The sequence below is a fragment of the Rhodoblastus sp. 17X3 genome (assembly GCF_030056575.1).
Lineage (GTDB): Bacteria > Pseudomonadota > Alphaproteobacteria > Rhizobiales > Beijerinckiaceae > Rhodoblastus.
Genome location: NZ_JASHHX010000013.1, coordinates 1 through 57,129, shown reverse-complemented (window position 1 = coordinate 57,129; position 57,129 = coordinate 1). Strand labels below are relative to the sequence as shown.

The window sequence follows — 57,129 nt, the reverse complement described above, 5'->3', positions numbered from 1 at the left end:
ACGAAACGCGAAACGACGCCCTTAGCCTCGTCATGCTGAACGACTCTTGCGATAGGCTGATATTTACATCCTCTTAGAATTGTTCTTCTTGTGCGGTCGGATGCATTCATGTATTCTGCCAAATATCTTATTGTAATTTGTGGTTTTTTAACTTCGCGGTGAGTTTTATCGGAGGGCATGAAATCACTCCAAGAAAGGTAGCTTGCGATGGCGAATTTCTTTTTCAGCAAGAAGATCGGGGAGAATCATACGCTCTGTCTAGCCCCGTTGAGCGATCGGCTGTTGGCTGCATGTCAAGAAGAGGTGCCGGATCAAAGCGGATACTTTCTATTCGAGCGTCGGGAAGAAGGTGCTATCGAAGACGTGGAGATCATTGCGCGAATCCCCTCGGATGAAGCAGCGCTTCGTCTTAGTGCAATGATGGGAATGCATTAGCCCCCGCGTTTTTGTCCCGAATTTTCGATAGCGCTGCCGCGCGTGAGCCAGAAAGTCTGGGCCGTAACGCGGGCGAGGATGACGAAAATGGACCGAGAAAACGGAGTTTCGGAAGCGCTTTTGCGCGAGGCTCGAATTTTTGGCCCGCGAGAAAATAAACGCGGCCATGCGGATGGTTTGCGCCCCCAATGCGCGAGGCCACTGCGCAGGGAACTAAGCAAGCCCGACGCGCGAAGGCTGGTTTCCAACCGAAGTTGCCAGCTAGGTTTCCATTGCAAAGGCCAATGAAAATGCGCGCGCCCCACTGCGGCGATGAAGACAATTGAGGGTATTTTGAAGCGGGTTGAAGCGCGTGCCGTGCCGCCGCGATCCGGCCTAGCCGGAAAAATTGCGGGTATTTATGCGGGTATTTTGAAAATCGAATTATTTTTTTCGTAATTATATCATGTATTTATGTCGTCATTTCGATGCCGGCCAGGGCACCAAAAAGTCATCCAAAGCGGTCCAGAACCGTCCTGAACCCGGCGATGATCGGCCAACGCCCGAATGCGGAATTGGCGGCTTCGACATGAAGGGCGCGTGAAGGCGAAAACGCTGTGGAGATCGCTTGGGCGCGTCGCCGATCTGCAAGCCGCCCCGCTGCGGCGGGATCGAAAATGTGGAGCCGATCGGCGAAGACGCCGGCGCGCGCTCAATAAAGAGCTGCAAGATCGGGATTCTCGGCGGCGCGCTCGAGCAGGCGGCGATGGATCCTGGCCAGTACTTTTGGGGCCATGATTGGCGCCAGCCGGCTATGGACGAGAAACGTTCCGAAGGTCAGCTCTTCAATTGGGAGGGCGTATTGGAGATCGAGCCAGGCTTTGGCCTCCGCGCCCAACGTCGCCTCGTCGACGCCAGGCGCATATTCGGCGATGTCGCGGCTCTGATCGAAAACGCGGTCCGCCAGCACAAGGGTCGGCACGGTCATGTTCGGTTTAAGCCGCACATCGTCCGGTTGCTCGTGGCTCAGCCTGAAATGGATGTCGACGAAGACGCGCTTATAGGAGATGCCGCCCTCGGCGAGAGCAAGGCGCGCGATCATTGAATAACAAGAGGACGGCGCGTGATGAAGGCGCGGCTACGCTCCGTCGGTTTCGAGGGCTTCCGTCACGGCAGTTCCTCGCTGGAAGGGAAGGAAAACGAAATTCCGCGCGGTGACGAAAATCCCGCAGCCGGAAGGCTGCGGGATATGATCCAGCCCGGAAAAACAAAAGGCCGCTCGCGCATCGGCGGAGCGGCCTCCCGTCAGTTTAGCGGCACACAACCCGCCCCCAGCGGTCGCGCCAGCAGTGACGCGGATGGGGGCGCCATCCCGGCCCAGCCGGGCGGCACTGGACACGGCCCCAGCGGTCGCGCCAGCAATGGCGTCCTCCCCATTGCACGTTCGTGATTTCGGAGCCGCTTCCTGCGATCTGGGTCGCCGGCAGCGGAGAGACCGGCGCGGCGGAGGCGGATGTTGCGCCGACGATCAGGAGACCGGCGAAAGCGGCGAAAATGGCAAGCTTCGACATGGTTTCTGTCCTTTCACGCAACGCGAGCGTTGAGCGCACTCGGAACGCGTCGCGTCGCGTCGGGAGGTTCCGACGTCGCCGGTTAATAAAAGGTGAACGGCTCTTGCGACCATGCGCTGGCGTCCGGTGGCGCTATGCGCGGCGCGAATAGCCCTCCTGAAGTTCGCGCCCAGGCGGGTGAAGTCATAATCCATCCGCGGAAAAGCCGCCCGCTTTCGATGCGGACGGCCTACAGGTTCGTATTGGCTTTTTGGTCATGCGGCGCGGTTATCGCCAGTTTGGGTAGCGACGCGCGCCAGTTCGGCGTGGATTTTCCGCGCTCGACCGAATATCAACGATCCGGCGGCGCGCAAAGCGTTACTCCCAAAAATCCGGCCTCTTTGGGCGAACGCCCCAGTGCCAATCTCCGCCGCCGAAAAAGGGCTCTTCCTTGACGGTTTCCCGCGACGGGCGCGGGGCCGGATCGTTCGGCGCCGCCCTCGACATATTTTCGGCGCGGCAGAAGCGGCTCAAATAGGTGTCGATCGCCCTGTCGGACATTCCGAGGTCATGCAGAACTTCGAACGACATGCGATGCGCCCGCTCGCCAATTTCTGACGGCGCGAACGCCTCGCCAGCAGTTGTCGTGTCGGCGAAAGTGTCGCATTTCCTGTCAGAGCTAAAATTCTCGCTGGACATTTCACCGCTCCTCCCGGAGGCGGAACCGATTATATGACCTGAAACTGCGCCATGACGAGACGGCAAAGCTGCCTGTGATCTACCCCTTATTGCTTACGCCCTCCGAGCCGACAAAGGAATGCCGCCTCCCACCTGACCCAAATGGCGTTCGGCGAACCGCCGACTCCTTGATTCCAGAAGGCGAATTGGCGCCGGGTCGCATTGGCGATCTTTGCAATTTGTTAAGATTCGAGGGGCAGCCTCTGACGCAGTAAGCGCCAGGCCGCCTTGTCGTCATTGTGGGCGCAGCGCGGCGCGGAGCGGGAAACGCAGGTTAGCCAAATGCTGTCGCCGAAAGACCTGGCCGAACTGGAAACGATGCAGAACGATCTGGCTGACATGGCCGTCCGAGTCGGCGAATTGATGGAAAAAGCGAAGCCCGACCATTACGAAGGCGTTTGGTTCACGGTCGCCGAACGACTTTCGAGGGTCGAAAACGCCTTCAATGTTCTCGACGCGGTGCTTGTCCACGCCTGTATGGAAGTCGAGGGAGCCCTCCCGAAGGCGTTGAACTGGGATAACGTCGTGCAGTTCCGACCGGCGCGCGGAACAAACGAGGCTGCAAGCGCCTGACGGCCTGGCGGCGCGATTGCTACCGGCATATCCTTTTTTGAAAACCGCCAATGCCCGCCGCGCCCGCGCCTGCATCTCGCGCAGGATCATGGCGCAGCCGGACCTTCTCGCGACAGAAGCGCGCCATATCGGCCCACTCAAGGCCGCGCGCGGGAACCGAAATCCGATCCTGCCCTTCCCCCGATTTCCGTGAAAGGCAAATCGATGGTTTGGGCGTGAAACTCCCGACCGTTCGCCGCCGCCCCCTGCGCGACATGACAGCTTTGTTGCGTATCGGCCACAACGGGCGTTCTAAATCTCATCATTACAATTTTAGAGTTGCACTACGGCGCCTCGACGGACATTATTGGTTAATAAATAATTATTTTATGCTGCAAATAAGTTAAAGGCGGCCAGCCGGCGCGCTCAATGAAGTTGTAAAAATCTCATTTAAATTATCGTTCAGCTTGGATTTCGGTAGCGGCGAAAGGCCGGGTCGAAGTATTTTTGTTGGCGCGCGTTTTATGTTTGTTGCCTGTCGGCCCTGATTAGGGGCTAGGGCGAGTTTTGGTCGATGGCAAAATATAACAACGCGTAATTCAGGCAGTCGATCATTACTGATGATGTGAGTTCGGTTGTGATATTCGAATATTTTGATAAAAATATATCAATTAAAAGGAGCGTCTCAAGCGTCGTTGCGCCTCTGGCGCAATTTGTAGCTTTGGTAACCTGAGGGATATGCGATGTTGCCTGCCGATCAGTCGAGGCCAAACGGTGATGGGGGAAACTCTTTCTTCGCCAGCACGAGCGGCGCAACGATAGAAAACGAACGCCAGGACGCAAAATCGGATGCGCAGTCGGCGATTGTCATCATCGAGCGCGACGCCTTTCATCGTGATTGCTTGCTGTACAGCGTCGCCAGTCATTGGCCGGGCGAGGCTGGAGCTTATGCGAGCCTTTCAGAATTTGCGCAGGTTCACGCCGACAGGGGTCCGACGGTCGTATTATTGTCCAGCATTTCGCTGTCCCGGGGCGAGGCGGACGCCGAACTCGCCCTGCTGATGGATCTGGACCCGCCCGTGCGCTCGATGGTTCTGGCCAAGGCCGATGACCTCAACGAGGCTTATGCGGCCCTAAGCCTGGGGGCGAATGGTTACATCTCGATGAGCGCGGGATTTGAGGTTTTCATTCAGGCCCTGCGATTTGTCGCAGCGGGCGGCACTTATGTTCCGCCGCAATGCCTGCTGCTGGCCAGACAGGCTCAGGCGGTCGAGCCTGAACATGAGGCGGAGAACGCAATCACCGCTCGCGAGCTGGCCGTGATCAAGGCCATCCGTCAGGGCAAGCCCAACAAGGTGATCGCCTATGAGCTGAACATGTGCGAGAGCACAGTGAAGGTTCACGTGCGGCATATCATGAAAAAGCTTCACGCCAGGAACCGCACCGAAGTCGCGATCAAGGGCGCCGAAGTTGCGATGGCCGGCGCGAGCGCCCATTCAGCCTGATCGAATCCGACCACGCAGCCAGACTCTCCCGCCGCGCCGCTTCGAAAGTCGGCGCGTTGGGGCGGCGCGGCTCAGACCGACTTCAGCGCCTGATCGAGATCGGCGAGAATGTCGTCGATATGCTCCAGCCCGATGGAAAGCCGGACATAGCCGGGCGACACGCCGGTGGCGCGTTGGGCTTCTTCCGCCAATTGGGAATGGGTGGTTGAGGCCGGATGGATGGCGAGGCTGCGCGCGTCGCCGATATTGGCGACGTGGTAGAACAGTTTCAGTGCGTCGATGAACTTGCGGCCCGCATCGGCGCCCGCCGCCAGCTCGAAGCCGAGCAACCCGCCATAGCCGCCCTTGAGATAATGGTCGGCCCGGGCGCGGGTCTCGCCGGTCTGGAGCGACGGGTGGATCACATGCGTCACCTCCGGGCGCTTCGCCAGCCAGGCGGCGACGGCGGTCGCATTCTGGCTATGGCGCTCGATGCGTAGCGGCAGCGTCTCCAGCCCTTGCAGGGTGAGGAAGGCGTTGAAGGGCGAGAGGGCGGCGCCGAGATCGCGCAGCAGGGTCGTGCGCGCCTTGATGATATAGGCCACCGGGCCGATCGGCTTGACGGCCTGGGTCCAGACCGCGCCGTGATAGGACGGGTCGGGCGTGTTGAGCGCGGGCTGGCGTTCGGGGAATTTCTCCCAGTCGAAATTGCCGCCGTCGATAATGACGCCGCCGATCGACGTGCCGTGGCCGCCGATGAATTTGGTGGTCGAATAGACCACGATGGCCGCGCCATGGTCGAGCGGCCGCGCCAGGATCGGCGCCGCCGTATTGTCCACGATCAAGGGAATGCCGAATTCGCGGCCGATGGCGGCGACCTCGGCGATGGGAAAGACCGCGAGTTTGGGATTGGGCAGGGTCTCGGCGTAATAGGCGCGGGTGCGGTCGTCGGTCGCGCGGCGGAAGTTCTCCGGGTCGGCGGGATCGACGAAGCGGACTTCGATCCCCTGGTCCTTCAGCGTATTGGCGAAGAGATTCCAGGTGCCGCCGTAAAGGTCGGTCGAGGAGACGATATTGTCGCCGACGCGGGCGAGGTTCTGGATGGAATAGGCCGAGGCGGCCTGGCCCGAGGCGACCCCCAGCGCCGCGACGCCGCCTTCCAAAGCGGCGAGGCGCTGTTCAAGGATGTCCGTGGTCGGGTTTCCGAGCCGGGTGTAGATATTGCCGAGTTCCTTCAGCCCGAAGAGATTGGCCGCATGTTCCGTGTCGCGGAACTGGTAGCTGGTGGTTTGATAGATCGGCGGGGCCACGGAGCCGGTGGCTGGGTCGGCGCGCCAGCCCGCGTGAAGGACAAGGGTTTCGGGCTTTTTGGACTCGACCGCCATGATTTTTCCTCAATAATTATCGTCGGCTTCGCCCGGCGCGGGCTGCGGCGGCAAATAGCTCCGCGAGGGTGCGGCAGGGTAAGGCGAGGAAGAAAAATATTTTGTTTAGTAAAATAGTCAACTATTAACTTCGCGGTTCCTCCCGCTCAATTTTCGAGAATGTCCCGAAAGGCAGGCTCCCCGCGCAAGGCGTCGAGAACTTCCGCGCGCAGCGGCGAATCGCCGACGGCCCGGGCGACGACCACCGCGCCGACCATCGACGCCAGCATGGCGACGGCGCGTCGGCGCGCTTCCAAGGGATTTTCTGCCGGATCGCCCGCCGAACCGCCGTTCAGGTCGGCGGCGAAATTGGCGGCGAGCTTTTCGGCGCCGGCGGCGAGCGCCCTGGCGCTCTCGTCGGAACGGGCGGCCTCTGCGCCCAGGGCCGCGATCGGGCAGCCCTTGCCGGGATTGTCGACATGGGCGCCTGAGAGATAGAGCGCGACATAGGCCTTCAGCGCCTCGCGCGCGGAAAGGCCGTCCCGGGCGACGAGGCTCTCGGCCTTTTCATCGAGAGCCTGCAGCAGGACCTCGGCGACCAGCGCCTCCTTCGACGCGAAATGGCGGTAGAAGCCGCCATGCGTCAGGCCCGCCGCCGCCATGATGTCGGCGAGGCCCACGCCCAGGCCCCGCTCGCGCAACAGTTTGGCGGCAGTCTCGACAATATTTCTGCGGCTTTCGGCGGCGGCTTCCCGGCTCTTGCGCATGATGTGTTCCGTTCGCTTTCTTTTTCGCGCGTGACTTCACGGGCGGGATATCTGACTCCCGGCCTGCTCAGACGCAAGAGGCGGCGCTCATGAGGGAAAGCATTTGCCGAAGGCGGCGAGCAGGCGGGGCGGTCCCTTGAGCCGCAGCGCTCCGGTCGCCAGCAGCCGGAACAGCGAGATTTCCTTGTTGAGAAAGCGCAGCCAGCTCTCGCCGCGCGCGGTCACGCGGAGGTTGGGCTCCAGTTCGTGGCCGGGCAGAACCTGCAATTTGCGATTGTCGATCACCACCGTGGCCTTGGCGGCTTGCGGGCCGGTGAAGGTGAAATGATAGACCGCCTTCAGTCCCGCCGCCTTGCCAGGCTGGAAGGACAGGCCCATGCCGAACAAAAAGCCCTCGATCGATGTGGCGCGGGCCGCAGGACGCACCCAGCGGATTCTCTTGTGCGGGAAGCGGCGCGCGACATGGTCGGCGGCGTCGGTCTCCCTGACCACGAAGACCGGCTCGGTCCGCGCGGTCAGAGGATCGACCACGTCGCGCAGATATTGGCCCTTGTCGGCGCGATAGGCGCCGATGACGTCCTCGCCGGCGGGGCAGACCGCGAGGCAATAGGCGGCGTTGTAATTGGGGCCATAGGACAGGCTCTGCCAGCGCTGGACCGTTTCGGCATAGCTGACCTTGCTGCGGAAATCCGCCACCGAGCGGCTGCCCGCGACGTCCTCGACGAAATTGACGAAGCCGCCCATGAATTGCTGGTAATTATGGGTGAGGCAGGCGGAGAAATCGAAATAGCCGTCCGGCTTCAAGGCTCCGACCGGGCAGGCGGCGACGCAGAGCTTGCATTCGAAACAGGGGTTGAAGTCCAGCGGGCGGGCGAAGGAATCGCATTCGGCGGCGATCAGCACGGTGTCGAGCAGGACGAAACTGCCGAATCTGGGATGGATGAGATTGCGGTGCAGTCCCATCCGCCCAAGGCCCGCCGCCTCGGCCACCCGCTTGTGGGAGACGACCCAGCCGCGTTCGCGCGGAAAATTGTCCATCTCCATCGGGAAGGCCATGGCGGGGTTCAGCGCCCGGATTCCGCGATCCTCCAGCCGCCGCACGATCGCGCGGGCGATATCGTCGATCGCGTGGCCGGCGCGGTGAAACTCCAGATTGGAGATCGAACGGGCGGGGGAGCGCACCGACTCGCGGTTCATCCGTCCGACCACCGCCAGCAGGCTGCGCGTCGCGGGAAAAGCGGCGAGCACGCTGGCGCGCTCGGGCGCGAGCGCGGGGTGGTCGATCGGGACGAGGCCGCAATCGTCGGCCCCGCAGTCGCGCGCGATCTGGAGGAGTTCGGAGGAAGACAGCGGAGCGGGCGGCGGCGAAGCGCCCTGGATCATCTGTTCCGGCGAGGCGAGGGTCATGGCGGCGCATCCCTGAGGCTGACGAAAAGATGATAATCAACATCTAAAAAAGATGTCAACCATCATCTTCCTGTCGCGCAAGGTCCCGCTTGGTTCCGTCTAAGCTGAAATCCGTTCCTTCAGCGCGGTCCCAGCGGCCCGCGCAGAGTGCGCTGGGCCAGTCCGAAGCCCCAGAACCACAGCGCCGCTTGCGGCAGGAAGTAGAAAATCTTGGCCGCCTCGAACAGGTCGGGCTGAGCCGAAAGCCGGATCGTGAAGGCCAGGCCCTCGTCGCGCGCCGGCTGCGGCTCCAAGATCTCGACCCGGGCCGGCTCCGCCAGTCTGGGCGCCTGCGCCACCCAGGAATCCGCGCCGGCTTCGACGGCGGCGAACTTGGGCGCGGGAGCCGGCGTCGGCGCCGCAGGCCCCGCGCCCGCGGCGGGAATGCTGATCTGAATGGTCTTCCGGCTCATGCCGCCAGCCTTTCCTTGTTGGCCATGATCAGTTCGGCGAGGCTTTGCAGTTCGCGCGCCGCCTCGCTGCGCGGCGCCGCCTCAAGAACGGACAGGCCGCGCGCGGCGCTTTCCGCATAAATCACGCGCTGGACCAGGCCGACGTCGAGCACCGGCGTCTCCGGGAATTGCGCCAGCGCAGCGTGGAAATCGCGCCCGATTGCGGTATTGGCGATCTTGCGGTTGATGAGGAAGGCCGAGCGCAGGCCCTCCTTGAATTGCTGGGCTTCGCGGATCAGCTGGACCGTCTCGGCGGCGGCCCAGACGTCATAGGGCGAGGGCTGCACCGGAATGAGCGCCAGATCGCTGGCCATGATCGCGGCGCGTCCGAGTTCGTTGACGCGCGGCGCGCCGTCGATCACCACAATGTCGTAATTCTTGGCCAAAGCCGGGATTTCACGGTGCAAGGTCGGCTTGGCCATGCCAACCACGACGAAATCGGGATCGACCTGCCGCGCGGCGGACCAGGCCAGCGCGCTGCCCTGCGGGTCGGCGTCCACCAGCAGCACCCGGCGTCCGGCGCGGCTGAAGCAGGATGCGAGATTGACCGCAACCGTCGTCTTGCCGACGCCGCCCTTCTGATTGAGCACGCCAATGATCATGGGGGCCGCCTTTTGCAAGCGCGCGTCGGGTCGGAAGTCCGCCTTCCGCGCTGGATGGGGATCAACGCCAAACTCAGGCGGCGACGGACCGCCTCCGCACGAACGCAAAAGCACTTGCACGCGAATCACTTGACGCGACCGCGTTCGCAAGGATTTCCACAAATCCGCGCTTTGGCAAGCTTTGCGGCGGCTTCGCCTGTGCAAAGCCCTTATGAATCAGGAATAGGCGGCCATGTCCTGGCTGATTTCGATGGCGTGAACCACCGAGCGCGCGATCCGCGCGTTTTCCTCGGGGAAGCCGCCGTCGCGGATGAAACGCGCGAAGGTCGCCAATTCGTCGGCCAGCGCGTCATGCGAGTCGATCTTGTATTCGGCGGTCTTGGCGGCGGTGAAATTATCCGCCGCGACCCGCGCCAGCGAACTCGTTTCATAGACGCTGACGGTGGCGGACAACTCGTCCAGTTCGATGATCCGGCCGTCGAGCGTGACGGTCGCGGTGCGCCGCCGCTCCGAGGCGATCCAGCTGCTCTCGACATGGCCGGTCATGCCGCCGTCGAATCGCATGAACATCTGCGCCTGCGCCGCCGGGCAGCGGCCATAGGCGCGCTGGGCGTGGCGCGCGGAAACCGGATTCTGGCCGGAGACGAAAAGCGCATTGGCGATGTCATGCACGGCGAGGTCGAGCAGCACGCTGTTTTTCTGGATGCGGCCGATTCCACGCCGGCGGGCGTCGAAATGCAGGATCGGACGGTCCGATTCCGCGACCAGCTTCTTCACCAGCAGAATGCCCGGGTTGAACAAGGTGGTGTGGCCGGTCATGGCCACCAGCCCCTTGGCGCGGGCCAGCGCCGTCACGCCGTCGCAGGCGGCGGAGGTGACGGCGAGCGGCTTGGCGACGAGGACGCTCTTGCCTGCGTCGAGCGCGGCCCGGGCGAAATCGGCGTGAGTGTCGTTCGGCGTGGTGATGACGCAGGCCTGAACGGTGGCGTCGTCCAGAATGGACTCAAGGGAGGGCGCGGCGTCGGCCTGCGCCATCTTGCGTCCGTCATGATGGTCGAAAGTGCTTTTCAGGGTGAAATCGGGCAGGCCGCTGACCTTGTTGGCGAGGGTCTGCCCCCAGGGGCCAAGGCCGATGACGGAAATATTGATGGTCATGTTCGCCCTTTTTCGCGCGTCGGGAGAATTGCCGGGGCTTTCCAGCCGAGGCCGGGAGTTTCTGACCGAAGCGATGTTATTTGATCAATGAGCCGCGCGGCGGGGCCGTCGCCTGTGGCGGGATGCGGCGCGGCAGGCCTTAGCATGGCGACAGGCCGCCGCGCCAGCCCCGGGTCGCGGCGCCCTGCCTTTTGTCTAGTGACGCGGCGCGATTCGCGGCGTATAGGCCGCGCAGCGGCGCGCCAGCGCCCCCTGCCCAGCGCCCCTTGCACGGAGGATTTTGCCAAATGTCTGCGCCCATGATGCCCTTCATCGACCTCGCGGCGCAGCGCGCGCGCATAGCGGACAGGATCGACGCCGCGGTCCGCAAGGTCGTCGCGTCTGGCGCCTATGTCATGGGGCCCGAGGTTTTCGAGCTGGAAAAGCAGCTCGCCGCTTTTTGCGGCGCGAAACATTGCGTCTCCTGCGCCAGCGGCACCGATGCGTTGACCATGGTCCTGCTCGCCAAGGGCGTCGGGCCGGGCGTCGCCGTGCTTTGCCCCAGCTTTACCTTCGCCGCCACGGCCGAAGCCGTGGCTCTTCTCGGCGGAACGCCCTTTTTCGTCGATGTTCAGGAAGACACGTTCAACATGGACCCGGCCTCGCTGGAAGCGGGGATCGCCGAGGCGCGCGCGGCGGGGCTCAATCCCGTCGGCGTCATCTCCGTCGACCTGTTCGGCCAGCCGGCGGATTACGACTCCATCGAAAAGATCTGCGCGCGCGAAAAACTGTGGCTGCTCGGCGACGCCGCCCAGGCCTTTGGCGCGAGCTATCGCGGCCGCAAGCTCGGCACGTTCGGGCTGGCGACCACCACCAGTTTCTTCCCGGCCAAGCCGCTCGGCGCCTATGGCGACGGCGGCGCGATCTTCACCGATGATGACGAACTCGCCGCCGTGCTGCGCTCGGTGCGCGTCCACGGCCAGGGAACGGACAAATATGACAATGTGCGGATCGGCGTCACGGGGCGGCTCGACACCATTCAGGCCGCGATCCTGATCGAAAAGCTGGCGATCTTCGCCGATGAGATTGCCGCGCGCGACGAAATCGCGGCGCGTTACGCGGCCGGCCTGCGCGAGGTCGCAATCCCGCCCGCGGTCGCCCCGGGCTGCCAATCGGTCTGGGCGCAATACACCATTCGCCTGAGGCCCGGACAGCGCGACGGTCTCGTCGCCGCGCTGAAAGAGGCGGGCGTTCCGACCGCCTGCTATTATCCGGTCCCGCTGCATCGCCAGACGGCCTATCGGAAATATCCCGCCGTCGGCGGCAAGCTCGCCGTGACCGACCGCCTCGCGGAGGAAGTCCTGTCGTTGCCGATGCATCCCTATCTGAAGCCCGAGGCCCAGCAGCGCGTCATTGACGCGGCCAGAAAGCATCTCGGCTGAACGAGACCGGTCAAAAAAAGTACCCGCCGCGATTCCTCAGGAATCACGGCGGGTTTTTGATGCGCGATTGCTGGCGCGAAGGCGCTGCATTTACTGTTGGCCTAACCTTTGACAGGTCAAAGGTTGAGGCGCCCGGCGGCGTCAGCCGCCGCCGCGCCAGTCGGCGCGGATACCAAGGGCATTTTCAATGTGCTTGGTATTATTTCTTCTCGATCTTGGCGCGTTCGATCGCCTGAAGGATCAGGCTCTTGGCCTCATCCGCGTCGCCCCAGCCGGCGAACTTCACCCACTTGCCGGGTTCGAGATCCTTGTAGTGGCAAAAGAAATGCTCGATCTGCTTCCAGGTGATCTCGGGCAGGTCGGTGTAGCTCTTCACATTGTCGTAGCGCTTGGTGAGCTTGGAGCTCGGCACTGCGATGATCTTTTCATCGCCGCCGCCTTCGTCCGTCATTTTCAGCACGCCGATCGGGCGAACGTTGATGTAGGAGCCCGCGATGAGCGGACGCGTGTTGCAAACCAGCACGTCGCACGGGTCGCCGTCTTCCGACAGCGTGTGCGGAATGAAGCCGTAATTGCCGGGATAGCGCATCGGCGTATAGAGGAAGCGGTCGACGAAGAGCGTGCCTGCTTCCTTGTCCATTTCATACTTGATCGGCTCGCCGCCGATCGGAACCTCGATCAGGACATTCACGTCGTCGGGGGGATTTTTGCCGATTTTGATGGCGTCAAGACGCATTGCGCTCTCCGGTGGTTGCGTTTGCCGCCGCCCATTTGTCAGGGGCGGCGGCAAAAGGCAACCCGAACTTTCCGCCCATGCCAGGCGGGTTCCGAACGTGGTTTCCATCAATGGGAAAGGCCTGCGTCGCCGCCGTCAAGGCGCGGGAGGGCCAAAGCCGAAGGCGAGGCGGCCAAGCTTCTCTGCGCCGAAATATTCGCTGGCGCGGCGAACCTCCTCGCCGCCGTGACGGCGATAGAAATCCACGGCGCGCTGGTTGTCGCTGAGCGTCCAGACCAGCATGGTTTCGAGGCCGTTTTCGGCGAGATCGCGGCGCCCCGCGCGGAACAGCCGCGAGCCGAAGCCGAGGCCCTGGCAGTCCGGCGAGAGGTAAAGCTCGAAAATCTCGCCGCCGAAAGGCAGAGACGTGGCGCGGCTGCGTCCATAGGAGACATAGCCGCCGATGGAGCCGTGCAGGGCCAGAACGAGAAGCCGGCTGCCCTGCAGCACCGCCGAGCGCCACCAGTCCGGTCCGCGCCGCGCGATCAGGCGCTCCAGTTCGCGGCCGGGGATCAGGCCGCGATAGGCTTCACGCCAAGCCGCGTCGTGGACGGCGGCGATTTGCTCGGCGTCGCCCGGCATTGCTCGCCTAATGGTGATCAGCGCCTGAGACATGGACTGATGTTAAGTCCAAGGGCCCGCGCCTTGCAAGAAAACTATTTTTAATCCGCCCAATGCGCCGGGCCTACCTCAATTGAAGTGGAACCGGATATTCGTGCTGGTCGAAAAACGCCCACCGGGCGGCGGAGGCGTGTGGATTCCGCTCAAGGTCGTGCGCGCGGCGGCGTCGAGAACCGGATTGCCGGAGGAATGGGTGATCGACTGGCTGATGACCCGCCCCGACGGACCGACCGTGAAGGCGACGCCGACGGCGCCGGTCGCGCCCGCGGCCCGCGCGGCGGCGGGATAGAAGGTGCGGCGGCGGATTTCGGCGGCGAGCAGGCCGGAATAGGCCGCCGGCGACATCGACGACGCCTGGGTTGAGCCGCTGGCCGCGCCGCGCTTCAGCTCCTGCCGCGCTTCCTGCGCCTTGCGGCGGCGCTCGGCGGTCTCGTGCTCCTCCCGCGCCTTCTGGCGCTGGTCGTCGCGGGCCGCGACGGGTTTGGGCGGCGGCTTTTTCTCGACGACGGCCGGAGGCGGCGGCGCGACGGGCCTGGGCGGCTCGACCGGCAAGGGGACCGCCTCGGGAACGGCGACCTGCGGCGGCGGCGGGGGAGGCTCGACTCGCTCGGCTTGCTGCACGGGCGGCGGCGGCTCTTGTGGCAGTTCCTGCGCGGCCATTTCCGCGGGCTTGACCTCTTCCTGCTTCTTCTGGTCCTCGGCGGCGTCGCCGAGCGGAACAAGCGAGACTTCAACCGTGTCCAGCGGGGACAGGGCCGCCGGCCTCCCCTTGACGGCGACGAACATCAGGCTGTGAAAAGCGAGAATGAGCAGCAGCGCCAGCGGCCGCAGCCAAGGCGGCCGGACCATGTCGCGCGGCTCCGCCGCCAGCATCGGCCCGCCGCCGGAAAGGGCGCCGGCGACGCTCATTTTCTGGTCTCCGGCGCGGGCGGGGCGGGAGGCGCGTCGGCCTTCTTGCCCGAATCCCTGCCGGTTTCGGTCACGATGGCGATATGGGTGATCCCATTGGTGGCGAGCTGATCGAGAATCGCCACCATCTGGCCATAGGGGACGTCCTTGTCGCCGCGCAGATGCACGACGCGGCCCGCATCGTCGCCAAGCTTCAGTTTGACCAATTGCACCAGATCCGCCGCCGCGACCGGCTCGGCGCCGACGGCGAGGCCGCCGTCGTGGGCGACAATGACGACGACCGGCTCCTTCGGATTGAGCGGACGCGCCGCCTGGGCCTGCGGCAATTGCACCTTCATGCCGGCGGTGAGCAGCGGCGCGGTGATCATGAAAATGATGAGCAGCACCAGCATGACGTCGACCAGCGGCGTCACATTGATCTCGGCCTGCGGGCGGTAAAAGCCGGGGCGGTTGGAATCGGACGGCGAAAAGCCCATCAGGCGGCCTCCGCTTCCGCCTGCGCCCCGGTTTGGCTCGCCACGACCGGATCGCGCGTCAGTTCGACGGCGCGGTCGGCCGCACGGTTCATCAGGCCCTGGCCCAAGCGGGAAAAGGCGGCGCCGAGGCGATTATAGCCGATGGCGGCGGGAATTGCGGCGGCGAGGCCGTAGGCGGTGGCGGCGAGGGCCTCGGCGATGCCCGGAGCGACCACCGCGAGGCTGGTGTCCTTGGAGGCGGCGATGCCGACGAAACTGCCCATGATGCCCCAGACCGTGCCGAACAGGCCGACGAAGGGGGAGACCGAGGAAATCACCGCGAGATTGGCGAGGCCACCCTCGGCGCTGGTCAGAAGCTCCAGGCTGGCCCGGGTCATGTTGTCGGTCACCCGCTGGCGGCGTTCAGACACCGTCTCGCCGGCGATGCGGATGCGGGCCTCCTGGGCACCCTGCGCCTCAATGGGCGCGAGCAGATGGTCGGAATGTCCGGCCTTGGCGTCGCGCAAGGCGCACGACAGGCGCCGCAGGCCGAACAGGCTCTCGACGATCAGCAGCCAGCACCAGATCGAGGCGACGACCAGCAGGACCATGACCGCCTTGCCGACGAGCCCCGCCTGCAGGAACAAACCGATCGGGGACAGCGAAATATCTTCCATGGGGACTTCCAAGCGTTTCCGTTGCGGTTGTGATGGGTCTCGTCGCCCTTCCGCATTTTTGTGAACTTATACCGCTTTTTGCGGAAAGACAGGGGCGCCAAGGGGCAAAGCCCGCGCGTCTTGGCGTTTCCCGGCCGCGGCGGGAAAAAATCCCGATTTTCGAGGGAAACAAGCCCGCGCCCTGAGCAAGAAATAAGGATGCGGGCGGGCGTGCGTCAAAACGGGCCGCCATCGGCCAGCCGCCGGAGGGCGGCGCGATCGAGGATCGTCAGCTTCTGACTGGTCTCGATCCGCATGATCCCGTCCCGCCTCAGCCGGGAAAAGGTTCGGCTGACCGTTTCGAGGGCGAGGCCCAGGTGGTCGGCGATTTCGTTCCGCGTGACGGGCAGATCGATGCGGACCGGCGGGTCGGCGTCTTCGCCGGCAAGATCGAGAAGAAAGCCCGCCAGCCGTTCCGTCGCCGTCTTGCGCCCGAGGGCGGTGGCGAGGTTGCGAAGGCGATGGACCTCCCCAAACAGGGCGTCGGCGAAGCGCGCGGCGTTCAGCGCGACGGCGCTGCTCCCGTTGCTGTCGTGACGACGGACGATGGAATCGCGCAAGGCGATCGCCGCGCAATCATGCGCATCGCTCCAGGTCAGGCCGATCACGCGGCCCGCGCCCGCGATGTCGAGAATCTGCCGGCGACCGTCCGGCAAAAGGCGCGTGATCATCAGGACGCCTTGCGTCACTTCATAAACTTTTCCCGCGTCTTCGCCGGGACTGAACAGGGCGGTGCGCGCCGCGAGATAATGCAGGTCCGGCTCCGGAAGCGGGACCGCGGCGCCTTCGCCAGCGGCGGCCGCCGGGTCGAGGCGCATATCCAACTTCGCCGCCAACTCCGCCGCCAACTCCGCCGCGATGTCCGGCGTTATCGCAAAACTGGCTTCCATGAATTCTCTCCAATGACGGAATCGCGCCGGCGCTGGCGAGCCGATGGCCGCCGCGCCGCGCAAAAAAGGCGTCCCGGGCGCCGCATCGCCATGCGAGGGCCCGGTCGCCACGGATGTCAGGAGAGAATCGGGGGGCCGCGCGGGCGCGCCGCGACGCCCGGCGCCGCGGGCGGCATGGGCACCTGGTTCTCGGAAATCGCCGCGCCGACCACAAACGGCCGGTCGCAAGACTCCAACGGCGGCGTGGGCGGGAGGCCTGACGCGGCTATCAGCCGGCAGGCGTTGCAGCTCTTCCGGGCGCTTTTCTGGGCGGGGCCGCGCGATGTTTCGCCGCAAATCGGAACATTGGTCCCGTCAGGCAGGGCGAGAGCTGAGATTTCGGCGGCGAAAGCGGGCGCTCCCGCGCCCGGCGTGGTCGGGCCGGGGTCATGAGCGATTCCGATCGTGAGGCAAGCGACCGCATAGATGGCGGCGGCCAAGGCCGTGAAACGGACGTTGCGCATGAGCTCCAGCATAGGTGAAGGAAAAGCGCTGACGGGAGCCTTGTCAATAAAATTGCGCGAAGCGGACTTCGCTTCAGCGCCCCTTCGCCGCGAAGGCCGCCGCCGCGCCGAACAGGCCCGGCTGCGGATGGGCGATAAGCCAGACTGGCAGCTCCGCCATCAAGGCGGCGTAGCGTCCCTTGGCGGCGAGGCTTGAGGCGAAGCCCGTCTGAGGCAACAGGTCCGCGAAGCGCGGCAGAAGTCCGCCGGCGAGCGCGATTCCATGCGCGCCATGGGTCAGGGCGACGTCGCCGGCGAAGGCGCCGAGACAGGAGCAGAAAACTTCGAGCGCCGTGCGGGCGAGCGGATCGGCGCCGGAAATGGCCGCCTCCCACAAGGCCTTGTCATTCGCCGGGATGGGGGCCTCGTCCGCGCCGGGAAGCGCGGCGCGGATCTCGGCGAGGCCGGGCCCCGAGAGGACGCGCTCCGCCGAAACCCGGCCGAATTTCGTCCGCAACCGCGCCAGCAGCGCGTCCTCGAAGGAATCGCGCGGGGCGAAGCCGACATGGCCGCCCTCGGCCTCGACGACGCGATGGGACTCGGTCTCCAGCAAGGTCAAGGCGACGCCCATGCCGGTGCCCGGGCCTATGACGCTGATGGCGCCCGGGCGGGGCAGCGGTCGCCGGGGGCCCGAAATATGGGTGAAATCCTCGGGCGCGAGTTGCGCGACGGCGTGGCCGATGGCCCCGAAATCATTGACCAGAACCAGGCGCTCGACGCCGAGCTCCCCGGCCAGAGCGGCGGGCCGCAGCCGCCAGGGATTATTGGTGAATTTCAGCTCCTCGCCGCGCACCGGGCCGGCCACGGCCAGCGCCGCCGCCCGAGGCGCCGCGCCGGAACGGGCGAGAAAGGCGCGCCAGGCTTCGGCCAGCCCGGGAAAATCCGCGACCCGCAGCACGGTCGCCGGGCCAAGGCCACGCACGCGGCCGGCTGCAACCCGCGCCAGAGCGAAGCGCGCATGCGTGCCGCCGATATCGGCGACGCCAAGTTCTTCTTCCCGCATTTTCGCCCCCCGGGCTCCTGGTTATCGCGCCCGCCGCATATGGGGCAGTCCGCGTTCTGTCGCGCGGTCGTCGCCTTAGTCTTCGACCCCGCTCAATCGGGCGAGAAAAGGGGAATTTGTCAAATGACGCGTTTAAGACCCGTCTCCATGATGAAAATCGATCGCTGTGAGATTAAATAGATTGACGCCCAATTGCGACGGGATGCTGGCGCATGCAATGCGTCGGCAATAGTCGCGCCGCCGATGCGGGGAACATGGAGGCCGGCATGCGAGTCCCATTCGGAGCAGCGCTCGCGCTAAGCTTGATCCTTGTCGCGTCCGCGGCAAACGCGACTGAAAATGCCGCGCCGCATCACCGTCATACCGGCCATCATTCCGCGCGGCCTGTCGCCCGTCAAGCGCCGGCCGTCCAAAATCAAGGCCCCGCGGCTGACGCTCCGGCGCTGACGCCCTTTCGTCCCGGCGAGGGCAATACGAATGGGCTGAGCCGCGATCCCGACGATTGCGACACGGGGTGCGTCGGCGGCAATCCCGGTTGATGAGGCTTCAGAACCGGAAGCGGACGCCGACCGTCGGATCTATGTTCCGGGTGTGCAGGTAGCCGCTGGCAACGCCGCCATAGACATTCGAGACCATCACGCCGGCATAGAGATCGATGCGGTTGAGCGGTTTGTAATCGAGAAGGAACGAATAGGAAAAACGGCCGCCGGCGCACTTGCCGCTGCTCGTCGCCGAGCCCGACCCGGTGCAGACGCTGGACGAGGGCAGATAGTCGTTCTGCGTTTCCCAATAGGCGCCGGCGGAAAGATCGAGATTGTTCAGGGCCGCATAGCGAACGCCGGTCCAGACCGTGTTGAGAACGCGCGCCACGTCATAAGCGTTTGATGTGACGGCCCCGGGCGGCACGAAAATGCCCTGGGCGATGGTCGGCAGACCGTTGGCGTAGGCGTCGCTCGGATTTTCCGACCGGGCGTAGACATAGCCGCCATAGAATTTGAACGCGCCCCATGTGTATCGCGCCATCAGCTCGAAGCCGCCGGAATTCGACAAGGTCGCCTTCAGAATGGAATTCGGGTCATAGCCGGGGGGAAGCGCGCCGCCGGAATAGCTGGACAAGGCTACGGCGTTCCTCGCGAAGCCCGCGACGGCGTCGAAGGATAAATGGTCGAAATCGGCGCCCAGTTGAATCTGATATTGCCCGGTCGTCGCATTGCCCTGGTCATATCCGCCGATCTGCGCCTGGGCGGCGATGTGAAAGTGATGGTAGGTCAAACGGTAGGTCAGCGCGCTGTTGATGCGCGTGGTCGGACTGACCCCAAAACCGGAATAGATCGAAGAAAAGCCGATCTGCGAAAATGCGACCGAGGCTACCGGGTCATATTTGCCCAACGCGCTCGCCGAGAGCGCATTGCTCCGCCCGAAGGTCAAGGTTCCGTAGGTTGGATTGCTGAAGCCGATGAAGCCTTGCGAATTGTCCCATTGGCCGGCGCGGCTCGAATTGAAACCAGAGGTCTGATAACCGATCGCTTTGAGATTGTTATCCGCCAGCGAACGCGGGCCGTTGACCAGCATCAACGTGTGGGGATTGAATCCGGCTTCCGCCACGCCGATCAGCGTCCAGTCGTCGAAGAGCTTCTCCTGCATGGCGATGCCGACGACCGATGTGCTGATCGCGTTGGGGGCCCACAGCCAATGGCTGTTGGCGCTGTTTTTTTGAATGGCGTAATTCGGCTTGTCGGCGCTCTGCCCCACCGGGACGCCCCACTGGCTGTAGCCGTAACCGCCGTCGATATTGCCGAAGAGGGTGAACCCCGCATAGCTCAGCGGGCAGTCCTTGATGGACGAAGTGAGAAAATCCTGGACGCCGCCCCAACAGGAAGGCGCAGCTGGCGGGAGTTCGGGCGCCGTCGCAGCCGCGAGATCGGCCGCTTGCGCGCAACCGATGAAGGCGGACACAAAAAGACCAGCGCACAAAATCCCTTTCATCTTGTCTCCCGCGACTTGCAGTCGTCGCAGCAACGTCATCAGTCGCAAGATGATCGCCTTTTCAGGTGGCGTAATCCAGCGCGGAGCGCGTCCAAATTTCTCGGGGATCGCATCATAAGCGATGCGACGGAAACGCCTGAAGCTGACAGCGGCGGTTCAATGCAAAAAAACTCATTTTCTTCAAATTGTTATGGAAAATAAGCCGAGGCGCTGGCGGCAGGCTTTGTCGCCAGTCGATTTTCAAGACGTCCCATTTCCTTCCGATATGTTGCTGTTCGGCCACTCCAACCCACCGCCGAACATGACGTCGGCCTGACGAAATCCGCAAGTTGAGCCGCGTTCCGTCGGCGCCGATGTGGAAAAAGATGCGGCTGGCGCATATTTGTTCGTCTTTCCGCCTTGGAAGCGCGGTTCCTTTTTACCTGGCGATGGGCGAAAATCTCGGTCGAGGAGCCTCGCCATGGCGGATGGATCAAGCAGAAACTGGCTGGTGTTCCGATCCCTGCAAGGCGGCGCCGCGAGTTGGCGGGCGGATCTGGTCGCCGGACTGACGCTGGCGGCCATCGCCGCGCCCGAGCAGATGGCGACCGCGCGTCTCGGCGGATTCGCGCCTCATATCGGCTTTTACGTCTTCATCGCGGGCTCGCTGGCTTTCGCTCTGTTCGGCGCCAATCGCTATCTGTCGTCCGGCGCGGATTCGACCATCACGCCTATCTTCGCCGCATCACTGGCTGCGATGGCGCCGATCGGAGGGGCGGAATATCTGAACCTGGCGGCCTTGCTCTCCGTGATCGTCGGCGTTTTCCTGGCGGGGGCAGGGGTCTTCCGGGCAGGCTGGGTCGCCAATCTGTTCTCGATCCCCGTGCTTACCGGCTTTCTTGGCGGCATAGCTGTGCACATCGCTTTGTCCGAGGCGCCGGCCTTTCTCGGACTTGTCGCTGGATCGGGAAGCAGCTTCGACCGCATGGCGCAAATCATCCGCCAGTTCGAAGGCGTCAAGCCATTGGCCGTCCTGACCGGATCGGCCTGTTTCGCCTTCATCGCTGTCGTCGAATGGGCAGGCTCCCGCTTTCCGGGGCCGCTGTTGGCCCTGGCCGGGGCGACCGTCGCCACGATGATGCTCGGTCTTGAAGGCCAGGGGCTGCCAACCGTCGGCGCCTTTCACGTCACGCCGCCGCGTCTCGCCGCGCCGATCGCCAACGTCAACGATTTCGGCAAGGTTCTGGGCCTGTCCGCGATTATCGCCGCCGTGGTCATGGCGCAGAGCGCGGCGACCTCCCGCTCCTTTCCCGGATTCCCCGGCGAAGCGGCGGATATTGATCGCGACTTTCTGGGCCTTGGCCTCGGCTCCATGCTGTCTGGCCTGTTCGGGGCCTTTCCCGTCAACGCCAGTCCGCCGCGCACCGCCATCGTCGCCGAGGCCGGGGCGGAAACCCAGATCGCGGGAGTCACAGCGGCGGTCGCCGTCGCGCTGGTCGCGGCTTTTGGCGAAAGCTTCCTCAGCCATACGCCGGAGGCGGCGCTGGCGGCCATTCTCTTTTATATCGCAGGGCGGATTTTTCGGCTCGGGGCCATGCGCGATATCGCCGCGCGCTCCCGTCCGGAATTTATTCTGCTGCTCGCGACCTTGCTGCTGGTGGTTCTGGTGCCGGTCCAGACCGGCGTCGCTCTGGCGATCATCCTGTCGCTGATCCATGGGTTGTGGACAACGACCCAGACCGATCTGCATATTTTCGAGCGTTTCCCTGGCAAGACGATCTGGTGGCCGGAAAATGACGATTTCGACGGAGAAACGCTCGCGGGCGTGAAAGTGGTCGGCTTTCAGGCGCCTTTGTCCTTTCTTAACGCCGACCGCTTTCGGCGTGAACTGGTCGCGGCGGCGGGCGAGCCGGGATTAAAGCTTCTCATACTCGAAGCCAGCGCCATCGATTCGATCGATTACACCGCGGCCCAGGGCCTTGCCGCGGCGATAGGGGCTTGCCGCCACAAGGGCGTGGATTTCGCCATCGCGCGACTTGAATCCGTGCGCGCCCAGGCCGCTTTCGCGTGTTATGGCCTTTTCGACGCGCTCGGCGCCCCTGGCGTCGATGGACGCAAGCGCCTGTTCCGCAGCGTGGATGAGGCGACAAGCCAGCTGGCGGGCGACGCGCGAGCGATTTCGACACCTGCCGTCAAACGGCAATCATAGGCAGGAAATTGAGCAGAGGCTCGAATGCGTGACGTCAAACAAGCGGTCTATATCTGCGAAGACGAAAAAGTGCTCTCCGACGCGATGGCGATGGAATTGTCAAATCGTTATGAGGTTTTCGTGAGCGAGACCGGACGCGAGGCGATGGAGGCCGCGCGGGCCGGCAAAGTCGCCATTCTGGTGATGGACCGGAAGCTGAACGGCGCGGACGGCCTGGCGCTGGTCGAGGAATTGCGGGCAAGCGGCGATCGGACCCCGGTGCTGATGATCAGCGCGATGGGCGCGGTGGACGACCGCGTCGCCGGCCTGCGCGCGGGCGGCGACGATTATCTGGTCAAGCCTTTCGCCATGTCCGAGTTTTCCGCGCGAGTCGACGCTCTCGCCCGTCGTCTTGCTGGCGACAACGCGACGGTCCTGCGCGCGGGCCCCTTGCAGATGGATCTCATCGCCCGGCGGGTCCGCCGAGCCGGCAGGGAGATCGAGCTTCTTCCGCGCGAATTCAAGCTCCTCGAATATTTCATGCGCAGGCCGGGGATCCTGGTCACGCGCAAAATGCTTCTGGAAGAAGTCTGGAACTACCGGTTCCATACGCAAACCAATGTTGTGGACGTTCATCTGCGCAATCTGCGGGTCAAACTCGATGCTCCGGACGAGAAGCGGCTGATCGTCAACCTGCGGGGTGAAGGATTTCTGCTCGATGCCTCTGCGTGACTTTCTTCGTTCGACGCCCTTGCGGCTCGCGGCGGCTTTCGCTTTGGCTATCCTTCTCCTGACCGGCGGCGTCTTCGCCTTCGTTTACGAAGAGACCACCGAGGCGTGGATTTCGCAATTGCAGACCGTCTTCGCGGACGAGGCGGAGAAGGCGGCGGCAAGCGACGACGAGCGCTTGCAGCGCGCCTTGTCGCTCCGGCTTACCCGCGATTTCAGGCGGCTGAATTTCGTCGCCCTTTATGACCCGTCGGGTAAACTCGTTTTTGGCAATCTCGATCGCAAGCCAGATGTTCCCGCGGACGGGCGCACCCATTATCTCGCCGATTTCCGGCCGACTGAGGCGGGCGAGCCCGAACCGACGCTCATGGTCGCCCGCATAAGGCCGGATGGAGGGGTCATCGTTCTGGGGCGCAGTCTCTCGGAAGTTGCGATGCTCAGGCGAATTCTCGGGCGGGCGCTGTCCTTCGCCATATTGCCCATAGCGGCCGGCGCGCTCATGGCGGGATTTTTCCTGGCGCGCCGAAGCGGCGAGCGAATCCGGGAGATCGACCGCGCTATTGCGGAAATCGTGAAGGGCGACCTTCGCGCGCGTCTGCCGAGCCGTTCGGGGATCGACGAGCTCGACGGCGTGATCGCCTCCGTCAACGAAATGCTTGATGAAATCGAGCGGCTGCTTGGTCAGCTCGGCGCGGTCGGCGACAATATCGCTCATGATCTGCGCGCGCCGCTCGTCAACGTGCGGGCCGTTCTGGAGCAGGGGATCGCGACCGCCCCAAAAGGCTCGCCCGCGCGGCAATCCATTCAGACCGCCTTGCGCCAGATCGACCGCGCCATGACGACGATCGCCGCCTTGTTGCGCGTCTCCGCGATCGAGCGCGAGCGACGCCATTCGGCCTTCAGGGAGATCGATCTCGGGGAAATCTGCGCGGAACTGCATGAATTTTTCCTGCCTTTGGCCAAGGCGAAAGGCGTGAGCCTCGCCCTTTCCGCCGACGGATCAGTCCTGCGCCGGGGCGACCCGGACCTGATGCGCGAAGCCGTGGCGAATCTGATCGACAACGCGCTGAAATTCACGCCGCGCGGCGGCGGCGTGTGGATTGCGGCGACGGGACGCGACGGCCACGCCAGCATCGAGGTCAGCGATAACGGCCGTGGCGTGCCTGCCGCCGAAAGCCACGATATCTTCCGGCGTTTCGCCCGCGCCAGGAATGGCGCGGACCTGCCCGGGACCGGCCTTGGGCTGAGCATAGCCGAAACCATCGCGCGCCTGCACGGCATGGACCTGACCGTCGAGGATAATGCGCCGGGAGCCCGTTTCACGCTCGCGGAACGTCATTCTTGAGCGGGCGAAAGTCGATCTTCCGGCCCGGATAAAAAACATTTTAGTATGGGGCGCTTCAACCGGCGACTATAAGCCGAGGCGAAAACCGGCGCCCCGCTCTCGCCGCTTACAACCACGCGCAAGGCATAATGCTCGCACTCGTACGCATCGCGCTCAAGAGGCCCTATACGTTTGTCGTCATGGCGATGCTGATCGTCATCGCCGGCGTCCTGTCCTGGATTCGCACCCCGACCGACATTTTCCCGGCCATCCGCATCCCCGTCGTCGCGGTGGTCTGGACCTATAACGGCCTGCCGCCGGACGATATGTCGGGCCGCGTCGTCTATTATTATGAACGCGCGGTCAGCTCGACGGTCAACGATATCGAACATATCGAATCCCAGTCGATGTCCGGCTATGGTGTCGTGAAGATCTTCTTCCAGCCGACGGTCGACATCAGCTCCGCCCTGGCGCAGATCACCGCGGCCTCGCAAACGGTTCTGAAGCTGCTTCCGCCGGGCATCACCCCGCCCTATGTCTTGAGCTATAACGCTTCGAGCGTTCCCGTCATCCAGCTGGCCCTGTCGAGCGATTCGTTGCCGGAGGCGAAAATCTTCGACTTCGGGCAGAACATGATTCGTCCCCAATTGGCGACGGTCGCCGGCGCGGCGGTGCCCTCGCCTTATGGCGGCATGGTGCGCCAGGTGCAGATCGACGTCGATCAGGCGAAATTGCGCTCCTACGGCCTATCGGCAGAGGACGTCGTCGCCGCGGTCGGCAATCAGGATCTCATTATTCCGGTCGGCACCCAGAAAATCGCCGACAAGGAATATGTCATCAAGCTGAACGACTCCCCCGAGTCGATCGAGGCCCTGAACAATCTTCCGGTCAGAACCGTCGAAGGAGTGACGGTGCGCATCGGCGACATCGCCTTCGTTCATGACAGCCATCCGCCGCAGATCAACATGGTCCGCGTCAATGGCGACAATGCCGTTCTGATGTCCATCATCAAGGCGGGCTCGGCCTCGACGCTCGACGTCATCGAAGGCGTCAAGGGACTGATGCCGCGGCTGCGCGAAATGTTGCCTGAATCGCTGAAGCTTGTCGCGGTCGGCGACCAGGCGCCCTTCGTCGAGGGCGCGGTCAGGTCGGTTCTTTTCGAGGGCGGGCTGGCGGCCGCGCTCACCGGCCTGATGATCCTCATCTTTCTGGGAAGCTGGCGCTCGACCGTCATCATCATCATTTCCATTCCGCTCGCCATCCTGGCCTCGGTCGCCGCGCTTGCCGGGACGGGCGAAAATATCAACGTCATGACGCTGGGCGGCCTGGCCCTGGCGGTGGGCATTCTGGTCGACGACGCCACCGTGACGATCGAGAACATCAATTTTCAGCTTGAGCAGAAGAAGGAGATCGAGGCGGCGATCATGGACGGCGCCCGCCAGATTGTCGTTCCCGCGACCGTCTCGCTGCTGTGCATCTGCATCGTCTTCGTGCCGATGTTCAGCCTTGGCGGGATCTCGGGCTATCTGTTCCGTCCGATGGCCAAGGCGGTCGTTTTCGCGCTGATGGGCTCCTATCTCCTGTCGCGCACTCTTGTTCCGACCATGGCCAATTATCTGCTGGGCGGCCACGACCACGATTCGCACACGCCTCCCCGTGGATTCTTCGGGAAGTTCCAGCACGGTTTCGAACAGAGATTCGCGGCGGCGCGGCGGGGCTATGAAGGAATGCTCTCGGCGGCCATACGGAGCCGGCGCGCCTTTGTCGTGATCTTCCTGAGCTTTGTCCTGGCTTCGCTGGCGCTTGTGCCCTTTCTTGGCCAGAATTTCTTTCCGAGCGTCGAAACGGTTCAGATGAAACTCCACGTGCGCGGCCCGACGGGCCTGCGCATCGAGGAGACCGGCCGATTGTTCACCCGGGTCGAGGCGGCGATCAGCACGATCGCCGGCCCCGGCGTCATCGCCTCCGTGGTGGACAATATCGGTCTGCCGATCAGCGGCATCAACGCGGCTTATGGCAATTCGGGGACGATCGGCTCCGCGGATGGCGATATTCTCATCACCCTGGAAGAGGGGCAGGAAAAGAACAGCGAGGATCTGGTTCGCAGATTGCGGGAGAAATTGCCGGAACTGTTCCCCAACGCGACCTTTTCCTTCCTCCCGGCGGATATCGTGACGCAAATTCTCAATTTCGGCCTGCCGGCCCCGATCGACGTGCAGGTGATCGGAAACGACTTCGAAGGAAACCGGCTGCTGGCGAACAAGTTGTTGAAGCGGATTTCCGAGGTGACCGGCGTCGCTGACGCGCGCATTCAACAGCCGGCCGACCAACCGACGATCAATGTGGACGTCGACAGGATTCTCGCAAGCCGCCTTGGCGTCACCGAAAGGGATATCGCAACGTCGCTGCTCATCACCCTGGCGGGCTCGATCCAGACCAACCCGGTGTTCTGGCTGAACCCGAAAAGCGGCGTGTCCTATCCCGTGGTGACGCAGACGCCGCAATATTGGATGAATTCGCTTGAGGATCTGGCGCGCGTTCCAGTATCCCGCGGCAAAACGCCGCAAATTCTCGGCGCCGTTGCCGATATCGGCCGTGGCGAAAGCAACGCCGTCGTTTCTCACTATTCGGTTCAGCCGGTCATCGACATTTTCGCGACCAACAGCGGCCGCGACCTCGGATCGGTCTCGGCCGAAATTCGCAAGATCATCCAGGAATTCGACAAGGCGCGGCCGCGCGGCACGCGAATCGTCCTGCGCGGGCAGTCCGAGACGATGAATTCGGCTTATTCCCAACTTTACGGAGGATTGGCCTTGGCGGTGGCGTTGATCTATCTATTGATCGTGGTCAATTTCCAGTCCTGGCTTGACCCATTCGTCATCGTGGCGGCGCTGCCGGCCGCTCTCGCTGGAGTGACGTGGATGCTGTTCGCTACCCATACGACGCTTTCGGTTCCGGCCTTGACTGGCGCGATCATGTGCATGGGCGTGGCGACGGCGAATTCGATCCTCGTGGTGAGCTTCGCCCGCGAGCAGCTGGCGGAAGGGCTTGAGCCCTTCGCGGCCGCGCTCGAAGCGGGTGTCGGGCGTTTTCGCCCGGTTCTGATGACCGCGCTCGCGATGATCATCGGCATGGCGCCGATGGCCCTGAGCGCCGAACAGAATGCGCCTCTCGGCCGTGCGGTGATCGGCGGACTTATTTTCTCGACCGTCGCCACGCTGGTTTTCGTTCCCGTGCTTTTCGGCATTGTCCATTCCCGCCGGCCGGGAAAATCGATTGAGGCGTCCGATGAAAGATAACATCGCCTCCGAACCTTTGACTGGCGCGGTTCGAGGCCGGCGCCGGGGGCTTTGGCTGTTTCCCCTCGCCGCGGTCGGTCTCGCCCTTTACCTCGGCTTTACTTTCGTTCAGCGATGGGAAGCGGAGAAGCGCCTGGCCGAATGGACCCGCGAGCGCGCCGTTCCAACGGTGTCGGTGATTAGCCCGCATCGTGACGACAAACCCCAGATTCTCGCGTTGCCCGGCAATATCGCGGCATGGAACGAAGCCTCGATCCATTCTCAGGTCGCCGGTTACGTCAGGAGCTGGCGGACCGATATAGGCGCAATCGTCAAGAAGGGCGACATCCTTGCGGAGGTCGACACGCCTGAACTGGACGAAAGGCTGGCGCAGGCGCGCGAGGAACTCAGCCGCGCGGAGGCGGGCCGGGCGCTCGCCGGCGTGACGGCGGAGCGTTGGAGCGCCTTGCGGAGCTCGGCCGCGGTTTCGAAACAATCCGCCGACGAGAAGTCGAGCGATCTGAAAGTCAAGCAAGCCGATGTCGGGGCCGCCAGCGCCAACCTCGATCGGCTCAAGGCGCAAAAGCAATTCGCGCAGATCGTCGCGCCGTTCGACGGCGTCGTCACCGCCCGCAATATTGACATCGGCTCCTATGTCGGACCCGATCGCGCCGCCCAGCCCCTGTTCAAGGTGGCCGACATTCATGCCGTCCGCGTCTACGTCAATGTGCCGCAAACCTACGCCGCGCGGCTGACCGCCGGCATGCAGGCGACATTCACGACGCCACAATGGCCGGGCAGGAAATTCGACGCCCGCCTCGCCACGACGTCCAACGCCATTGGCGCGCAGAGCGGCAGCCTCCTGGTCGAGCTGGATGCGGCCAACCCCGACGGCGCCCTGTTCCCGGGCTCTTATGCCGACGTACATTTCGAACTGGAGACGGACCCGTCGCAGTTGCGCGTCGTCTCCAGCGCGCTGTCGGTCGGCCAGCATGGCGTTCGCGTCGCGACGGTCGACGCGGAGGGCCGCGTGAAATTCAAGACAGTCGTCATCGCGAAGGATTTCGGCGTAGACGTAGCGATCGCCTCGGGACTCGAGCCGCAGGACAGGATCATCAACAATCCTCCCGAGTCGCTCGCCGACGGCGACAAGGTCCGGATTTCCGGCGAACCTTCGACGGGCGCCGCGGAATGAGCCGACGTCTTCTTTCCGGCGTGGGACTTTGCTTGGCGCTGGCGGCTCTTTCCGGATGTGAGCTGGCTCCGCCTTATGCGCCTCCGCCCATTGCGGCGCCTGAACAATTCAAGACGTCGCCGCCGGCCGGACCGCGCGCCGGTGTCGCCGAGAACTGGTGGCGAAGCTTTCGCAGCCCGGAGTTGGACCGGCTGCAGGCGCGTATCGAGCTGGATAATCCGGATTACGCCGTGGCGCTGGCCCGATATCAGCGCGCCAAGGCGGTGCTGGACCTGGCCAGTTCGTCATTCTATCCGGCCGTCGTGGGCCAGCCGCAGCTCAGCTACAACAAGCAATCGCAAAACCGGCCGCTTCGTTCGGCAAACCAGCCGACCTATTACGGCGCCAATCAATTGTTCGGTCAGCTGAGCTGGGAAATCGACCTGTGGGGACGGGTTCGCGATCTCGTCGCCGCAACCAAGGCCGGCGCCCAGGCGAATGACGACCTCCTCGCGGCGACTCGCCTCTCGCTTCACGCCTCGCTCGCCCGCGCCTATATCGCCCTGAGAGGGGCGGACGCCCAGGCGGCGTTGCTCGCGCGGACGATCAAGCTCTATCAATCGGCGCTCGATCTGACCCAGGAGCGGTTGAAGCAGAATATCGCGCCGCCCATCGACGTCGAGCGCGCACGGGTTCAGCTCGCCAACGCCCAGGCGGCGTCGGCGGAAATCGCGCGCGGCCGCGCCGTTCTCGAAAACGCGCTCGCGGCGCTGTCGGGGGAAATGCCCTCGTCGTTCCGGATCGCGCCTGCCGCCGTCCAGCCGTCTGCTCCAAGGCCGCCCCGCGCTGCGCCGGCAAGTCTCCTTTTACGCAGGCCTGACGTCGCGGCGAGGGAGCGGCTGCTGTTTGCGGCGAACGAGCGGATCGGCGCCGCGAAGGCTGATTTTCTGCCGCGCTTCTACATCTTGCTGTCAGGCGGCACGCAATCCACAAATCTGAATCTGTTGAACTTCCACAACAGCCTCTGGAGTTATGGCCCCGGCGTCTCCGCGCCGATTTTTGATGGCGGTCAGAGGCAGGCGGCGCTGGACGTGGCGCGCGCCGAATTTTCGGCTGCCGCGGCGGAATATAAAGGGTCGGTTTTGGCCGCTTATCAGGAAGTGGAAGACGCCCTCGCATCGATCAGATGGCTGAGCGCCGAGAACGCCTCGCTGGCGGTCGCCGCCGGATCGGCGCAGCGGGCGCTGGACATGTCGATGAGTCTTTACAAGGACGGCGCGGCCTCCTCCCTCGATGTCGTCACGGCTCAGTCCGCTGCGCTGGACGCCGACAGGGCGAAGCTTGCCGTCGAGACTCGATTGTTGGAACAATATGTCGAACTGATGCTTGCTCTTGGCGGAGGATGGAGCGGACAGGCGCCTCCGCCCGAACCGCAGAGCCCCCCGCCAATTGCGCTTCTGGGTCCGCAAGGCCATGATCCGGATATTGCGGCGCCCGCCGCCGAGACCCAGAAATGAGCGTCATTCAAGGGGGAGGCGAATTCATGGACCGGTGCGACAATTGCCTGTTCTGGAAAATGGCTCGTCCCGGGGAGGGATGGTGCCGTCGACTATCGCCAAAACCCTCAGCCGAATCCGACCGAATCGCGCACTGGCCGACGACACATGGCGGGCAAGGCTGCGGAGAATTCGTCGAGATCGGCTCGGCCTATGATTTCGTTCTGTGCAGAGAATGCCGCTTCTGGCGCAAGCCGGCGGCAGGGCTGCAGCCCGTCGATCGGGGAGACAGGGCGAGCCATTGGTGGGCCCAGGCTGGCCTTTGCGTCCGACATGCGCCTGCGCCGGTGTCCGAGCCGGGGCCACGCGCCTTTTGGCGCGCGAGCCACGCCTCGGATTCCTGCGCGGAAGGGTTGCTGCGGCCGCAAGCGCCGCCGAAAGACGATACCGGCTCAAGCCTGGCCTAGTCGCATACCATGATATAGGGGTGGTGGAATTCCCAGTTGGAATTGATGACCCGCTTGCGCCAGACGCAGCGGCTGTTTCCCGAATGGGCGGCGTGCACCATCATCTTGTAGTCTTGTGGACTGCTGCCGTACCAGCTGAGGTAGTGGCGCGGATCATATTTATATTGGCCTCCCTCATAGAAGGCGCCGGGATTCACTGGTCCGGGATCTCCCGTCCAGTAAGCCTGGCCGTCGACGACTTTCATTCCCGCTGCCGCGGGGTGAAGGGCTCCGAGGGAGGCGGCCGCTGCGATGACGGCGAGTTTTGCGAGGGCATTCAAGCGTTGCATCATCTTGTCCTCCTTTAGCGCGCGCCCGCAGCCGCGAGGCGCGACGTCGTGGTTGGGTCTGGGGGACGGAGATCTCCGTCGGGGGCTTTGAGACAACCGTGATGAAGCATGACGAAGCTGGCACAAATTTACGGCGGATTAGGGAAGGTCTCGACTAAAATTATTTTTAGGAAATCAATGCATTGCCGGCGATACGGATCTCGCGCGTCTTTAAAGTTGACAAAAACGATAGAAACAGAGATTTATGGTCTGTAAGTCTGGGTCTGGGTCTGGGCGCGAGATTTGTTGGAATGGAGACCATTGATGGTTGGTCGGCTTTTGGGATTCGTGGCGTTCATGGCCGTTGTCGTTCCGGGCGAAGCGACGGCTGATGATCTTGCGCAGCTTAAGCAGCAGATTGCCGCGTCGCGGGAAAAGAATGCGGAACTCATCAAACGGCTCGAAAGGGTCGAGAAACGCGAGGTCGTTCCCGCGCAAGCATCAAAGCTGGCTCCACAACCCGCGCCGGCAGCCTTCGTCGCGCAAGGCGCAAAATCCTCGCTGGACGTCCTGGCCTCCGAGGCCCCTCTCAAATTCCACGGCATTACGCTCTTCGGCGTGCTTGACGCCGGCGTCGCCTGGCAAAGCCATGGCGCGCCGTTCAATGGCTATTATCCGCAGGGCCTCGAATACGCTATCCAGAAAAACAGCAATCATTCCATGTTCAGCGTCGCACCGGGCGGCATGGGCTATTCGGGCGTCGGGCTGAAGGGGGAAGAAGAAATTCTTCCCGGTCTCGCCGGCGTCTTTGGCGTCAATACCCAATTCAATCTGGCGTCGGGCCAGCTTGGGAATGGTCCGGCCTCCCTGGTCCAGAACAATGGTGTGCCGCTGGCCTATCAAAGCTCCAACGGCGATTCCGCCCGCGCCGGGCAGGCCTTTAATGATTACGCCTATCTGGGCGTTTCCTCCGCCGATTATGGCGTGCTCACCTTTGGCCGGCAGCGCACCCTGACCACCGACGACCGCTCCGTCTATGACCCTATCGCTGGCTCGCTGGCGTTTTCCCTGCTCGGCTACAGCGGCTCGTTATCGAGCGGCGACACCGAAAACAGCCGCTTCGACAATTCCATCAAATATCTGGTCCATGTCGGCCCGGCGCGTTTTGGCGCGATCTACAAGCTGGGCCAGCCCGGGTATGGCGCCAGCCAGACCAATGGGCCAACCTATCAGGTTTCCGCGGGCTTCGACGTTCAGGCCTTGTCATTCGACGCCGTCTACAGCCACGTCAGCGGCGCCATTACGCTTTCTTCGCTCAGTGTCGCCCAGGCCGCCAAGCTGCCCGCCGGCTCGCTAGCAGCCACAATTTCCGACAATTCCGCAGTGCTGCTCTCGGCGAAATACAGCTACGGGCCTTTCAAGTTCTTCGGCGGCTATGAGCATATCAACTATGCCGACCCGAATGATCCGATCGTCGCGCCATACGTCGATTCAAACGGCTATCCGATCAGCGTCGCAACCAATAACGCCTTCCAATATCATGATAAAGTCTTGCAGGTGTTTTGGGGCGGCGTGAAATTCGCCTATGACAGCCATCTGGATCTCAGCATCGGCTATTATCACGAATGGCAGAATTCCTACGGCAAGATCGCCTGCAATTTCGCCAACAACACCAAACTCGTCGCCAACGCCTCGACATGCTCGGGCGCGGAAGACGCGATCGGGTTCGTCGGCGAATATCATTTCAGCAAGAAATTGGAGGCCTATGCCGGCCTGATGTACACGGCCGTGTCAGGCGGTATGGCGAACGGCTTTCTGTATACCAACACCATCGATCCGACCGTTGGGCTGCGCTACACGTTCTGACCTTGCTTTCTAGAAGACAATCCAACCGGGCATCGTCGCGGGCGAGAGTGTATTTCTTCGCTCAGGGCTGAGCGCGCCATGGCGGGATGGTTGGTATTTCATTTGTGACAGTCTGATGAAAGCCGATCATCTCGCGCTGCACAATGTCGTAATTCTTTCAGCTTTAACGTCGTTTAGCCTTTAGTCTAGCTGTCAACTATTGCAACAAGGCAACACTGGGATTCTTTGTGGCTCAAAGGCGGCGGTTTTGGGCCTCCGCCAATTGCCAACCACCCGGGTTCTGATTATTCGATAATCAATCGCGATCGATGATCAATCTTTCGTGATCGGATTTCACAGCTGCGGCGGCGCCGCGGTCATTTGGATAGGGCCTTTCGGCGGCATTTCGCACAGGCGCCTCTGAGAACTGGAGACGGGCATGAAGACCAAACTTATGGCTGCTGTCGCCGCCATCGCGGTGATGACGGCGACGGGCGCGGCCCGCGCCGAGAGCGCCGATGTTGCGACGTTGAAGGCCCAGGCCGCTGAACTGAAGAAGCAGAACGAGCAGCTCGAGCAGCGTCTGACCAAGCTGGAGGCGCAGCCCGCCCGTCCGGCGGCGAGCAGCTTCATGGCGGCCGACCTGCCCGTCCTCAAGGACATTGCTCCGATGTGCCCGCCGCTCTCCCTGGATGGTCCGCTGACCTTCTGCGGCATCACCGTTTTCGGCACGGTTGACGCCGGTCTCGGCTGGGCCTCCTACGGCCTGCCTAGCAATGGCAAGCTCTATCTTGGCGACAACCTCATCAACAAGAACGCCACCCATTCCTATTTCGGCATTTCGCCGAGCAACCTGTCGCAGACGACCATCGGCATCAAGGGTTCGACCGAGATCCTGCCCGGCATTTCCGGCGTGTTCTGGGCCTCGACCGGCATCAACCCGCAGTCGGGCCAGCTCGCCAATGCTCCTGGCTCGCTCGTCGACCAGAATGGCCTGAACCGCAACGCCTATTCCAATAACGGCGACGGCTCGCGCGGCGGCCAGGCCTTCAATGATCAGCTCTACGTCGGTCTTGCCTCCAAGACTTATGGCCAGCTCACCTTCGGTCGCCACAAGAGCATGACCAACGATCTGGTCGGGGCCTATGATCCCGCTGGCGCCTCCTATGCCTTCTCCGTCATCGGCTATTCCGGCACGCCGGTCGCCGGCCTCGGCGACACCGGCAACAGCCGTTGGGACGATTCGTTCAAATATCGCGTCGAATATGGTCCGGTTCACTTCGGCGCCATCTACAAATTCGCCGATGGCAACGGTGGTTGCAACTATACCGGTACGCTGGTTGCTCCCAAGACCACGGTGCAGACCTGCTACGCCACTCACAATGATGCTGGTCAGGTCGGCGCTGGCTTTACTTACGCCGGCTTCGATTTCGATGGCGTCCTCGGCTATTTTCACCAGGCGGTCTCGAACGGCATCCTGAGCAGCGCGCAGGCCTTCGCCGGCGCCAGCACCTTCACGCCGAACGTCGGCCCCGCCGTCACCTCGCTCGGCGTGAACAGCAACACCCTGGCTGGCACCATTTCGGACAACACCGGCTGGGCGCTTGCCGGCAAATATACATTCAACCAGTGGAAATTCTACGCCGGCTGGTCGCACGTGATCTACCACAACCCGCAGGATAACGTCGGTATTGGCGCCCAGGGCGACCAGGGCGGCTATGTCCTGAGCACGGTCAACAACGCGGCCTTCGCGCACGCCAAGCTGCTTGACACCGTCTGGCTCGGCACGCGCTACGCCTATAACGAGAAGACCGACATCGTCGGCGGCTTCTATATGGAGCACCAGAACGGATACGGCACGACGGCGAACCTCGCGACCTGCTCGCTGCCGGGCTATATCGCTTTCAGCCCCTACAAGCCTGCTCTGAACCAGACTGCGCCGCGCAGCGCGACTTGCTCCGGCAACCTCTATGGCGCGTCCACCTTCGTCGATTACCACTTCACCAAGCGGTTCGACGTCTATGGCGGTCTGATGTACAGCAGCGTGACCGGCGGTCTGGCTTCTGGCTACTTCAGCGCCTCCAATTGGGCCCCCACCGTCGGCGCCCGCTTCACCTTCTGATCGTTTCTTCGCAAAATCGCGAAACGAAACCTTCGGCAATCCGAAATCCCGCGAGAGCAATCTCGCGGGATTTTTCATTTTTCACGAGAGCCGATTTCACGAGAGCCGATCCTCGCCGCGCATGTTGTAAAAATATTACATAAAGAAACGAATTTTCTATTCTGGCGATGCCTCAGCGCCAACTTCGCCAATAAAGCCCGCCATTTCAGCCATTTGTGCAAGAAACGCGCAATTGAGACCGAATATGGCGATTTTCTGGACTTCTCGAGGCCGGAAAAGATTGCTAGCAATATGTAAATCGATTTCCATCTTTGAAATCGAAATGTATTCGACGCGCCGAATATGGCGTTTCGCCTGATCCGATGAGGATCCGTGCTAGAAGTTTTCTGGAGACAATGATGAAAAACGAGTTGATGGCGGCTGTAGCTGTCTTGGCGGTCGTATCGGCGCCGGGCCTGGCTCACGCCGAATCGGCGCAGGACATTGCCGCGTTGAAGGCCGAGACGGCTGTTCTCCAAAAGCAAAACGCCGAGCTCGAGCAGAGGCTCAAGAACCTCGAGCATAAACAGGGCGAGCAGCAACAACAGGTTTCGCGACAGAAAGACAGCGGCGCCGGATCTTCCCCGCAATCCTTCGTCGCCGACGCCGCCAAAGCGCCGAAAGACCTGCTAACTGGCGACGGTCCGATTACCTGGAACGGCATTACGGTTTTCGGCGCAATCGACGCGGGTCTCGGCTACGCCGCCCATGGTTTGCCGCTGAATTCCAAATATTATTACGGCAACGAAATGCTGACGCCGAAGGCGCATAACGGCTATTTCGGCATCACGCCCAACGGCATGCAATTGTCGAATATCGGCGTCAAAGGAACCACGGAACTTCTACCCGGCCTGAATGGCGTGTTCTGGGCCTCGACCCTGTTTAACCCCCAATCGGGCGAATTGCAGAGCGCCCCCGGCGCGATCATCGCCAACCAAGGCCTGAACTACCGTTCTTACTCGCTCAACCTTGACGGCGCTCGCGGCGGCCAGGCCTTTAACGATCAACTCTACGTTGGCTTCTCGACCAAGACTTACGGTCAGCTGACCTTCGGCCGCCATCGCAGCCTCGCGAGCGATCTGCTGAGCGCCTATGACGCGACCGGCGGCAGCTCCGCCTTTTCGATCATCAGTTCTTCCGGCACCTATGTTTCCGGCCAGGGCGTGACGGAAACCGGTCGTTGGGACAATTCGTTGAAATATCGGGTCGAATATGCCTTTGCCCGATTTGCCGCCATGTATAAATTCGCCGATGGCTCTGGCGGTTGCAACTATCTGGCGACCACCGGACTGAAGCCGGTGGGAACGCCCCAGCAGTGTTTCGCTTCACATAATGACGCGGGCCAGGTAGGCGCCGGGTTCGACTATGCTGCCTTCAGCCTCGATGGCATGCTCGGCTATTTCCATCAGGCCACTTATATCGGCAGTCCATTGACGGCCGCTCAGCTTGGCGGAACGGACACCTTCGTTCCGACGGTCGGCGCGACGGTCACGACGACGGGCAATCCCAATTCGGGCACGCTCGCCGGAACGGTTTCGGACATGACCGGCGGCGCCCTGGGCGTCAAATATACCTGGAACCAGTGGAAGCTCTTTGCAGGCTGGTCCCACACGATCGCCCACAACCCTCAGGATCCGCTTGGCATCGGAGCGCCGAACGACCAGGGCGGATTCGCGATGAGCTCTGTCAACAACGCCTCGTTTCCGCACGCGCGCCTGCAGGATACGTTTTGGGTCGGCTTTCGCTACGCCTATAATGAAAAAACCGACGTTGTCGCCACCTATCAGCGTGTCAACCAAAATGCTTATGGTTCGTTCGTCGGCAACGCCGCCGCGACCGCTGCGGCATGCGACGTCGCGCGCATAAATCTGACGACGGGCGCGTCCATCCGCTCCAACGCTTGTTCGGGCCATCTCGATCAGGGGTCGATTTTCGTCGATTATCACTTCACCAAGCGGTTCGACGTCTATGGCGGCATGAATATCGAATCGGTCAATGGCGGCCTGGCTTCGGGCTATGTTTACACCGCCCAGTTCTCCCCGACGGTTGGCGCCCGTTTCAGGTTCTGAGCCATTCAGGAACTTCGCTCATGGCCTCGGGCTGAAGCAATCCGAGGTGAAGGGCAAATGGTGAATTGAGGCCGTTTTTCCGCTCGTCAAATTGCGCAAGCCGCCGCTTGCGCGATTTTTCAATTCCGCGCAACCAAGTAAAAGCCTTGCCAAGGCGGGGCGCGGCGTTTAGCAAGTCGAAAAATTTCCCGAAAACAGAGGCCCCTGATGGCGAGCTACAATATCTTCCTGCTGCCGGGCGACGGCATCGGTCCCGAGGTGACGGCCGAAGTCGAAAAGGTCGCCAAGGTCATTTCCGACGCGGGTCTCGCCAGTTTCGAATTCGAGAAGGGGCTTGTCGGCGGCTCCGCCTATGACGCGCACGGCAAGGCGATCAGCGAGGCGGACATGGCCCGCGCCCAGGCGGCCGACGCGGTCATGCTCGCCGCCGTCGGCGGGCCGAAATGGGCGGATGTGCCTTACGACATGCGTCCTGAAGCCGGCCTGCTTCGCCTGCGCAAGGACCTTGGCCTGTTCGCCAATCTGCGTCCCGCCGTCTGCTATCCCGCGCTCGCCGACGCCTCGGCGCTGAAGCGCGAGATCGTCGAGGGCCTCGACATCATGATCGTGCGCGAACTGACCGGCGGCGTCTATTTCGGCGAGCCCAAGGAGATCGTCGATCTCGGCAACGGCCAGAAGCGCGCCGTCGACACTCAGGTCTATGAGACCTACGAGATCGAGCGCATCGCGGCGGTCGCCTTCGAACTCGCGCGCAAGCGCGGCAACAAGGTGACGTCGTCCGAGAAGCATAATGTCATGAAATCCGGCGTGCTGTGGAAGGAAGTGGTTACCGAGGTCCACAAGAAGTCCTATCCGGACGTCCAGCTCGAGCACATGCTCGCCGACGCGCTCGGCATGCAGCTCGTGCGCTGGCCCAAGCAGTTCGACGTGATCGTGACGGACAATCTTTTCGGCGACATGCTGTCGGACGTGGCCTCCATGCTCACCGGCTCGCTGGGCATGCTGCCTTCGGCCTCGCTCGGCGCGGCCGACGCCAATGGCAAACGCAAGGCGATGTATGAGCCCGTCCACGGTTCGGCGCCTGACATCGCCGGCAAGGGAATCGCCAATCCGATCGCCATGATCGGCTCTTTTGGCATGGCGCTGCGCTATTCCTTCGGCCTCGGACAGGCGGCGGATCTGATCGAGAAGGCCATCGCCGACGTGCTGGCCGCGGGCCTGCGCACCGCCGACATCAAGGGCGAGGCGACCCATTCCATCTCGACCTCCGCCATGGGCGACGCCATCGTGGCGGCGCTGAAAAAGTCGGTCTGAAACAGATGCGCCGGCCGCTTCGAGCGGCCGGCGCATCACTATATTCCTTGAAGGGCGCCTTATTTCAGGAAGACGTAAATATCGACCTGAAGCGCCACGTCGCTGGAATCCTTGGCCTCGGCGACATATTCCTCCACGAAGAGATTGCGCGCTTCCAGGCCTTTTTCGTCGAGATAGGCTGTGATCGCCTCATAGGTCGAATCAATGTCGTCATAGGCGCCGCGATGCTCGAATCGCACGGCCTTGCCGCTTGGCGCCTGCCCGATCGAGACATCGGCGCCGAGATCGGCCTTCGAATCGGCGGGCGCTTCCACCGGCAGCATGGCGTCGAACTTGAATCCCGCGTCGTCGGTGTCGGTGAAGACCGCGAGCGGGCGTCCAGTTTCCTTCAAGCCGGCCTTTTGCGCGGCTGCGCGCAATTTGGCGATGGTCTCGGCGATCTTCGCATAGCCCTCTTCCCATTTCGCGGCGCCATGCGCCTGGATGGTGACGCGAGCGGCGATGTCCTCGACCTTGATCGCGCCTTCCTCGGCGGGGGCGTCTTTCGGCGCCTCGGCCTTGGGCGAGTCAGGCTTTGCGGGATCGGGCTTGGCCGGCTCAGGAGCCGCCGGCCCCGCGGCGTCCTTGGCGGGGCTTTGCGCCGGGGCCGGAGCCGGCGTCTCGGTTTTTGGCGCAGCCGGTTTGCTTGCGTCGCCCGCCGGCTGTTGCGCGGCGAGCGGAATCGGCGCGGCGATCAGCGCGACGGCCAGCGTCAGACGCCGCGCCCATTCCCGGCCTGAAAAAACCTTGCCGTTCTGCATCCGACAGCTCCCGATCTGGCGCGGCGCGCGCGAATCAATTCATTCTAACGCCCGCTATTTGGCTGAATATGGCCGCGGGCGCTCTTTTCTCCTATATTGCGCCTAAACCCAATATGAACGCGCGACATTTCCGGACCAAAAGCTTGACCGATTTTCCCGCCGCCGCAATTTCCAGCCTCGCCCTGCCGCCGCGTCATCCGCTGGCGGGGCGCGAGATCTTCAGGATGAACGGCGCTGGCAACGCCATTCTGGTCCTCGATCTGCGCGGCTCGGACGTCTTGCCGAGCGCCGAGGACGCCCGGGCGCTGGCGCGCGCGCCGGGCCTCGCCTATGACCAGCTCATGGTGCTGTCCGATCCGCACGTTGCGACTGACGACGCCTTCATGACCATTTACAATCAGGATGGCTCGCTCTCGGCCTCCTGTGGAAACGGCACGCGCTGCGTCGCCCATTATCTCGCCGAGCGTTCCGGCGCCGCGTCGCTCGCGCTGGCGACCTCGGCCGGGCCTTTGGCCGTGCGCCGCGAAGGCCCGTTCTCCTATGCGGTCGATATGGGCCCCCCGCGCCTCGGCTGGCGCGACATTCCGCTGGCGCATGAAGTCGTGGACACGGCCGCAGTCGATCTGAAAAAATTTGGCCTGCCGCCGGCCTCCTGCGTCAGCATGGGCAATCCCCATGCGATCTTCTTCGTTTCGTCCATCGAGGCCCATGACCTCGCCGCGATCGGGCCGGCGCTGGAGCATGATCCGCTGTTTCCGCTGCGGGCCAATATCTCGCTGGCCCAGGTTCTGTCGAGCGATTCGGTGCGGCTGAAGGTCTGGGAGCGCGGAACCGGCCTGACGCTCGCCTGCGGCACGGCGGCCTGCGCCACTCTCGTTGCGGGCGTGCGCGCGGGCCTCACCGAGCGGCGCGCGACCATCGCCTTGCCGGGTGGCGATCTGATCATCGAATGGCGGGCCGCCGATGGTCATGTCATCATGACGGGGCCGGTGGAGCTGGAATTTTCGCAAATCCTGACGCCCGACATTTTTGCGCCCGAGACGGCGGCGCGATGAAGCCGCCCCAGTCGGGCGCGCTCACCGCGCAAGAGTCGGGCGCGAAAATGTCGGGCGCGGTCGAAGTCCTGACATTCGGCTGCCGGCTCAATCTCGCCGAATCGCAGACCATTCGTGAACTGGCTGGGCAGGGCGGCGAAAAGGACCTCGTCGTCGTCAACACCTGCGCCGTCACCGCCGAATCGACCCGGCAGGCGCGGCAGGCGATTCGCCGGCTGAAGCGGGAAAACCCGTTGGCGCGCATCGTCGTGACCGGCTGCGCGGCGCAAATCGAGCCGCAGATATTCTCCGACATGGCCGAAGTCGCCCATGTCATGGGCAATGCCGAAAAGACCCGCGCCTTGTCCTGGGCGGGCTTCGCGCAAAGGGTCAATGTCGCTCCGGTGGCGGAGGCGGCGCGGCGCGACAATGCGGCGGCCAGCGTGCTCGCCGCGATCGAGGGCCATACGCGCGCCTTTCTCGCCATCCAGAATGGCTGCGACCATAGCTGCACCTTTTGCGTCATCCCTTCCGGGCGGGGGCCGTCGCGCTCCGTCTCGCCTGAGGTGGCTCTGGCCCAGGCGCGCAAATTCGTCGAGACGGGCCACAAGGAAATCGTCCTCACCGGCGTCGACCTGACCTCCTGGGGCGCGGATCTGCCGGGCGCGCCCAGGCTTGGCGGGCTGGTGCGCCTGTTGCTGCGCGAATTGCGGGACCTGCCGCGCCTGCGCCTGTCGTCGGTTGACTGCATCGAGGCCGACGCCGGATTGCTCGCGGCCTTCGCCGAGGAGGAAAGGCTCGCGCCCTATCTGCATTTGTCGCTGCAATCGGGCGACGATCTGATCCTCAAGCGCATGAAGCGCCGCCACAGCCGCGCCGACAGCGTGGCGTTCTGCGCCGAATTGCGGCGCCTTCGCCCGGACATGGCCTTCGGCGCCGACCTCATCGCGGGCTTTCCGACCGAGGACGACGACATGGCGGCGCGTTCGCTCGCGTTGATCGAGGATTGCGGCCTGAGCTTCCTCCACGTCTTTCCGTTTTCGGCGCGGCCGGGAACGCCCGCGGCGCGGATGCCGCGCGTGGCGCCCGAACTGGTCAAGGCGCGCGCGGCTTTTTTACGCGAGGCGGGGGAACAAGCATTGACGCGGCATTTGCTGGCGCAGACGGGGCGGCGGCTGCGCGTCCTGACCGAGCGCGGCGGCATGGGCCGGGCCGATGATTTCACGCCGGTCCGCACGCCCGGCCAGCCGCCGGGCAGGATCGTTCAGGCGGACGCGATCGGCTTTTCGGGCGGCGCGCTCGACGTAACGATCGATTCATCGTGAATCGAGATGCTTTCGGTTCGCTAACGCAAGACTCGTAAAATGTTCCTCTAAATGGAGCCATTGCGATGCGCTCCCCGGGGGGCGCGGGAGAGGCTGCGTTTTGACCCCGACTTTTCGCCGCGGAAGCGATTTCCGCGCCTATGTCCAGGATTCTCTTTCCGCGCAAGGCAAGCCCGGCGCGGCGAAGCCCGCGTGGACCCCGGCGCGTCATTGGGCGCCGGCGCTGCAGGCCCGGATCTTCGCCAAAATCGGCGCTCTCGTCGAAGGCCGCGCCGGCGCGGCGATGGGCGAATCGCTACGCCAGGGCGTCGCCGCCGCGCAGTCCCGTTTTTCCGCGCTGATGGCTTCCGCGAGCGCCCTGCTGGGTCCACAGGTCGAGACAGCGGCGAGGGAAGAGGCGCCGGTTGAGGCCGCCGAACCGGTTCGCGCCCGCCGCGCGCAGGCGCGCAAGACACTGGAGAACGGCGGGCGCGAGCCTGTCCAGGAGCCTCCTCAGGATCGCCCCGAGCCGCGAAAGCCCCGCTCCGAGCCGCGCGGGACGGGGGCGCGGAAAATCAACCTTGAGGTCAGCCGGCGCGAGATCGAGGCGGTGCAGGCCCGGCTCGACGCCAGAGCCGCCCCTGGCGATCCCGATGAAATATGGGCCGCCGATCTCGCGCGCGAATACAGGCGGGAGTTTCATCCAATCGAGGCCGGACGCGCCGCGCCCGCCGTCCCCTCCGAAGCCGGGGAAGCCCCGACGGCCGCCGATGGAGCTGCGGCGGCGCTTTTCCTCGCCGGCAAGGCGGCGTGGCGGGCCGGGCTGGTGCTGGAGCCCGTGATCCGCTTTCTGGCCGCCTATAGCGCCCCGATCCTGAAGGTCGCGGCGGTCGGGCTGGTCGTGGTGGGAGCCGGCGGCTTGCTGGCGCAATGGCCCGGGAACGACAGGGGCGACGAGACGGTCGTGGCTGCGTCGAACCCGGCGCTGCCCGGAGCGCAACGCGCGGTCTGGCTCGAAATTCCCAAGCCCTTGCGCCTTTACGACCTCTCCGCGCCGTCGCTGGCCCGTGAGAAGCGCCTTTATGCGGCGCGGCGCCATACGACGGGCGGCGGGCGCGAGGATGTTCTGACCTTTGGCGAATTCGCCGGGGCCGGCCCCTTTTTCCGGCTCTCGATCTATCGCCACGGGACCGAAAAAACCGCCGACGCGGCCTTTTTCGTCGATATGGCGCGGCGCGCCGCGCAGCTCGGCCTCAGCCTTGGCCGCGCCAATGTCGCCGACACGCAGGCCACGCGTTTCGGCGACCTGGAGACGGCGGCCATGACCATGACCGAAGGCGGCGTTACGCGCGACGCCTGCAGGGGCTTCCGCTTCAGCGCGGCGCAGCTCGGGTTGACCATCGCGGGCTTTGCCTGCGGCGCTGATGACGAGGCGGCGTCCGCGGGCGCGCTCGCCTGTCTGCTCAATCGCCTCGATCTGATTTCGGCCGGCGAGGACCGCGCCCTGCGCGACTTCTTCGCCGCCGCCCAGGCGCGCGGCGCGCGCGGCTGCGCCGAGCCGGCGTCCGCGCCCGTGAAAAGGCGCCCGGAAAAAACGATCCAATGAGCCAAAGGGTTGCAAGAAAACCGCGCAAGCGGAGTTTTTTAACTTTGGCGGCCAATTCGCTATCGCAAGTCCCGGCAAAGCGCTAAATTGCCGGCAAGCCGCATCAGGAGCCAATTATGCGCCGTAAGTCCCTTTTCGTTCTCGCGCTGTTATCGGGCGCGCTGGTCTGCGCCGGCGCCCAGGCCGAGAGCAAGCATAAACATCGTCAGCCCTCTCCACGTGTCGCGGCGGCCGCAGACGCCGCCGAGCTGACCGTCACGAAGCGCAGCTTCCTCGATCCCGGCAATGTCGTGCCGGTCGGCACCCGGAATCGCTACATGGACGACAGCACGTTCTATCAATCCCCTGCGCCGGGCGGCACCTACCGCAACGACCTTTTCGGCGACTGGATGCTGCCGGGCCCGTTCAACCTGCCGGCCGCCAATCCCCGCGCGCCGTGGTGAGCTGCGAAGCCGCGCAGTCCTAATGAAAACGGCCGGGCGATCGCCCGGCCGTTTTGCTTTTCAATGAGTTGGCGCACCTCAGTCCTTGGCGCGCTCGACATAGGTGTTGTCCTCGGTGAGGACGACGATGCGGGTTCCGACGCCGATATGGGGGGGCACCATCACGCGCAGGCCATTGTCCATCTTGGCGGGCTTGTAGGACGAGGAGGCGGTCTGGCCCTTCACGACCGGTTCGGTCTCGATCACTTCGAGCGTCACGCGGGCCGGAAGCTGGATCGCCACGGCGACGCCGTTGAAGATCGACAGGATGCACTTCATGCCTTCCTGCAGATAGGCGGCCTGTTCGCCGATCACGTCCTTGGGAACGATGACCTGTTCGAAATTGTCGTCGTTCATGAAAGTAAAGCCGTCGCCATCCGCGTAGAGATAGCTGAAATTCATGTCCTCGACATGGGCGCGCTCGACCTGTTCGGTGGTCTTGTAGCGCACGGAGGTCTTGTTGCCGTCGGACAGGCGGCGCATGTCGATCTGCGTCGTCGGCGTGCCCTTGCCCGGGAAGAAGCTCTCGGCGCTCAGCACGACATAGAGATTGCCGTCCTCGTGCTCGATGATATTGCCCTTGCGGACGTTGCTGGCGATGATTCTCACGTTCGATTTCCCTGCGGCGACTCCCGCCTCGCCGGTTGAAGCGGCGGGCGGTCGGGTCTATGGACCTGTTTGAAACTTGCGGCGACACTAATAACCAATCGTCGCCGCAACGCCAGTTTTTTGTCACATCAACATGGGGTAGGGGCGGGATGGCGCGAAACGCCGCCTTCTGGGCGCCGGAACATCATGCCGCGAAGCAGCCCCGCCTGCTGGCGCGGGCGCGAATCGTCAAGGCCTTGCGCGGCTTTTTCGAGAGCGAGGGCTTTGTCGAGATCGAGCCTTCAGCCCTGCAGGTTTCTCCCGGCAACGAAACGCATATTGCCGGCTTCGCCACCCGCTACGAGCCAATCGGCGGGGCGCCGACGCCTTATTACCTGCACAGTTCCCCGGAGTTCGACTGCAAGAAGCTGCTCGCGGCGGGCGAGACGCGGATATTCTCGCTCGCCCATGTCTTCCGCAACGGCGAGCGCACGCGGTTGCACCATCCCGAATTCACCATGCTGGAATGGTATCGCGCAGGGGCGCCCTATCGCGCCCTGATCGACGATTGCGTCGCCGTCTTGCGCGCCGCCGCGCAGGCCGCCAGCGCAACGGAGTTCCGCTTCGGCGGGTCGCGGCTCGATCCCTACGCCGCGCCGGAAATCCTGCCCGTGACGGAGGCCTTTGCGCGTCACGCCGGCATCGACCTCTCCGCCCTGCTGGACGACCGCGACGCCCTTGCGGGCGAGGCGACGCGGCTCGGCTTGCGGGTGAGCGCTGACGATCATTGGTCCGACCTGTTCAGCAAGATCGTCTCGGAGAAGATCGAGAAAAATCTCGGCCATGGCCGCGCGACGGTGCTGATCGACTATCCCGCGAGCGAGGCGGCTCTGGCGCGGCGCAAGCCGGACGACCCGCGCTTCGCCGAGCGTTTCGAGCTTTACGGCTGCGGCGTCGAGCTCGCCAACGCCTTCGGCGAGCTGACCGATCCCGTCGAACAGCGCCGCCGGTTCGAGGCCGACATGGCGGAGCGGACGCGGATTTACGGCTCGGCCTTTCCGATCGATGAGGATTTTCTCGCCGCGCTGGCTCTGATGCCCCCCGCGAGCGGGGCCGCGCTCGGCCTGGATCGTCTGGTCATGCTGGCCACCGGCGCGGTCCATATCGAGGACGTCCTCTGGGCGCCGACGGCGGCGCCAAGAGAAGCGGGACCATGAGCAAGCGCATAAGCAGGATCCTGACCCGGCCCGAGGAGCTGATCGCGGCGGGCTTTGCCGCGTCGGACGAGGTGGGCGTTCTGGCCGAGGTCGCGGCGCGCTACAGCTTTGCCGTGCCGCCGGGGGTCGCCGCCCTCATTGAGACCCGCGACGATCCGATCGGCCGGCAATTCCTGCCCGACGCGGCGGAGCTGACCCTGCTGCCGCAGGAGCGCGAGGACCCGATCGGCGACGACGCCCATGAGGTCAGCAAGGGCCTGATCCACCGCTATCCCGACCGCGCCTTGCTCAAGCTGACCAGCGTCTGCCCGGTCTATTGCCGGTTCTGCTTCCGCCGCGAGCGCGTCGGGTCCGGGACGGACGGCCCGCTCGATGCGGAGGCGCTCGACGCCGCTTTCGCCTATCTCGCCGCGCATCGGGAGATCTGGGAGCTGATCGTCACCGGCGGCGATCCGCTCGCCGTCTCGCCGCGCCGGCTGGCCGACCTCTCGACCCGGCTGGGGGCGCTGGACCATGTGAAGATCCTGCGTTTCCATTCGCGCGTCCCGGCGCTGACGCCGGAACGGGTGACCGACGAGTTGATTGGCGCCCTGCGCGCCAGCGGCAAGACGATCTATATTGCTCTTCACGCCAACCATCCGCGCGAATTGACGCCCGCCGCCCGGGCGTCTATCGCGCGGTTGATCGATTCCGGCATTGTCATGGTCAGCCAGACCGTGCTTTTGCGCGGGGTGAACAACAATGTTGAAACGCTTTCCGCCCTGATGCGCGCTTTCGTCGAGAACCGGATCAAGCCCTATTATCTGCATCAGGGCGATCTCGCGCCGGGCACCTCGCATCTGCGCCTGCCGCTGGAGGAGGGGCAGGCTCTGGTCCGGGCGCTGCTGGGGCGCATATCAGGGCTTTGTCAGCCTATTTATGTCGTGGATATTCCGGGCGGGCATGGCAAGGCGCCGGCCGGCCCGGTCTATTGGCGTCGGGAAGGCGCGCAATGGCGGGTTGAAGATTGGCGCGGAAAAAGCCACGCTTATGCCGATCCGCCGCCAAAGGCGCGAGATGATGTCTAAACGCCATTTTTTGGGCCGATTTTCACGATTTCTGGCGCAACAATTGATTCGGAGACTGCCTTGAGGCGCCTCATTTCCCGCGTGTTTTTCGCGAACATCCTGGCCGCGCTGCTCATCTGCGCGGCGGCGCCGGCGCCTGCGCAGGATGCGAAGCCGCAGGGCGCGCCCGCCACGATGGCGCCCACGGAATCCGCGCCGCCCGTCGATCCGAGCGCGCGGCTGGACGCCGCCAAGCTTAACCTTGACCAGATCGAGGCCAAGCTCGCGACGGACAGCATGACCGACGGCGAACTGGTCAAGATTCGCACCTCGCTCGATCCGATCTCGACCCAGATCCAGAGCGTCATCGCCGAAGTGTCGCCCAAGATGACCGCGCTCAAGGCGCGTCTCGACCAGCTCGGCGCGCCGCCCGACCCGAAGGCCAATCCGCCGGCGGCGCCGGAAGATCCGGCGGTAACGCAGGAACGCGCGGACCAGCAGAAGCTGTTCTCGGCCAGCGACGATCTCATCAAGCGGGCGAATGTCGCGCAATTGCGCATCGACCAGCTTGCGGCGCAAATCGCCGATAGGCGTCGGACCCTGTTTTCCAACGCCGTTTTCCAGAGCTCGTCGAGCATCGTTTCGCCGAGCCTGTGGATGGATGTCGCGCGCGACACCACCCACAATCTTTCCGCCGCCAAGGGGGCCGTCCTCGACATGGCGGGCCAGTTCGGCCGCGTCCTGTCCAATGGGGGCGCCATCCTGTTCGGCCTTTTGCTGCTCGCTCTGATCGGCGCTGTGGTCGCCGCGACCCTGCTCGCGCGCCAGGTCATACCGCGCGAGAAATCGGGACGCCCGCCAAGCGAACTGCAGAAGGCGGCCGCCGCGCTGTGGACCGCGGTGGCCGTGGCGGCCATTCCGATCCTCGCCGCGACGGCCCTTTACGCGCTGACCGACTGGTTCGGCCTCGGCGGGCAGGAATTCAAGCCGCTGTCCGACGCTTTCTTTCGCGGCGTGGTTCTCTGCGCCTGGGCGGTCGGTCTGGGCAACGCCATACTGGCGCCGAGCCGTCCGCTCTGGCGCCCGCTCGATCTCAGCGACCGCGTGGCGCAGCGGCTGATGAACCTCGTTCTGGTCGTCACGGGGCTGATCGCGTTCGGCAAATTGTTCGACGCGCTTGACGAGGTGCTCGGCGCCTCGTTGCCGGTCTCGGTCGCGGCGCGGGGAACCTTCGCCATGCTCGTGGGCCTGACGCTGATGCGGGGCCTCTATGGGATCGTCGCGCCGGACGACCCCGAAGAGGAGGAAACCGGCCGGTTCGCCGGTCTTGAGGATGAAAGCCCCTGGTGGCCGCCGATCCGCTTCGCCGCCTGGGCGGCGACAGTCGCGGTGATCGGAGCCGATCTGCTTGGCTATATCGCGCTATCATCCTTCCTCGTCACGCAGTTCGCCTGGACCGCCTTTGTCGCGGGCCTGCTGTTCCTGTTGCTGAAGATCGCCTCCGAGGGGTTGGAGCAGGCGTTCCGGCCCAATTCCCGTCTCAGCCGCGGGCTGGTCAACAGCGTGGGCCTGCGCCGGGAAAGCCTGGCGCAGATCGGAGCGCTGCTCGAAGGCGTCATTTCCCTGACTCTTTACGCGATCGCCGCCCTGCTGGTGATGGCCCCCTGGGGCCTGCAGTCGCATGACATGCTCGGCACGATCGAATCGGCCTTCTTCGGCTTCAAGCTCGGCGACGTCACCATCTCGCCCTGGAGCCTGCTGATCGCGCTCGTGCTGTTCGGCCTCGGCTACGCCATCACCCACGCGATCCAGAGCTGGCTCGAAAAGCGCTATCTCCCCCTGACCCAGCTCGATCAGGGGCTTCAGGCGTCGATCCGCACCAGCGTCGGCTATATCGGCTTCCTGATCGCGTTGCTGTTCGCGGGCGCCTCTCTCGGCATCAATCTCGAAAGGCTCGCGCTTGTCGCCGGCGCCCTCTCCGTCGGTATCGGCCTCGGCCTGCAATCGGTGGTCAATAATTTCGTCTCGGGCCTGATCCTGCTGTGGGAGCGCACCATCCGCGTCGGCGATCTGGTCGTGATCGGCGAAGAACAGGGCTTTGTCCGGCGCATCAATGTGCGCGCCACCGAGATCGAGACCGCGGACCGCGCGACCATGATCGTCCCCAACGGTAATATGATGACCGGGGTGGTGAAGAATTTCGTGCGCGGCGACCGCATGGGCCGCATCAAGATCCCGGTCCAGGTCGTCGCAGGCTCGGACCCGGAACAGGTGCGCGAGATCCTGACCGACGCCGCCAGATCCCAGGATCAGGTCGTGGGCATCCCGGCGCCGATCGTGCTGTTCACCAATTTCGGCGCGACTTCGCTCGATTTCGAGCTGATCTGTTTCGTCGAGGAGGTCGAGCGGGCGGCGCGCGTGAGGAGCGACGTGCTTTACGCCATTTTCAAAGCCTTCGCCGAGGCCGGATTGAGAATGCCTTCGAGCAGCACGATGCTCGACGTGGACGTTTCCAAATTCGAGCCAATGCTCGCGCGCCTTGTCCCCGGGGTCAAAGACATCAAACCTTAAAGTTTTTGGCGCATTCCCGCACGGCTCGCCCGCCCTGTCCGCCGCCAAAGACCGGAAAGCCGAAATCCGATGCCTGACCGCCGTTTCTCCACGCGCCTCGTTTTTGGCGCAGCGCCGCTGTGCCTGTTGCTCGCCGGCTGCGCCGACACCGCCGCGCCGCCTCCGCCCGCGGCGAGCGAATCCAGCCTTTATCGCTCCATGGCCGCGCCCGGCGCCAGCCTCGACGCCGCCGCCGCGCGCGACATGATCTCGCTCTATCGCCGCAATAATGGGCTGGGCGGCCTGACGCTCGATCCGGGCCTGATGGAGCAGGCGCGGGCGCAGGCCCAGACCATGGCCGCCCGGGACAAGCTCAGCCATGAGCTGAGCGGCTCGCTGACGGCCCGGCTCAATGGCGCGGGCTTCCAGAAATCGGCTGCTGTGGAGAATGTATCGGCGGGATACGACACGATGGCCGAGGTCTTCTCCGGCTGGCGCCAGTCGCCGTCGCACAACGCGAATCTGCTCGCTCCGGGCATGAAGCGCATGGGCGTCGCCGCCGCCTATAATCCCAAGACGCGCTACAAGGTGTTCTGGGCGCTGGTCATGGCGAACTGACGCCGGGGGCGATCTTAAAACCAAGACTCACAGGTTTTAACCTGTAAGTCTTGGTTAGGCGCGACTGCGCCGCCGAGCTTATGCGAGGGATTCCTTGACCGCGATGGCTCGCGGTCAAGGAAAAATGGTATTATTCGGCGGGCGCGAGCCCGCCATCGAAGTCCGAAGGGCCGAGCCAGCGGCGCAGGAAGGCGGAGGTCCAGCGCGCCACGGCGCGGTCATGCTGGAACCAGCCTTCCAGATGGCGCTGGCGCTCCTGGGCGCTCGGATGGTTCATGCGCTCCAGCGCGGTCACCGTCCATTTGCACATCATGGCGTAGGTGACGTCGGGGTGGAACTGCAGGCCGAAGGCCTTGTCGCCGACCTGGATCGCCTGGGCCTCGAAATCCTCGCCCTTGGCGAGGAGGATCGCGCCATTGGGGCAGTCGAAGCCCTCGCGATGCCATTGATAGACGCGCGTGGGGAAGGCGCAGTCGCACAACGAATGACCCTTCTGCGTCGGACGGATGGGATAATAGCCGACTTCGACGCGGCCTTCCGGATGGGCGCCGACCTTGTGGCCGAGGTGGCGGGCGAGCAGTTGCGAGCCGAGGCAGATGCCGAGAAAGGGCTTGTTTTCCTTGAGCGGCGCGCCAATCCAGTCGATCTCCCGCTTCAGCCAGTCCTCTTCGTCGTTGACGCTCATCGGCCCGCCGAAAAACACAGCGCCGGAATGGTCGCGCATCGTCTCGGGCAGAGGGTCGCCGAAGCGGGGACGGCGGATGTCCAGAGGCGCGCCGAGGTCGCGCAGCAGCCGGCCGATCCGCCCGGGAGAGCTATGTTCGCCGTGAAGGACGATCAGCACCGGCTTGTGTTGTGGCGGCGAAAACGGATCGGCGGAAAACAGCATTTTCAGGCGATCTCCCTGTCTCTGCGGCGCAATTGCAGCGAGCCGACAATGGCCAAGGCGATCGCCTTGGGGGTGAAAGGGCTGGTCCAGACGACGAATTTCGCCGCGAGGCCGGGAACGACCACGCGTTTGCCGGCCATCATGCCGTGATAGGCGATTTTCGCCACCTCCGGCGAGGAGAGCGCCACGCGGAACATTTGGTCCATCTTGGCGGAGAAGCGCGCGCGCGCCTGAAAACCTGTCGGCACCGGCCCGGGGCAAAGGGCGGTGACGCTCACGCCGCGCGGCGCCAGCTCCACCGACAAAGCTTCGGAGAGGGACAGCACATAGGCCTTGCTGGCGTAATAGACCGCCATGCCCGGGCCGGGCATATAGGCCGCGATCGAGGCGACATTCAGCAACCGCCCCCTGGCTTGCGCGAGTTGCGGCGCAAAAATCAGGCTCAATTCGGTCAAGGCGCGTATATTCAGGTCAATCATGCCCAATTGTTCGGCGTGATCGCCATCCGTGGCCGGACCGAGCAGGCCATAGCCGGCGTTATTGACGAGAATTTCGGCCGAGGCGCCCGCCGCTTCCAGAGCGGCGGCCAACGCGGCCGGGGCGCCGGCCTGGGTCAGATCGAAGTCGAACGCCAGCGGGCGCGGATTCCTCTGCCCGGGCAAGGCCGCGAGTTCGTCGGCGAGGGCGTCCAGCGCGGCGCGGTTGCGCGCGACAAGCGCGAGATCATGGCCTTGGGCGGCGGCGTAGCGGGCGAGATCGGCGCCAATGCCGCCCGATGCGCCGGTGATGAGCATGAGCTTGCGCGGCGCCGTCATGATTTCGACCCCGCTGTGGCGGGGGCGCCGAGATCCCACGGGCCGGGCGCGTCGGGTTCGCAGCCGTGCTCTTCGCGGACCTTGCGGCGCATCGCCAGACGGTCGCGCGCGGGCACGCCGAGCAGTTCGGACACGCGCCAGATGATGTTTTCCTCGAATTCCTGCACGGTTCCGTCGGCATAGGCGACGGTCCACATCATTTCGATGAGGCGGCGGCGGTCCGGCCCCGCCATTGAATCCTTCAGCACCGAAGTGAAGCCGTATAGGTCGACGGCCTCGCGGTCGCGGTCGCGCGCCTCGGACAGAAGCTGCTCGGCCTCGTCGCGGCCGAGGTCGAAGCGCTGCTGCAACAGCAACAGCAAGGCGCGTTTTTCGGATTCGCTGAAAAAGCCGTCGATCTCGGCGACATGGACAAGCAAGGCGGCGGCGGCGACGCGCAGTTCATTCCCGCCGAAATCGCGTTGTGCGGCTTCGGAGCCGGTCATTTCGTCAATGAACTGCCGCAACCTTTCGAACATGCTGAAACCTGGTCAAGACGCGCATTCACAATCCCAAGATGGGCCCTGGGTGCTGAACGAAGCATTAACCATGCCGAAATAGGTGGAACAACCAGTAATTTTACCGGCGCCGCGACGCAAAAACGCAAACAGGATTACCAATTGGTAAATGGCGCGGCGAAATTGCGCCCGATCAGCCCTTCTTGCCCTTGGCCTCAAGCTCGGCCTTGAGCGCGGCCAGCTTGGCGAAGGGCGAATCCGGATCGGCCTGCTTTTCGCGCGGGGGGCGCTTCTCGTGCTGGGGCGGACGTTCGCCGCGCTGGTCGTCGCGCCGCTTGCCGTCGAACTTGCCCTCGAACCGGCGCCCGCCCTCGCGCTTGCCTTCGAAGCGCGGCTTGCCGCCTTCCGGCCTGCGGTCATCGCGGCGCGGCCGATCCCGGCCCGACTGCGCGCCTTCCGCCGTCTGCCCTCCAACGGCCTGCCCCTCGGCGGGCGCAGCCTCGCCGGACGGCCTCGCCGGTCCGCCCTGATGGCGGCGCGGGCCGCCATGACGGCGGTTCTGTTCCTGCCCATGCTCGCGGCGGCGGCCATGGGGATGGCGCTGCGGGCGCCAGATTTCGATGAGGACCGGTTCAGCGGCGGCGTCTTCCGCCGGCGCCTGCTCTTCGGCGGTCGCCGCTTCGGCTTCGTGAGCGCTGGCGGCCTCGGCTTCGACCGTGGCGACGGTTTCGGCTTCCGCCCCGGGCGCGGCTTCGGCGACTGGTTCGGCGGCGGGCTCGGACGGTTCTTGGGACGGTTCTTGGGACGGTTCTTCGGCCGGCTCCGCCGCAGCTTCGGCTTCCGCCGGGGCCGCAACGTCCTCAGCGGCGGCCTCGACCGCGACCGCTTCCGCAGCGGCTTCGGTCGGTTCGGCTGCGGCTTCAGTTTCCGCGCTTTCAGGCGCGGCTTCGCCGCCTTCCGTCGCGGCTGCTTCTTCCGTAACGGCCTCGTCCGGCGCGGCTTCCGCCGTCACGGGCTTGACCGGCTCGGTCGGCGCCTTCGCCAGCAGCGGCACGGTGATGGCCGGGCCCGGGCGGGACTCGCTCACATAGCCCAGCGATTTGAGAATGCTGGAAAAGCTTTCGCCCGAACAGCCGGCGAGCGAGGTCATGGTGACCGTCACGACAAAGCCCTCGCCGTCGGCGGCGCCGGCCGGCGGCTCGCCGGGGGTCACGCCGGGGCGATAGGCGATGGCCGGGCGGATCAGGTCGGCGAGGCGCTCCAGAATGTCGACGCGAACGGCCCGGTCGCCGCAAACGCGGAAGCCGGCGGCGCGGTAGAGACCGCGATTGATCTGCTGGTCGGCCGGGAAGGAGGTGCGGCCGGAGGCGGCGAGATGCGCGACCTCGTCGATGCCCTTCACGACTTCGAGCCCGCCGTGCTTCAGCGTCCAGAGCTGGGCGGCGAGAGCGCGCGGGGCCGGCTTCAGCAAGGCCGGGAGGTAAAGATGATAGGCGCCGAAGCGCACGCCGAACTTGCGCAGGGCGGCGCGGGCGTCCTGCGGCAGGTTCTTCATTTCCTCGGCGACGCGGGAGCGCTCCAACACGCCGAGCGCCTCGCCGATCTGGAAGGCGAGGCCGCGCGCAACGCCTTCAAGGCCGTCGCCGATCTCAAGCTCCTCCAGAGCGCCGAGCGTCTTCTTGATATGCTGAGCGAGCCAGAGGTCGAGACGATTCTGCGCCATTTCGAGTTGGGCGCCGCTCAAATGCTCATCGGCGATCAGCCGCACGCGCGGCTTGAGGATATGGTCGCCCGCCGCAATGCGCCCGACCGGCTCGCCGAGCCAGCGGATGATTCCGTCATTGGCGAGGACGAAGGCCTCGTCGACCGCCTCATGCACGCGGCGCGCCCGCGCCTCGATCTCCGTCGCCAGCGCTTTCTGCGCCGCCGCGTTCAGGGTCCTCGCCTCCTCGCCCGCCGCCTGCGGGTCTGGAGTGAAGCAGAACCCCTGCAAGGAGCCGACGTGATGACCCTCGACCATAACCTGGCCCGTCGCGGTGACTTCGGCTTCCAACATCGTGTTCTCTCTCAGGCGGCGCATCAGCACGCTGGCGCGCCGGTCGACAAATCTTTGGGTCAGACGCGCGTGCAAGGCGTCGGATAGATTGTCCTCTACCTGACCTGCGACGCCCTGCCAATGCTCTGGATCGTTCAACCAGTCATTGCGGTTGGCGATGAAGGAGCACGTGCGGACGTGGCTGATGCGCGCGGACAGGGCGTCAATGTCGCCGTCAACCCTGTCAACGCTGGCGATCTGGCGCGCGAACCAGTCGTCCGGGATGCGTCCGGCCCGCACGATATAGCGAAAAACATTCATGACAAGATCGGCGTGGGCGGCCGGAGACGTCTTGCGATAATCGGGAATCTGGCAAACGTCCCATAATCTCGCGATGTCGGCGCGGGTCTTGGCGTTTCGACGCACGCTTTCGTCGCGCGACGCCGCTTCGAGCGCGACCTGGTCTTCCGCGACCGGCGCGCGGGAGAGGCCGGGCCGGGACGGGACGGTGTCCAGCGAGGCGATCAGCGCCTCGATGCTGGAAAAATCCAGCGCGGCGTTGCGCCATTGCAACAGCGGGATGGGGTCGAAAGCGTGCGATTCGACCATCGCCGCCAGTTCTTCGTCGAAGGGCGGGCAGCGTCCGCTGGTCCCGAACGTGCCGTCGCGGGTGTGGCGGCCGGCGCGGCCGGCGATCTGGCCGAATTCGGCGGGGTTGAGCCGGCGGTGCTGATAGCCGTCGAATTTGCGGTCTGCGGCGAAGGCGACGTGATCGACGTCGAGATTGAGGCCCATGCCGATGGCGTCGGTGGCGACGATATAATCGACGTCGCCGTTCTGGTAGAGGTCGATCTGGGCGTTGCGCGTGCGCGGGCTCAGCGCGCCGAGCACCACCGCCGCGCCGCCGCGCTGGCGGCGGATCCATTCGGCGATGGCGTAGACGTCCTCGGCGCTGAAGGTGACGATGGCGCTGCGACGGGGCAGGCGGGCGATCTTGCGCTCGCCGGCGAAGGTAAGCTGCGACAGGCGCGGGCGGGAATTGATGCGGATGCCCGGCAACAGCCGCTCCAGCACATCCTGCATGGTCGCCGCGCCGATCAGCAGGGTTTCTTCTGTTCCGCGCCGGTTGAGGATGCGATCCGTGAAGACATGGCCGCGGTCGAAGCTCGCCGCAAGCTGGATCTCGTCGATGGCGACGAAGGGCAGCGCGAGGTCGCGCGGCATGGCCTCGACGGTCGAGACCCAATAGCGCGGGTTTTTCGGCTTGATCTTTTCCTCGCCGGTCACGAGGGCGACCGCCTCGGCCCCTACCTTGGCGACGACGCGGTTATAGACCTCTCGCGCCAGCAGCCGCAGCGGCAGGCCGATCATGCCCGCCGAATGGCTCAGCATGCGCTCGATGGCGAAATGGGTCTTGCCGGTATTGGTCGGGCCGAGGATCGCCGCCACATTGTCGGCCATGCGCCCGGAAGCCTGGCGGGAATCGCCCTGTCGCACGGGAAAGAGAAACTCGTTCATCGACGTCATGGCCGTCGGGCTCCTGACGGGGCGTTAGGGACTTGTTTCATTTGAGGACGGCCGAATTGCAACCTGTATTTTTCATCCTGTTGTTATTGAACAATAAAATCAAATCGCCAACTCTGGTTGCGCCTTAATTTCATCCCGCGCGCGGGATGAAATTAAGGAATCGAACCTTGCGCGAACGAATCGGGCTCGAATCGGTGACCGCTGCGGAGTCTGTCTTTGTTCCCGCCATATATGGGGACGCTCGCGCAAATTGCCCCAGCGCTTGATTTGCGCGCCAGATCGCGCCGTTCCGGCGGCGCGGCGCGACGGACTCCGCAGGCGGGTTTTGTCAACAGGGCTCAGGGAGCGAAGCGGAGTTCCGACGCTTCAATCACCGCCGTGCCGGCCATGGTCATCAGCGACACGCGATAAGGCACGACGATGTGCAGGTTGGGCACAGGCGCCAGCCAGACGTTCATGTCCTTGTTCTCGGCCATGAACTGGGTCGCCTTGTTGCTGGGCTTGTGCCCGGCGATCGGGACATAGCGCGCCGAGCAGATCGTCACCGGGCCGGAATAGCCATTGGTCTTGACCTCTTTCACGCCGACATAAGTGAGCGTCACGTCGAAACGCGTATAGCCGTCGAAGACCGGGACGCGGCGGTTGCAGGCGCTGGGCCCGACGGCGCTCGCGCCCTCCGGCACCGGCATGACGAAGGCCGAAAGCGGGTCGATGATGTCGCGCTTGTGCGCTTCCGTCAGCGGCACGCGTTCGGGGTTCCTGCTGTCGTCCCAGGCCGGGGAGGTTTCCACCTGCCGCACCGCGCCATCGCTCATCGCCATGCGCAGGGTGCGAGTCTCCTTGGAATTGGAGGCGACGGTAGCGTAACCCGCCGGAGAAATGGCGCCGCCCTGATAGGCGCCGGACGAGGCCAGCGCCATGCGCAGGCTCGAGACGATGGCGGCAAGGCCCGTCAGCCGGACATGGAGATCGACCTTGTAGCGGCTATCGCCCACCGCGCCATCGGCGACGGCGACGCCGATCGGCAGGCCGATCAGCGAGACGCGGTAATTGGCGTGCATGGTCTCGGCCTGCGCCTCAGCGCGGAGAGGCGCCGCCGCGCCCGCCATTCCGGCGACCAGGGCGAGCCCGCGAATTGCCATACGGTTCATTCAGGCGGCCTTTTGGCGATCCGGGCGCGCGCGAAGCGCGGTCGCCCCATGATTCGAATCGATTGTCAGGGAATATAATGGCGTCGGCGCGGCGCGCAAAAGCTTTGCCGGGGGCGCCGTCGATGAAAATGTACAAAGGCGCCTACCCCCCCTTGCCGCGATCAATCTGCGCCGCTATAAGGCGGGCCTCCAAGGCGAAGTTCTTGGATGCGGCGGGGCGACCCGCCGAAAATGTCGGAGTGTAGCGCAGCCTGGTAGCGCACCTCGTTCGGGACGAGGGGGTCGGAGGTTCGAATCCTCTCACTCCGACCAATTTATTCCATTGATCCGTCTATCAGGCCGCCCGGCAGCGCCGGAGCGGCCGATCGGCGTTTTCGCGTCGGATCGTATTGAACGCCTCATCGTCATCCTCTAGTCTGCCGGAAACCGCCAAGCTTCCCCGAGGGAGCGTGAGCGCGCGACGGGTCCGAGCTGTTTTCCAGAAGGCGCAGACGCGCTGTCGGCCTGTAAATCCGTTGTTCGTTTGTCAGTTGTGTCCGGTACGGAACCAAATGGTCCATGCCGCGCTTCAAGACGACAACGGCGCTGCATTGAAACGAGGAGTCGTTCCGTCGGTCCGGATCATCGCCCGACGGAGATATGGCCTGCAATCGGGGGGTGAGGAAACATGGCTGCTATTTTCTGGAAAAATCCGGTCAGCGCGGATTGGACCTTTGGTCCGGACTGGTCGACCAATACGGTGCCGACTTCGGCTGACACGGTGTCGATCGCGCTGATCGGCAATTACACCGTCACG

General features: G+C 64.1%; 48 protein-coding genes, 1 tRNA gene and 1 pseudogene (1 of these 50 only partly in view). 21 read left to right on the top strand and 29 right to left on the bottom strand.

Annotated elements, in window-relative coordinates; translation table 11 throughout:
- The 5 genes and pseudogenes from QM467_RS12995 to QM467_RS12975 form a co-directional block, all read right to left on the bottom strand.
- Window positions 1–230 carry the beginning of a hypothetical protein gene (locus tag QM467_RS12995; RefSeq protein ID WP_283366757.1) on the bottom strand. It extends 550 nt beyond the left edge of the window, so 230 of the gene's 780 nt are visible here — the first part of the coding sequence; its start codon is at window positions 228–230; its stop codon lies beyond the left edge, outside the window.
- A gap of 896 nt (window positions 231–1,126) precedes the next feature.
- Window positions 1,127–1,534 (bottom strand): annotated as a pseudogene (locus QM467_RS12990) (glutathione S-transferase N-terminal domain-containing protein); the annotation flags it as partial.
- Between the two features lie 190 nt (window positions 1,535–1,724).
- Window positions 1,725–1,985, bottom strand: a complete 261-nt coding sequence (locus tag QM467_RS12985) for a hypothetical protein (protein ID WP_283366756.1) — start codon at window positions 1,983–1,985, stop codon at window positions 1,725–1,727.
- A gap of 357 nt (window positions 1,986–2,342) precedes the next feature.
- Window positions 2,343–2,663, bottom strand: coding sequence for a hypothetical protein (locus QM467_RS12980; RefSeq protein WP_283366755.1), 321 nt, complete (start codon window positions 2,661–2,663; stop codon window positions 2,343–2,345).
- 273 nt (window positions 2,664–2,936) lie between these two features.
- Window positions 2,937–3,365: a hypothetical protein gene (locus QM467_RS12975; protein ID WP_283366754.1), complete on the bottom strand. Its 429-nt coding sequence runs from the start codon at window positions 3,363–3,365 to the stop codon at window positions 2,937–2,939.
- A gap of 896 nt (window positions 3,366–4,261) precedes the next feature.
- Here QM467_RS12975 and QM467_RS12970 point away from each other — a divergent pair.
- Window positions 4,262–4,759 carry a LuxR C-terminal-related transcriptional regulator gene (locus QM467_RS12970; protein ID WP_283366753.1) on the top strand — a complete coding sequence of 166 codons (498 nt, stop codon included), beginning with the start codon at window positions 4,262–4,264 and terminating at the stop codon, window positions 4,757–4,759.
- A 71-nt stretch (window positions 4,760–4,830) separates the two neighbouring features.
- On the opposite strand, the gene QM467_RS12965 is transcribed toward QM467_RS12970, so the two are convergent.
- The 6 genes from QM467_RS12965 to QM467_RS12940 form a co-directional block, all read right to left on the bottom strand.
- Window positions 4,831–6,123: an O-acetylhomoserine aminocarboxypropyltransferase/cysteine synthase family protein gene (locus QM467_RS12965; RefSeq protein ID WP_283366752.1), complete on the bottom strand. Its 1,293-nt coding sequence runs from the start codon at window positions 6,121–6,123 to the stop codon at window positions 4,831–4,833.
- Window positions 6,124–6,269: 146 nt separating this feature from the next.
- The gene (locus QM467_RS12960; protein ID WP_283366751.1) at window positions 6,270–6,869 is read right to left on the bottom strand and encodes a TetR/AcrR family transcriptional regulator; all 600 of its coding nucleotides are present in this window, start codon (window positions 6,867–6,869) and stop codon (window positions 6,270–6,272) included.
- A gap of 87 nt (window positions 6,870–6,956) precedes the next feature.
- Window positions 6,957–8,276, bottom strand: a complete 1,320-nt coding sequence (locus tag QM467_RS12955) for an SCP2 sterol-binding domain-containing protein (protein ID WP_283366750.1) — start codon at window positions 8,274–8,276, stop codon at window positions 6,957–6,959.
- A 119-nt stretch (window positions 8,277–8,395) separates the two neighbouring features.
- On the bottom strand, window positions 8,396–8,728 hold the full coding sequence (locus QM467_RS12950) for a hypothetical protein (protein WP_283366749.1): 333 nt from the start codon (window positions 8,726–8,728) through the stop codon (window positions 8,396–8,398).
- Window positions 8,725–9,369 carry a ParA family partition ATPase gene (parA, locus tag QM467_RS12945; protein WP_283366748.1) on the bottom strand — a complete coding sequence of 215 codons (645 nt, stop codon included), beginning with the start codon at window positions 9,367–9,369 and terminating at the stop codon, window positions 8,725–8,727. The genes QM467_RS12950 and parA overlap by 4 nt, the downstream gene beginning before the upstream one ends.
- A gap of 216 nt (window positions 9,370–9,585) precedes the next feature.
- Window positions 9,586–10,524, bottom strand: a complete 939-nt coding sequence (locus QM467_RS12940; RefSeq protein WP_283366747.1) for a Gfo/Idh/MocA family protein — start codon at window positions 10,522–10,524, stop codon at window positions 9,586–9,588.
- 287 nt (window positions 10,525–10,811) lie between these two features.
- On the opposite strand from QM467_RS12940, the gene QM467_RS12935 reads away from it, so the two are divergent.
- Window positions 10,812–11,945: a DegT/DnrJ/EryC1/StrS family aminotransferase gene (locus QM467_RS12935; protein WP_283366746.1), complete on the top strand. Its 1,134-nt coding sequence runs from the start codon at window positions 10,812–10,814 to the stop codon at window positions 11,943–11,945.
- 199 nt (window positions 11,946–12,144) lie between these two features.
- Here the strand turns inward: QM467_RS12935 and ppa are convergent, their stop codons facing one another.
- From ppa to QM467_RS12890, 9 genes are all read right to left on the bottom strand, one after another.
- The gene (gene ppa / locus QM467_RS12930; protein WP_283366745.1) at window positions 12,145–12,681 is read right to left on the bottom strand and encodes an inorganic diphosphatase; all 537 of its coding nucleotides are present in this window, start codon (window positions 12,679–12,681) and stop codon (window positions 12,145–12,147) included.
- Window positions 12,682–12,816: 135 nt separating this feature from the next.
- A complete protein-coding gene (locus tag QM467_RS12925) occupies window positions 12,817–13,335 on the bottom strand; it encodes a GNAT family N-acetyltransferase (RefSeq protein ID WP_283366744.1) in 519 nt (172 codons plus the stop codon).
- A gap of 75 nt (window positions 13,336–13,410) precedes the next feature.
- Entirely contained in the window at window positions 13,411–14,250 is an 840-nt protein-coding gene (locus QM467_RS12920) for an energy transducer TonB family protein (RefSeq protein WP_283366743.1), read from the bottom strand.
- Window positions 14,247–14,726 (bottom strand): ExbD/TolR family protein, encoded by a 480-nt coding sequence (locus tag QM467_RS12915; protein ID WP_283366742.1) that lies wholly within the window; start codon window positions 14,724–14,726, stop codon window positions 14,247–14,249. Before QM467_RS12915 ends, QM467_RS12920 begins: the two co-directional genes overlap by 4 nt.
- Complete coding sequence (locus QM467_RS12910; protein WP_283366741.1) at window positions 14,726–15,382, bottom strand: MotA/TolQ/ExbB proton channel family protein; 657 nt, start codon at window positions 15,380–15,382, stop codon at window positions 14,726–14,728. The genes QM467_RS12915 and QM467_RS12910 overlap by 1 nt, the downstream gene beginning before the upstream one ends.
- A 215-nt stretch (window positions 15,383–15,597) precedes the next feature.
- Complete coding sequence (locus QM467_RS12905) at window positions 15,598–16,311, bottom strand: helix-turn-helix domain-containing protein (protein WP_283366740.1); 714 nt, start codon at window positions 16,309–16,311, stop codon at window positions 15,598–15,600.
- Window positions 16,312–16,427: 116 nt separating this feature from the next.
- Window positions 16,428–16,814 (bottom strand): hypothetical protein, encoded by a 387-nt coding sequence (locus QM467_RS12900; RefSeq protein ID WP_283366739.1) that lies wholly within the window; start codon window positions 16,812–16,814, stop codon window positions 16,428–16,430.
- Window positions 16,815–16,887: 73 nt separating this feature from the next.
- Complete coding sequence (glk, locus tag QM467_RS12895; RefSeq protein WP_283366738.1) at window positions 16,888–17,856, bottom strand: glucokinase; 969 nt, start codon at window positions 17,854–17,856, stop codon at window positions 16,888–16,890.
- Between the two features lie 546 nt (window positions 17,857–18,402).
- Window positions 18,403–19,842, bottom strand: coding sequence for a porin (locus QM467_RS12890; RefSeq protein ID WP_283366737.1), 1,440 nt, complete (start codon window positions 19,840–19,842; stop codon window positions 18,403–18,405).
- Window positions 19,843–20,302: 460 nt separating this feature from the next.
- On the opposite strand from QM467_RS12890, the gene QM467_RS12885 reads away from it, so the two are divergent.
- The 6 genes from QM467_RS12885 (at window position 20,303) to QM467_RS12860 (ending at window position 30,031) form a co-directional block, all read left to right on the top strand.
- Entirely contained in the window at window positions 20,303–22,030 is a 1,728-nt protein-coding gene (locus tag QM467_RS12885; protein WP_283366736.1) for a SulP family inorganic anion transporter, read from the top strand.
- Window positions 22,031–22,054: 24 nt separating this feature from the next.
- Window positions 22,055–22,741, top strand: a complete 687-nt coding sequence (locus tag QM467_RS12880; RefSeq protein WP_283366735.1) for a response regulator transcription factor — start codon at window positions 22,055–22,057, stop codon at window positions 22,739–22,741.
- Window positions 22,728–24,083, top strand: coding sequence for a sensor histidine kinase (locus QM467_RS12875; RefSeq protein ID WP_283366734.1), 1,356 nt, complete (start codon window positions 22,728–22,730; stop codon window positions 24,081–24,083). The genes QM467_RS12880 and QM467_RS12875 overlap by 14 nt, the downstream gene beginning before the upstream one ends.
- 128 nt (window positions 24,084–24,211) lie before the next feature.
- Entirely contained in the window at window positions 24,212–27,361 is a 3,150-nt protein-coding gene (locus QM467_RS12870; RefSeq protein WP_283366733.1) for an efflux RND transporter permease subunit, read from the top strand.
- The gene (locus QM467_RS12865) at window positions 27,351–28,535 is read left to right on the top strand and encodes an efflux RND transporter periplasmic adaptor subunit (RefSeq protein WP_283366732.1); all 1,185 of its coding nucleotides are present in this window, start codon (window positions 27,351–27,353) and stop codon (window positions 28,533–28,535) included. Before QM467_RS12870 ends, QM467_RS12865 begins: the two co-directional genes overlap by 11 nt.
- A complete protein-coding gene (locus QM467_RS12860) occupies window positions 28,532–30,031 on the top strand; it encodes an efflux transporter outer membrane subunit (RefSeq protein ID WP_283366731.1) in 1,500 nt (499 codons plus the stop codon). The genes QM467_RS12865 and QM467_RS12860 overlap by 4 nt, the downstream gene beginning before the upstream one ends.
- Before the next feature lie 442 nt (window positions 30,032–30,473).
- Here the strand turns inward: QM467_RS12860 and QM467_RS12855 are convergent, their stop codons facing one another.
- On the bottom strand, window positions 30,474–30,806 hold the full coding sequence (locus tag QM467_RS12855; RefSeq protein ID WP_283366730.1) for a hypothetical protein: 333 nt from the start codon (window positions 30,804–30,806) through the stop codon (window positions 30,474–30,476).
- 303 nt (window positions 30,807–31,109) lie between these two features.
- On the opposite strand from QM467_RS12855, the gene QM467_RS12850 reads away from it, so the two are divergent.
- The 3 genes from QM467_RS12850 to QM467_RS12840 all read left to right on the top strand — a co-directional run bounded on the left by QM467_RS12850 (window position 31,110) and on the right by QM467_RS12840 (window position 36,860).
- On the top strand, window positions 31,110–32,651 hold the full coding sequence (locus QM467_RS12850; protein WP_283366729.1) for a porin: 1,542 nt from the start codon (window positions 31,110–31,112) through the stop codon (window positions 32,649–32,651).
- A gap of 418 nt (window positions 32,652–33,069) precedes the next feature.
- Window positions 33,070–34,752 carry a porin gene (locus QM467_RS12845; protein WP_283366728.1) on the top strand — a complete coding sequence of 561 codons (1,683 nt, stop codon included), beginning with the start codon at window positions 33,070–33,072 and terminating at the stop codon, window positions 34,750–34,752.
- A 398-nt stretch (window positions 34,753–35,150) separates the two neighbouring features.
- Window positions 35,151–36,860: a hypothetical protein gene (locus QM467_RS12840; protein ID WP_283366727.1), complete on the top strand. Its 1,710-nt coding sequence runs from the start codon at window positions 35,151–35,153 to the stop codon at window positions 36,858–36,860.
- Here the strand turns inward: QM467_RS12840 and QM467_RS12835 are convergent.
- Window positions 36,850–37,035, bottom strand: a complete 186-nt coding sequence (locus tag QM467_RS12835; RefSeq protein ID WP_283366726.1) for a hypothetical protein — start codon at window positions 37,033–37,035, stop codon at window positions 36,850–36,852. The genes QM467_RS12840 and QM467_RS12835 overlap by 11 nt on opposite strands.
- 32 nt (window positions 37,036–37,067) lie before the next feature.
- Between QM467_RS12835 and leuB the strand changes: the two genes are divergently transcribed.
- Complete coding sequence (leuB, locus tag QM467_RS12830; protein ID WP_283366725.1) at window positions 37,068–38,174, top strand: 3-isopropylmalate dehydrogenase; 1,107 nt, start codon at window positions 37,068–37,070, stop codon at window positions 38,172–38,174.
- 59 nt (window positions 38,175–38,233) lie between these two features.
- On the opposite strand, the gene QM467_RS12825 is transcribed toward leuB, so the two are convergent.
- Window positions 38,234–38,974: a GyrI-like domain-containing protein gene (locus tag QM467_RS12825; protein WP_283366724.1), complete on the bottom strand. Its 741-nt coding sequence runs from the start codon at window positions 38,972–38,974 to the stop codon at window positions 38,234–38,236.
- Between the two features lie 143 nt (window positions 38,975–39,117).
- Here QM467_RS12825 and dapF point away from each other — a divergent pair, with 143 nt between their 5' ends.
- From dapF to QM467_RS12805, 4 genes are all read left to right on the top strand, one after another.
- The gene (dapF, locus tag QM467_RS12820; RefSeq protein ID WP_446737774.1) at window positions 39,118–40,029 is read left to right on the top strand and encodes a diaminopimelate epimerase; all 912 of its coding nucleotides are present in this window, start codon (window positions 39,118–39,120) and stop codon (window positions 40,027–40,029) included.
- Complete coding sequence (mtaB, locus tag QM467_RS12815; RefSeq protein ID WP_283366723.1) at window positions 40,026–41,333, top strand: tRNA (N(6)-L-threonylcarbamoyladenosine(37)-C(2))-methylthiotransferase MtaB; 1,308 nt, start codon at window positions 40,026–40,028, stop codon at window positions 41,331–41,333. The genes dapF and mtaB overlap by 4 nt, the downstream gene beginning before the upstream one ends.
- A gap of 100 nt (window positions 41,334–41,433) precedes the next feature.
- Window positions 41,434–42,918 (top strand): hypothetical protein, encoded by a 1,485-nt coding sequence (locus tag QM467_RS12810; RefSeq protein ID WP_283366722.1) that lies wholly within the window; start codon window positions 41,434–41,436, stop codon window positions 42,916–42,918.
- 116 nt (window positions 42,919–43,034) lie between these two features.
- A complete protein-coding gene (locus tag QM467_RS12805) occupies window positions 43,035–43,361 on the top strand; it encodes a hypothetical protein (protein WP_283366721.1) in 327 nt (108 codons plus the stop codon).
- Window positions 43,362–43,439: 78 nt separating this feature from the next.
- Here the strand turns inward: QM467_RS12805 and efp are convergent, their stop codons facing one another.
- Window positions 43,440–44,009: an elongation factor P gene (gene efp, locus QM467_RS12800; RefSeq protein ID WP_283366720.1), complete on the bottom strand. Its 570-nt coding sequence runs from the start codon at window positions 44,007–44,009 to the stop codon at window positions 43,440–43,442.
- Window positions 44,010–44,158: 149 nt separating this feature from the next.
- Between efp and epmA the strand changes: the two genes are divergently transcribed.
- The 4 genes from epmA (at window position 44,159) to QM467_RS12780 (ending at window position 49,419) form a co-directional block, all read left to right on the top strand.
- Complete coding sequence (epmA, locus tag QM467_RS12795) at window positions 44,159–45,205, top strand: EF-P lysine aminoacylase EpmA (protein WP_283366719.1); 1,047 nt, start codon at window positions 44,159–44,161, stop codon at window positions 45,203–45,205.
- The gene (locus tag QM467_RS12790; RefSeq protein ID WP_283366718.1) at window positions 45,202–46,272 is read left to right on the top strand and encodes a lysine-2,3-aminomutase-like protein; all 1,071 of its coding nucleotides are present in this window, start codon (window positions 45,202–45,204) and stop codon (window positions 46,270–46,272) included. The genes epmA and QM467_RS12790 overlap by 4 nt, the downstream gene beginning before the upstream one ends.
- 60 nt (window positions 46,273–46,332) lie before the next feature.
- On the top strand, window positions 46,333–48,822 hold the full coding sequence (locus QM467_RS12785; RefSeq protein ID WP_283366717.1) for a DUF3772 domain-containing protein: 2,490 nt from the start codon (window positions 46,333–46,335) through the stop codon (window positions 48,820–48,822).
- Between the two features lie 69 nt (window positions 48,823–48,891).
- Window positions 48,892–49,419: a CAP domain-containing protein gene (locus tag QM467_RS12780; protein ID WP_283366716.1), complete on the top strand. Its 528-nt coding sequence runs from the start codon at window positions 48,892–48,894 to the stop codon at window positions 49,417–49,419.
- Window positions 49,420–49,549: 130 nt separating this feature from the next.
- Here QM467_RS12780 and QM467_RS12775 read toward each other — a convergent pair whose 3' ends face one another.
- From QM467_RS12775 to QM467_RS12755, 5 genes are all read right to left on the bottom strand, one after another.
- The gene (locus tag QM467_RS12775) at window positions 49,550–50,308 is read right to left on the bottom strand and encodes a glutamine amidotransferase (RefSeq protein ID WP_283366715.1); all 759 of its coding nucleotides are present in this window, start codon (window positions 50,306–50,308) and stop codon (window positions 49,550–49,552) included.
- Between the two features lie 2 nt (window positions 50,309–50,310).
- Window positions 50,311–51,123 (bottom strand): SDR family NAD(P)-dependent oxidoreductase, encoded by an 813-nt coding sequence (locus QM467_RS12770; protein WP_283366714.1) that lies wholly within the window; start codon window positions 51,121–51,123, stop codon window positions 50,311–50,313.
- Window positions 51,120–51,641: a tellurite resistance TerB family protein gene (locus tag QM467_RS12765; protein WP_283366713.1), complete on the bottom strand. Its 522-nt coding sequence runs from the start codon at window positions 51,639–51,641 to the stop codon at window positions 51,120–51,122. The genes QM467_RS12770 and QM467_RS12765 overlap by 4 nt, the downstream gene beginning before the upstream one ends.
- 172 nt (window positions 51,642–51,813) lie before the next feature.
- Window positions 51,814–55,173, bottom strand: a complete 3,360-nt coding sequence (locus tag QM467_RS12760; protein ID WP_446737776.1) for a helicase-related protein — start codon at window positions 55,171–55,173, stop codon at window positions 51,814–51,816.
- Between the two features lie 347 nt (window positions 55,174–55,520).
- Complete coding sequence (locus tag QM467_RS12755) at window positions 55,521–56,333, bottom strand: DUF3108 domain-containing protein (RefSeq protein ID WP_283366712.1); 813 nt, start codon at window positions 56,331–56,333, stop codon at window positions 55,521–55,523.
- Window positions 56,334–56,568: 235 nt separating this feature from the next.
- Here QM467_RS12755 and QM467_RS12750 point away from each other — a divergent pair.
- A tRNA-Pro gene (locus QM467_RS12750) sits at window positions 56,569–56,645 on the top strand.
- Window positions 56,646–57,129: the final 484 nt, after the last annotated feature.

What these genes read in the sequence shown, in the direction of transcription:
- mtaB (WP_283366723.1), top strand. Translation starts at nt 40,026, where the DNA reads ATGAAGCCGCCCCAGTCGGGCGCGCTCACCGCGCAAGAGTCGGGCGCG.
- QM467_RS12805 (WP_283366721.1), top strand. Translation starts at nt 43,035, where the DNA reads ATGCGCCGTAAGTCCCTTTTCGTTCTCGCGCTGTTATCGGGCGCGCTG.
- QM467_RS12885 (WP_283366736.1), top strand. Translation starts at nt 20,303, where the DNA reads ATGGCGGATGGATCAAGCAGAAACTGGCTGGTGTTCCGATCCCTGCAA.
- QM467_RS12980 (WP_283366755.1), bottom strand. Translation starts at nt 2,663, where the DNA reads ATGTCCAGCGAGAATTTTAGCTCTGACAGGAAATGCGACACTTTCGCC.
- QM467_RS12825 (WP_283366724.1), bottom strand. Translation starts at nt 38,974, where the DNA reads ATGCAGAACGGCAAGGTTTTTTCAGGCCGGGAATGGGCGCGGCGTCTG.
- QM467_RS12955 (WP_283366750.1), bottom strand. Translation starts at nt 8,276, where the DNA reads ATGACCCTCGCCTCGCCGGAACAGATGATCCAGGGCGCTTCGCCGCCG.
- QM467_RS12960 (WP_283366751.1), bottom strand. Translation starts at nt 6,869, where the DNA reads ATGCGCAAGAGCCGGGAAGCCGCCGCCGAAAGCCGCAGAAATATTGTC.
- leuB (WP_283366725.1), top strand. Translation starts at nt 37,068, where the DNA reads ATGGCGAGCTACAATATCTTCCTGCTGCCGGGCGACGGCATCGGTCCC.
- QM467_RS12760 (WP_446737776.1), bottom strand. Translation starts at nt 55,173, where the DNA reads ATGAACGAGTTTCTCTTTCCCGTGCGACAGGGCGATTCCCGCCAGGCT.
- QM467_RS12910 (WP_283366741.1), bottom strand. Translation starts at nt 15,382, where the DNA reads ATGGAAGATATTTCGCTGTCCCCGATCGGTTTGTTCCTGCAGGCGGGG.
- QM467_RS12920 (WP_283366743.1), bottom strand. Translation starts at nt 14,250, where the DNA reads ATGAGCGTCGCCGGCGCCCTTTCCGGCGGCGGGCCGATGCTGGCGGCG.
- QM467_RS12975 (WP_283366754.1), bottom strand. Translation starts at nt 3,365, where the DNA reads ATGATCCTGCGCGAGATGCAGGCGCGGGCGCGGCGGGCATTGGCGGTT.
- QM467_RS12790 (WP_283366718.1), top strand. Translation starts at nt 45,202, where the DNA reads ATGAGCAAGCGCATAAGCAGGATCCTGACCCGGCCCGAGGAGCTGATC.
- QM467_RS12845 (WP_283366728.1), top strand. Translation starts at nt 33,070, where the DNA reads ATGAAGACCAAACTTATGGCTGCTGTCGCCGCCATCGCGGTGATGACG.
- QM467_RS12905 (WP_283366740.1), bottom strand. Translation starts at nt 16,311, where the DNA reads ATGGAAGCCAGTTTTGCGATAACGCCGGACATCGCGGCGGAGTTGGCG.
- QM467_RS12870 (WP_283366733.1), top strand. Translation starts at nt 24,212, where the DNA reads ATGCTCGCACTCGTACGCATCGCGCTCAAGAGGCCCTATACGTTTGTC.
- QM467_RS12880 (WP_283366735.1), top strand. Translation starts at nt 22,055, where the DNA reads ATGCGTGACGTCAAACAAGCGGTCTATATCTGCGAAGACGAAAAAGTG.
- parA (WP_283366748.1), bottom strand. Translation starts at nt 9,369, where the DNA reads ATGATCATTGGCGTGCTCAATCAGAAGGGCGGCGTCGGCAAGACGACG.
- QM467_RS12860 (WP_283366731.1), top strand. Translation starts at nt 28,532, where the DNA reads ATGAGCCGACGTCTTCTTTCCGGCGTGGGACTTTGCTTGGCGCTGGCG.
- QM467_RS12780 (WP_283366716.1), top strand. Translation starts at nt 48,892, where the DNA reads ATGCCTGACCGCCGTTTCTCCACGCGCCTCGTTTTTGGCGCAGCGCCG.
- ppa (WP_283366745.1), bottom strand. Translation starts at nt 12,681, where the DNA reads ATGCGTCTTGACGCCATCAAAATCGGCAAAAATCCCCCCGACGACGTG.
- glk (WP_283366738.1), bottom strand. Translation starts at nt 17,856, where the DNA reads ATGCGGGAAGAAGAACTTGGCGTCGCCGATATCGGCGGCACGCATGCG.
- QM467_RS12965 (WP_283366752.1), bottom strand. Translation starts at nt 6,123, where the DNA reads ATGGCGGTCGAGTCCAAAAAGCCCGAAACCCTTGTCCTTCACGCGGGC.
- QM467_RS12940 (WP_283366747.1), bottom strand. Translation starts at nt 10,524, where the DNA reads ATGACCATCAATATTTCCGTCATCGGCCTTGGCCCCTGGGGGCAGACC.
- QM467_RS12755 (WP_283366712.1), bottom strand. Translation starts at nt 56,333, where the DNA reads ATGAACCGTATGGCAATTCGCGGGCTCGCCCTGGTCGCCGGAATGGCG.
- QM467_RS12840 (WP_283366727.1), top strand. Translation starts at nt 35,151, where the DNA reads ATGAAAAACGAGTTGATGGCGGCTGTAGCTGTCTTGGCGGTCGTATCG.
- epmA (WP_283366719.1), top strand. Translation starts at nt 44,159, where the DNA reads ATGGCGCGAAACGCCGCCTTCTGGGCGCCGGAACATCATGCCGCGAAG.
- QM467_RS12890 (WP_283366737.1), bottom strand. Translation starts at nt 19,842, where the DNA reads ATGAAAGGGATTTTGTGCGCTGGTCTTTTTGTGTCCGCCTTCATCGGT.
- QM467_RS12850 (WP_283366729.1), top strand. Translation starts at nt 31,110, where the DNA reads ATGGTTGGTCGGCTTTTGGGATTCGTGGCGTTCATGGCCGTTGTCGTT.
- QM467_RS12925 (WP_283366744.1), bottom strand. Translation starts at nt 13,335, where the DNA reads ATGTCTCAGGCGCTGATCACCATTAGGCGAGCAATGCCGGGCGACGCC.
- QM467_RS12865 (WP_283366732.1), top strand. Translation starts at nt 27,351, where the DNA reads ATGAAAGATAACATCGCCTCCGAACCTTTGACTGGCGCGGTTCGAGGC.
- QM467_RS12985 (WP_283366756.1), bottom strand. Translation starts at nt 1,985, where the DNA reads ATGTCGAAGCTTGCCATTTTCGCCGCTTTCGCCGGTCTCCTGATCGTC.
- QM467_RS12775 (WP_283366715.1), bottom strand. Translation starts at nt 50,308, where the DNA reads ATGCTGTTTTCCGCCGATCCGTTTTCGCCGCCACAACACAAGCCGGTG.
- QM467_RS12935 (WP_283366746.1), top strand. Translation starts at nt 10,812, where the DNA reads ATGTCTGCGCCCATGATGCCCTTCATCGACCTCGCGGCGCAGCGCGCG.
- QM467_RS12950 (WP_283366749.1), bottom strand. Translation starts at nt 8,728, where the DNA reads ATGAGCCGGAAGACCATTCAGATCAGCATTCCCGCCGCGGGCGCGGGG.
- QM467_RS12855 (WP_283366730.1), bottom strand. Translation starts at nt 30,806, where the DNA reads ATGCAACGCTTGAATGCCCTCGCAAAACTCGCCGTCATCGCAGCGGCC.
- QM467_RS12915 (WP_283366742.1), bottom strand. Translation starts at nt 14,726, where the DNA reads ATGGGCTTTTCGCCGTCCGATTCCAACCGCCCCGGCTTTTACCGCCCG.
- QM467_RS12875 (WP_283366734.1), top strand. Translation starts at nt 22,728, where the DNA reads ATGCCTCTGCGTGACTTTCTTCGTTCGACGCCCTTGCGGCTCGCGGCG.
- QM467_RS12900 (WP_283366739.1), bottom strand. Translation starts at nt 16,814, where the DNA reads ATGCGCAACGTCCGTTTCACGGCCTTGGCCGCCGCCATCTATGCGGTC.
- QM467_RS12770 (WP_283366714.1), bottom strand. Translation starts at nt 51,123, where the DNA reads ATGACGGCGCCGCGCAAGCTCATGCTCATCACCGGCGCATCGGGCGGC.
- QM467_RS12765 (WP_283366713.1), bottom strand. Translation starts at nt 51,641, where the DNA reads ATGTTCGAAAGGTTGCGGCAGTTCATTGACGAAATGACCGGCTCCGAA.